At 69.8% G+C, this 55,795-nt stretch carries 51 protein-coding genes, 1 tRNA gene and 2 pseudogenes (1 of these 54 cut by a window edge); 27 read left to right on the forward strand and 27 right to left on the reverse strand.

The window, feature by feature from the left end:
• Positions 1-36 precede the first annotated feature (36 nt).
• The 4 genes and pseudogenes from ACIQFZ_RS33505 to ACIQFZ_RS33520 form a co-directional block, all read left to right on the forward strand.
• Positions 37-246: pseudogene (locus ACIQFZ_RS33505) on the forward strand (hypothetical protein); the annotation flags it as partial.
• A gap of 224 nt (positions 247-470) precedes the next feature.
• The gene (locus tag ACIQFZ_RS33510; RefSeq protein ID WP_361413043.1) at positions 471-671 is read left to right on the forward strand and encodes a cold-shock protein; all 201 of its coding nucleotides are present in this window, start codon (positions 471-473) and stop codon (positions 669-671) included.
• A gap of 47 nt (positions 672-718) precedes the next feature.
• A tRNA-Met gene (locus ACIQFZ_RS33515) sits at positions 719-795 on the forward strand.
• 337 nt (positions 796-1,132) lie between these two features.
• On the forward strand, positions 1,133-1,822 hold the full coding sequence (locus ACIQFZ_RS33520) for an alpha/beta fold hydrolase (RefSeq protein WP_383062297.1): 690 nt from the start codon (positions 1,133-1,135) through the stop codon (positions 1,820-1,822).
• A gap of 90 nt (positions 1,823-1,912) precedes the next feature.
• On the opposite strand, the gene ACIQFZ_RS33525 is transcribed toward ACIQFZ_RS33520, so the two are convergent.
• Genes ACIQFZ_RS33525 through ACIQFZ_RS33555 form a run of 7 tightly spaced genes read right to left on the reverse strand, consistent with a single transcriptional unit; the run spans position 1,913 to position 8,948 of the window.
• On the reverse strand, positions 1,913-2,227 hold the full coding sequence (locus tag ACIQFZ_RS33525) for an L-rhamnose mutarotase (RefSeq protein WP_365426175.1): 315 nt from the start codon (positions 2,225-2,227) through the stop codon (positions 1,913-1,915).
• The gene (locus tag ACIQFZ_RS33530) at positions 2,224-3,192 is read right to left on the reverse strand and encodes an aldo/keto reductase (protein ID WP_402692981.1); all 969 of its coding nucleotides are present in this window, start codon (positions 3,190-3,192) and stop codon (positions 2,224-2,226) included. Before ACIQFZ_RS33530 ends, ACIQFZ_RS33525 begins: the two co-directional genes overlap by 4 nt.
• Positions 3,189-3,944 (reverse strand): SDR family oxidoreductase, encoded by a 756-nt coding sequence (locus ACIQFZ_RS33535; RefSeq protein ID WP_365426180.1) that lies wholly within the window; start codon positions 3,942-3,944, stop codon positions 3,189-3,191. Before ACIQFZ_RS33535 ends, ACIQFZ_RS33530 begins: the two co-directional genes overlap by 4 nt.
• The gene (locus ACIQFZ_RS33540) at positions 3,941-5,281 is read right to left on the reverse strand and encodes an L-fuconate dehydratase (protein ID WP_402692982.1); all 1,341 of its coding nucleotides are present in this window, start codon (positions 5,279-5,281) and stop codon (positions 3,941-3,943) included. The genes ACIQFZ_RS33535 and ACIQFZ_RS33540 overlap by 4 nt, the downstream gene beginning before the upstream one ends.
• 37 nt (positions 5,282-5,318) lie before the next feature.
• A complete protein-coding gene (locus ACIQFZ_RS33545; RefSeq protein ID WP_365426185.1) occupies positions 5,319-6,347 on the reverse strand; it encodes an ABC transporter permease in 1,029 nt (342 codons plus the stop codon).
• Positions 6,340-7,851, reverse strand: coding sequence for a sugar ABC transporter ATP-binding protein (locus ACIQFZ_RS33550; RefSeq protein ID WP_402692983.1), 1,512 nt, complete (start codon positions 7,849-7,851; stop codon positions 6,340-6,342). Before ACIQFZ_RS33550 ends, ACIQFZ_RS33545 begins: the two co-directional genes overlap by 8 nt.
• Entirely contained in the window at positions 7,848-8,948 is a 1,101-nt protein-coding gene (locus tag ACIQFZ_RS33555; RefSeq protein WP_402692984.1) for a sugar ABC transporter substrate-binding protein, read from the reverse strand. Before ACIQFZ_RS33555 ends, ACIQFZ_RS33550 begins: the two co-directional genes overlap by 4 nt.
• A 162-nt stretch (positions 8,949-9,110) precedes the next feature.
• Here ACIQFZ_RS33555 and ACIQFZ_RS33560 point away from each other — a divergent pair, with 162 nt between their 5' ends.
• A complete protein-coding gene (locus tag ACIQFZ_RS33560) occupies positions 9,111-9,848 on the forward strand; it encodes a FadR/GntR family transcriptional regulator (protein WP_361413052.1) in 738 nt (245 codons plus the stop codon).
• A 478-nt stretch (positions 9,849-10,326) separates the two neighbouring features.
• On the opposite strand, the gene ACIQFZ_RS33565 is transcribed toward ACIQFZ_RS33560, so the two are convergent.
• A complete protein-coding gene (locus ACIQFZ_RS33565; protein WP_365426194.1) occupies positions 10,327-10,683 on the reverse strand; it encodes a DUF488 family protein in 357 nt (118 codons plus the stop codon).
• A gap of 236 nt (positions 10,684-10,919) precedes the next feature.
• Between ACIQFZ_RS33565 and ACIQFZ_RS33570 the strand changes: the two genes are divergently transcribed.
• Entirely contained in the window at positions 10,920-11,129 is a 210-nt protein-coding gene (locus ACIQFZ_RS33570; protein ID WP_365776254.1) for a DUF2945 domain-containing protein, read from the forward strand.
• A 12-nt stretch (positions 11,130-11,141) separates the two neighbouring features.
• Here the strand turns inward: ACIQFZ_RS33570 and ACIQFZ_RS33575 are convergent, their stop codons facing one another.
• From ACIQFZ_RS33575 to ACIQFZ_RS33605, 7 genes are all read right to left on the reverse strand, one after another.
• On the reverse strand, positions 11,142-11,837 hold the full coding sequence (locus tag ACIQFZ_RS33575) for an HAD family hydrolase (RefSeq protein WP_365426199.1): 696 nt from the start codon (positions 11,835-11,837) through the stop codon (positions 11,142-11,144).
• Complete coding sequence (gene gnd, locus ACIQFZ_RS33580) at positions 11,834-12,853, reverse strand: phosphogluconate dehydrogenase (NAD(+)-dependent, decarboxylating) (RefSeq protein WP_402692985.1); 1,020 nt, start codon at positions 12,851-12,853, stop codon at positions 11,834-11,836. The genes ACIQFZ_RS33575 and gnd overlap by 4 nt, the downstream gene beginning before the upstream one ends.
• A gap of 25 nt (positions 12,854-12,878) precedes the next feature.
• Positions 12,879-14,165: an NAD(P)/FAD-dependent oxidoreductase gene (locus tag ACIQFZ_RS33585; RefSeq protein WP_402692986.1), complete on the reverse strand. Its 1,287-nt coding sequence runs from the start codon at positions 14,163-14,165 to the stop codon at positions 12,879-12,881.
• A 184-nt stretch (positions 14,166-14,349) separates the two neighbouring features.
• The gene (gene tal, locus ACIQFZ_RS33590; RefSeq protein WP_402692987.1) at positions 14,350-15,435 is read right to left on the reverse strand and encodes a transaldolase; all 1,086 of its coding nucleotides are present in this window, start codon (positions 15,433-15,435) and stop codon (positions 14,350-14,352) included.
• Positions 15,436-15,475: 40 nt separating this feature from the next.
• Positions 15,476-17,557 (reverse strand): transketolase, encoded by a 2,082-nt coding sequence (gene tkt, locus ACIQFZ_RS33595; protein ID WP_402692988.1) that lies wholly within the window; start codon positions 17,555-17,557, stop codon positions 15,476-15,478.
• 469 nt (positions 17,558-18,026) lie between these two features.
• Positions 18,027-19,418: a glucose-6-phosphate dehydrogenase gene (gene zwf / locus ACIQFZ_RS33600; RefSeq protein WP_402692989.1), complete on the reverse strand. Its 1,392-nt coding sequence runs from the start codon at positions 19,416-19,418 to the stop codon at positions 18,027-18,029.
• Positions 19,415-19,579 carry a hypothetical protein gene (locus tag ACIQFZ_RS33605; protein ID WP_365776263.1) on the reverse strand — a complete coding sequence of 55 codons (165 nt, stop codon included), beginning with the start codon at positions 19,577-19,579 and terminating at the stop codon, positions 19,415-19,417. Before ACIQFZ_RS33605 ends, zwf begins: the two co-directional genes overlap by 4 nt.
• Positions 19,580-20,907: 1,328 nt before the next feature.
• On the opposite strand from ACIQFZ_RS33605, the gene asnB reads away from it, so the two are divergent.
• Positions 20,908-22,761 carry an asparagine synthase (glutamine-hydrolyzing) gene (gene asnB / locus ACIQFZ_RS33610; RefSeq protein WP_365420240.1) on the forward strand — a complete coding sequence of 618 codons (1,854 nt, stop codon included), beginning with the start codon at positions 20,908-20,910 and terminating at the stop codon, positions 22,759-22,761.
• A gap of 92 nt (positions 22,762-22,853) precedes the next feature.
• Here the strand turns inward: asnB and ACIQFZ_RS33615 are convergent, their stop codons facing one another.
• Complete coding sequence (locus tag ACIQFZ_RS33615) at positions 22,854-23,204, reverse strand: hypothetical protein (protein WP_365420242.1); 351 nt, start codon at positions 23,202-23,204, stop codon at positions 22,854-22,856.
• Positions 23,205-23,224: 20 nt separating this feature from the next.
• On the opposite strand from ACIQFZ_RS33615, the pseudogene ACIQFZ_RS33620 reads away from it, so the two are divergent.
• Positions 23,225-23,398 (forward strand): annotated as a pseudogene (locus ACIQFZ_RS33620) (transposase); the annotation flags it as partial.
• Between the two features lie 16 nt (positions 23,399-23,414).
• Here the strand turns inward: ACIQFZ_RS33620 and ACIQFZ_RS33625 are convergent.
• Positions 23,415-23,999, reverse strand: a complete 585-nt coding sequence (locus ACIQFZ_RS33625; RefSeq protein WP_402692990.1) for a histidine phosphatase family protein — start codon at positions 23,997-23,999, stop codon at positions 23,415-23,417.
• 152 nt (positions 24,000-24,151) lie between these two features.
• Between ACIQFZ_RS33625 and ACIQFZ_RS33630 the strand changes: the two genes are divergently transcribed.
• Together ACIQFZ_RS33630 and ACIQFZ_RS33635 are read left to right on the forward strand one after the other, a co-directional pair.
• Positions 24,152-24,622, forward strand: a complete 471-nt coding sequence (locus ACIQFZ_RS33630) for a MarR family transcriptional regulator (RefSeq protein ID WP_365420247.1) — start codon at positions 24,152-24,154, stop codon at positions 24,620-24,622.
• Between the two features lie 185 nt (positions 24,623-24,807).
• Positions 24,808-26,400, forward strand: coding sequence for an MFS transporter (locus ACIQFZ_RS33635; protein WP_402692991.1), 1,593 nt, complete (start codon positions 24,808-24,810; stop codon positions 26,398-26,400).
• A gap of 179 nt (positions 26,401-26,579) precedes the next feature.
• Here the strand turns inward: ACIQFZ_RS33635 and ACIQFZ_RS33640 are convergent, their stop codons facing one another.
• Both ACIQFZ_RS33640 and ACIQFZ_RS33645 read right to left on the reverse strand, forming a co-directional pair.
• On the reverse strand, positions 26,580-28,226 hold the full coding sequence (locus ACIQFZ_RS33640) for an MFS transporter (RefSeq protein ID WP_402692992.1): 1,647 nt from the start codon (positions 28,224-28,226) through the stop codon (positions 26,580-26,582).
• Between the two features lie 208 nt (positions 28,227-28,434).
• Positions 28,435-29,211, reverse strand: a complete 777-nt coding sequence (locus ACIQFZ_RS33645; protein WP_402692993.1) for an IclR family transcriptional regulator — start codon at positions 29,209-29,211, stop codon at positions 28,435-28,437.
• Positions 29,212-29,281: 70 nt separating this feature from the next.
• Between ACIQFZ_RS33645 and ACIQFZ_RS33650 the strand changes: the two genes are divergently transcribed.
• The 8 genes from ACIQFZ_RS33650 to ACIQFZ_RS33685 all read left to right on the forward strand — a co-directional run bounded on the left by ACIQFZ_RS33650 (position 29,282) and on the right by ACIQFZ_RS33685 (position 36,444).
• A complete protein-coding gene (locus tag ACIQFZ_RS33650) occupies positions 29,282-30,451 on the forward strand; it encodes a cupin domain-containing protein (protein WP_402692994.1) in 1,170 nt (389 codons plus the stop codon).
• A 2-nt stretch (positions 30,452-30,453) separates the two neighbouring features.
• Complete coding sequence (locus ACIQFZ_RS33655) at positions 30,454-31,281, forward strand: fumarylacetoacetate hydrolase family protein (RefSeq protein ID WP_402692995.1); 828 nt, start codon at positions 30,454-30,456, stop codon at positions 31,279-31,281.
• Positions 31,278-31,913, forward strand: a complete 636-nt coding sequence (locus ACIQFZ_RS33660; RefSeq protein ID WP_365776245.1) for a maleylpyruvate isomerase family mycothiol-dependent enzyme — start codon at positions 31,278-31,280, stop codon at positions 31,911-31,913. The genes ACIQFZ_RS33655 and ACIQFZ_RS33660 overlap by 4 nt, the downstream gene beginning before the upstream one ends.
• A gap of 13 nt (positions 31,914-31,926) precedes the next feature.
• Positions 31,927-33,195, forward strand: coding sequence for an FAD-dependent oxidoreductase (locus ACIQFZ_RS33665; RefSeq protein ID WP_402692996.1), 1,269 nt, complete (start codon positions 31,927-31,929; stop codon positions 33,193-33,195).
• Positions 33,192-34,385: a thiolase family protein gene (locus tag ACIQFZ_RS33670; RefSeq protein WP_402692997.1), complete on the forward strand. Its 1,194-nt coding sequence runs from the start codon at positions 33,192-33,194 to the stop codon at positions 34,383-34,385. Before ACIQFZ_RS33665 ends, ACIQFZ_RS33670 begins: the two co-directional genes overlap by 4 nt.
• On the forward strand, positions 34,382-35,074 hold the full coding sequence (locus ACIQFZ_RS33675; protein ID WP_402692998.1) for a 3-oxoacid CoA-transferase subunit A: 693 nt from the start codon (positions 34,382-34,384) through the stop codon (positions 35,072-35,074). Before ACIQFZ_RS33670 ends, ACIQFZ_RS33675 begins: the two co-directional genes overlap by 4 nt.
• Positions 35,074-35,742, forward strand: coding sequence for a 3-oxoacid CoA-transferase subunit B (locus ACIQFZ_RS33680; RefSeq protein WP_402692999.1), 669 nt, complete (start codon positions 35,074-35,076; stop codon positions 35,740-35,742). The genes ACIQFZ_RS33675 and ACIQFZ_RS33680 overlap by 1 nt, the downstream gene beginning before the upstream one ends.
• Before the next feature lie 93 nt (positions 35,743-35,835).
• Positions 35,836-36,444, forward strand: a complete 609-nt coding sequence (locus ACIQFZ_RS33685) for a TetR/AcrR family transcriptional regulator (protein WP_361421908.1) — start codon at positions 35,836-35,838, stop codon at positions 36,442-36,444.
• A gap of 7 nt (positions 36,445-36,451) precedes the next feature.
• Here ACIQFZ_RS33685 and ACIQFZ_RS33690 read toward each other — a convergent pair whose 3' ends face one another.
• The 4 genes from ACIQFZ_RS33690 to ACIQFZ_RS33705 are packed head-to-tail and all read right to left on the reverse strand — an operon-like array spanning position 36,452 to position 39,882.
• Positions 36,452-37,375 (reverse strand): LysR family transcriptional regulator, encoded by a 924-nt coding sequence (locus ACIQFZ_RS33690; protein WP_402693000.1) that lies wholly within the window; start codon positions 37,373-37,375, stop codon positions 36,452-36,454.
• 10 nt (positions 37,376-37,385) lie between these two features.
• On the reverse strand, positions 37,386-38,528 hold the full coding sequence (locus ACIQFZ_RS33695; RefSeq protein ID WP_402693001.1) for an NAD(P)/FAD-dependent oxidoreductase: 1,143 nt from the start codon (positions 38,526-38,528) through the stop codon (positions 37,386-37,388).
• Positions 38,525-38,713: a ferredoxin gene (locus ACIQFZ_RS33700; protein ID WP_365420284.1), complete on the reverse strand. Its 189-nt coding sequence runs from the start codon at positions 38,711-38,713 to the stop codon at positions 38,525-38,527. Before ACIQFZ_RS33700 ends, ACIQFZ_RS33695 begins: the two co-directional genes overlap by 4 nt.
• The gene (locus ACIQFZ_RS33705; RefSeq protein ID WP_402693002.1) at positions 38,710-39,882 is read right to left on the reverse strand and encodes a cytochrome P450; all 1,173 of its coding nucleotides are present in this window, start codon (positions 39,880-39,882) and stop codon (positions 38,710-38,712) included. Before ACIQFZ_RS33705 ends, ACIQFZ_RS33700 begins: the two co-directional genes overlap by 4 nt.
• A 249-nt stretch (positions 39,883-40,131) precedes the next feature.
• Here ACIQFZ_RS33705 and ACIQFZ_RS33710 point away from each other — a divergent pair, with 249 nt between their 5' ends.
• The 8 genes from ACIQFZ_RS33710 (at position 40,132) to ACIQFZ_RS33745 (ending at position 49,242) form a co-directional block, all read left to right on the forward strand.
• Positions 40,132-41,106 (forward strand): phosphotriesterase, encoded by a 975-nt coding sequence (locus tag ACIQFZ_RS33710; protein WP_402693003.1) that lies wholly within the window; start codon positions 40,132-40,134, stop codon positions 41,104-41,106.
• A 49-nt stretch (positions 41,107-41,155) separates the two neighbouring features.
• Positions 41,156-42,112, forward strand: a complete 957-nt coding sequence (locus tag ACIQFZ_RS33715; RefSeq protein WP_402693004.1) for a phosphotriesterase — start codon at positions 41,156-41,158, stop codon at positions 42,110-42,112.
• A 13-nt stretch (positions 42,113-42,125) separates the two neighbouring features.
• Entirely contained in the window at positions 42,126-43,238 is a 1,113-nt protein-coding gene (locus ACIQFZ_RS33720) for an FAD-dependent oxidoreductase (RefSeq protein WP_402693005.1), read from the forward strand.
• Positions 43,239-43,242: 4 nt separating this feature from the next.
• On the forward strand, positions 43,243-44,166 hold the full coding sequence (locus tag ACIQFZ_RS33725) for an alpha/beta hydrolase (protein ID WP_402693006.1): 924 nt from the start codon (positions 43,243-43,245) through the stop codon (positions 44,164-44,166).
• A gap of 34 nt (positions 44,167-44,200) precedes the next feature.
• Positions 44,201-45,142 carry an MBL fold metallo-hydrolase gene (locus ACIQFZ_RS33730; RefSeq protein ID WP_402693007.1) on the forward strand — a complete coding sequence of 314 codons (942 nt, stop codon included), beginning with the start codon at positions 44,201-44,203 and terminating at the stop codon, positions 45,140-45,142.
• 18 nt (positions 45,143-45,160) lie between these two features.
• On the forward strand, positions 45,161-46,945 hold the full coding sequence (locus tag ACIQFZ_RS33735) for a CocE/NonD family hydrolase (RefSeq protein ID WP_402693008.1): 1,785 nt from the start codon (positions 45,161-45,163) through the stop codon (positions 46,943-46,945).
• Positions 46,946-47,251: 306 nt separating this feature from the next.
• Positions 47,252-47,989, forward strand: coding sequence for a TRIC cation channel family protein (locus ACIQFZ_RS33740; protein WP_365420307.1), 738 nt, complete (start codon positions 47,252-47,254; stop codon positions 47,987-47,989).
• Positions 47,986-49,242 carry a M20 family metallopeptidase gene (locus ACIQFZ_RS33745; RefSeq protein ID WP_402693009.1) on the forward strand — a complete coding sequence of 419 codons (1,257 nt, stop codon included), beginning with the start codon at positions 47,986-47,988 and terminating at the stop codon, positions 49,240-49,242. The genes ACIQFZ_RS33740 and ACIQFZ_RS33745 overlap by 4 nt, the downstream gene beginning before the upstream one ends.
• A 358-nt stretch (positions 49,243-49,600) precedes the next feature.
• On the opposite strand, the gene ACIQFZ_RS33750 is transcribed toward ACIQFZ_RS33745, so the two are convergent.
• The 3 genes from ACIQFZ_RS33750 to ACIQFZ_RS33760 form a co-directional block, all read right to left on the reverse strand.
• Positions 49,601-50,929 (reverse strand): enolase C-terminal domain-like protein, encoded by a 1,329-nt coding sequence (locus ACIQFZ_RS33750; protein WP_402693010.1) that lies wholly within the window; start codon positions 50,927-50,929, stop codon positions 49,601-49,603.
• A 105-nt stretch (positions 50,930-51,034) separates the two neighbouring features.
• Positions 51,035-52,372: a gluconate:H+ symporter gene (locus ACIQFZ_RS33755; RefSeq protein ID WP_376406539.1), complete on the reverse strand. Its 1,338-nt coding sequence runs from the start codon at positions 52,370-52,372 to the stop codon at positions 51,035-51,037.
• Positions 52,373-52,435: 63 nt separating this feature from the next.
• The gene (locus tag ACIQFZ_RS33760; protein WP_402693014.1) at positions 52,436-53,374 is read right to left on the reverse strand and encodes a 5-dehydro-4-deoxyglucarate dehydratase; all 939 of its coding nucleotides are present in this window, start codon (positions 53,372-53,374) and stop codon (positions 52,436-52,438) included.
• A gap of 117 nt (positions 53,375-53,491) precedes the next feature.
• Here ACIQFZ_RS33760 and ACIQFZ_RS33765 point away from each other — a divergent pair, with 117 nt between their 5' ends.
• The gene (locus ACIQFZ_RS33765; RefSeq protein WP_402693011.1) at positions 53,492-54,292 is read left to right on the forward strand and encodes an IclR family transcriptional regulator; all 801 of its coding nucleotides are present in this window, start codon (positions 53,492-53,494) and stop codon (positions 54,290-54,292) included.
• 244 nt (positions 54,293-54,536) lie between these two features.
• Here ACIQFZ_RS33765 and betT read toward each other — a convergent pair whose 3' ends face one another.
• Positions 54,537-55,795: the 3' portion of a choline BCCT transporter BetT gene (gene betT / locus ACIQFZ_RS33770; RefSeq protein ID WP_402693012.1), read on the reverse strand. It continues 1,027 nt past the right edge of the window; only the last 1,259 of its 2,286 coding nucleotides appear in the window; the start codon falls outside the window, past its right edge; the stop codon is at positions 54,537-54,539.

The raw sequence follows: 55,795 nt of genomic DNA on the forward strand, positions 1-55,795 counted from the left end.
TCGCACCAGCCCTGTCCGGCAGAACGGAAGGGGAATCTGCCACACACCAGCATCCCGACCAAACCACCCACAGCTAAGCAGCGACACACTACTAGGGCGGAGGCGCGGTCGTTGGGGCATGGCGGGATCAGGGTCGTCGCCGTTGCGGCCGGGGTCCGGGAGGGCATGGTCTTGCGTGGGGTGGTTGAACTGGCGTCCGGCCAGGCTCCGTTGGGACGTGTCGGCGGAGCGGGCGGAGGCCGGAAGGATGCCGGGCCAGCTGTAACCACAAGGTCCACACGTAGCGGACGGAAGACGGCATGCGCGCCGGCCCGTCATTGGTCGCGGATGTGATCTCGGCTGCTGGCAGGAAAGTCGGATAAACGGCACGCGTGCCGGGTAGGACGGACGCCGGGATGATCTCCACTGTGGAAGGCGCCCCCAGCACTCGCCCAGCCGGGCTCACCCGGCGAGAAAGAAGGAGCAGCCAGATGGCCAGCGGCACTGTGAAGTGGTTCAACGCCGAGAAGGGATTCGGTTTCATCGCTCAGGACGGCGGGCCGGACGTCTTCGCGCACTACTCCAACATCTCCGGCACCGGTTACCGCGAGTTGGTAGAGGGCGAGAAGGTGACCTTCGACGTGACGCAGGGACAGAAGGGGCCTCAGGCGGAGAACATCGTCCGCGGCTGACCTGCGCACACCCTGCCCTTCCTGGCGTGTATTGTTGCTGGTGCCGACGCGGGGTGGAGCAGCTCGGTAGCTCGCTGGGCTCATAACCCAGAGGTCGCAGGTTCAAATCCTGTCCCCGCTACCACACGAAAGGGCCCGGTTTCCGGGCCCTTTCGCATGCACCCACGGCTTCGGTCGGTCCGACGGGTCCCTTGGCCTGAAGCAGCCAAGCGGCTACAAGGCCACAGCGAGGGCGCAACGGATGGGCGGCGGCGTCCGATCGACGTCGCAAACCCATAGTGGGGTGCCGTCCGGGGCGGACAGGAACTGGATGTTGCCGCCGAACGTCATGTGCTTCCGGCTGAACCACAGGTCAGACCTGTCCTACCAGGGGCTTCACGCCTCTCCACAGGCCGGAGGAGAGGCGATACATAGACTCGCACGCAGTGCAGGGAGCATCCGACGGTGGAGGGTATGGTTCTGTGGCGACTTATGTATTGATCCACGCTGCGGCTGTTGATTCGTGGTACTGGGGGCCGCTGGCTGCCGACTTGCGCGACCGGGGCCACGAGGTGGTTGCACCGGACCTGCCGTGTGATGACGAGTCGGCCGGGCTCGTGGAGTACGCCGACACGGTGGTCGAGGCGATCGGCGACCGGACCGATCTCGTCGTCGTCGCTCACTCGTTCGGCGGTTTCACCGGCCCGCTGGTGTGCGACCGGGTGTCGGCGGACCTGCTGGTCATGCTCCAGGCCCAGGTTCCGGCCCCCGGCGAGTCACCGGGTCAGTGGTGGGGCAACACCGGTTATGGGCCGGCCCGGCAGGAATCCGACCGCCACAGGGGCGTCCCGGAGGGGACCGAAGAAGACGTACTCTCCCTTGTGCTGCATGACACCCCGGCCGCCCTGGCCGCCGAGTTCATGGCGGAGCACCAGCGGAATCAGGCGCCGGCCCCGTTCGGGGAGCCGTGGCCGCTGGCCGCGTGGCCGAAGGTGCCGACCAGGTTCCTGGTGTCGTCCGACGACCGCTTCTTCCCTGCCGAGTTCATGCGAAGGATGGTCGCCGAGCGGCTCGGCTTCCAGCCGGACGAGATGCCCGGCGACCACTGCCCGATGCTCGGCCACCCGAAGGAGCTGGCCGACCGTCTGGAGGCGTACCGCGCCGCACGGTGATCGGTGCGCCACGGCGCAAGTCGAAGTAGGCCGAATGGCTGGTCACAGCGCGACACCCGCGATCGTCGTGCCCGGTGGCCGGAGCCGGCGTTACGGCAGCTCCCACACGACGGGCAGCCCCGCGTCGGCGCCCCCGCGGGAGTAGTCGTGCACGACGTCGAGCAGCTCGGCCATACGGGCCTGCCAGGCGATGTTGACCGGCAGCCGCTCCAGTTGGGCGAGGAGGCGGGGGTAGTCCTCGCACTCCAATAGGTGGAAGAGGTCGCTGCCGCTGCGCCAGATCGTCCAGGAGGTGGCCCCGGCGGCGCGGATGGCGGCGGTCAGCTCGGCCTGGACCTCCCGGTGCGCGGCCTCGTAGTCGGCGATCCGGTCGGGCCGGACCTTGGTGTGCAGGGCGACTCTCATGACGACTCCTGGGTGGGCAGCAGACCCGTCTCGCGCAGTTCCCGCCAGAAGGCGGCCGGGACGTGGATTGCGAACTGCTCTGCGCAGTCGCGGACTTCGGCGGCCGAGCCGACACCCACCAGAACGCTGGCCACGGCGGGGTGTTCGGAGCAGAAGTCAAGGGCGGCGGCACGCAGGGTGACGCCATGCCGCCCGGCGACCGCCTGCAGCCGCAGCGCCCGGTCCAGCATCTCCTGGGGCGTTCTGGCGTAGTCGTACGTCGATGCCGGCGTCGGATGCGCCAGCAGACCGGAGTTGAAGGCGCCGCCGACGACGACCGACGTGCCGCGCTCGGCGGCGGCCGGAAGCAGGTCGGCGAGGGCGCTCTGGTCGAGGAGGGTGTAGCGGCCGGCGCACAGCACCACGTCGACGTCGGTGTCGCGGACGAAGCGGGTGAGCATCGCGGACTGGTTCATGCCGGCGCCGATCGCCCCGACCACGCCTTCGGCACGGAGCTTCTCCAGCGCCGGATAGCCCTCGCGGAAGGCCTGTTCGGCGTGGTCGTCGGGATCGTGCAGGTAGACGACGTCGACGTGGTCCAGGCCGAGGCGGTCCATGCTCGCCTCCAGACTGCGGCGGATGCCGTCGGCGCTGAAGTCCCAGACGCGGCGGTGCGTGGCGGGTACCGCGAAGCCGTTGACCAGGTCGTCGCCCCTGCCGTCGGCGGGCTCCAGGCGGCGGCCCACCTTGGTGGAGACCGTGTAGTGGGTGCGGTCGTACTCCCGCAGGGCCGCACCCAGGCGACGCTCGGACAGGCCGAGCCCGTAGTGCGGAGCGGTGTCGAAGTAGCGGATGCCGCGCCCCCAGGCGGCGGCCACCGCTTCGTGCGCCTCCTCGTCGCCGACGTGCCGGTAGAGGTTGCCGATCCCGGCGGCGCCGAAACCCAGCGGGCTGACCTCGACACCGCTGCGGCCCAGGGAGGTCACCGGCCCGCCGGGCGCAGCCGCAGGCCCTGCATGCCGCCGTCGACGGCGAGTGCGGTACCGGTCGTGGCGCCGGACAGAGGACCGGCCAAATAGGCGATGGCACCCGCCACTTCCGCCGCGGTGACGAGCCGGCCCGTGGGCTGGCGGGCTTCCAGCGCGGCGCGCTCGGCGGCCGGGTCGGGGGCGGCGTCCAGCAGACGGCCGACCCACGGTGTGTCCACCGTGCCGGGGTTGACGCAGTTGACGCGGATGCCCTCGCGGACGTGGTCGGCGGCCATGGCGAGGGTGAGGGAGTACACGGCGCCCTTGGTGGCGCTGTAGAGGGCGCGCTGGGGCAGGCCGGCGGTGGCCGCGATGGAGCAGGTGTTGACGATCGCCGCGTGCGAGGAGGCGCGCAGGTGCGGCAGAGCGGCGCGGGCGGTGCGGACCATGCCGAGGACGTTGACGTCGAAGACGCGGCGCCACTCCTCGTCGTCGTTGTCCTCGACGGTGCCCTGGGCGCCGATGCCGGCGTTGTTCACCAGGACGTCGAGTCCCCCGAGGGCTTCGGCGGCCTGCTCGACGGCCCTGCGCACCGAGGTGTCGTCAGTGACGTCGGCCCGGAAGGCGAGCAGCGGCTTCACCACGGACGACGGGTCCAGGTCCAGGACGGCGACCTGCGCGCCCCGCTCGGCGAGGAGTTCGGCACTCGCCCTGCCGATACCGGAGGCGCCTCCCGTCACCATCGCCCTGAGTCCCTGGAAGTCGCTCATGCCGCATGTCCCTTCTGCAGGTCGGGGTCGGCGGCCCAGAAGGTGCCGCCGGGGAAGGTGTACCGCGCGATGGACTCCGGCCGCATGGCGGCCGAGAAGCCCGGGGCGGTGGGGGCCGCGTAGTGACCGTCCTGGATCACCACCGGGTTCAGGAAGTGCTCGTGGAGGTGGTCGACGTACTCGATCACGCGGTCCTCGGTGGTGCCGGAGACCGCGACGTAGTCGAACATCGACAGGTGCTGTACGAGTTCGCACAGGCCGACCCCGCCCGCGTGCGGGCAGACGGGGACTCCGTACTTGGCGGCCAGCAGCAGGATCGCGAGGTTCTCGTTGACGCCGGCGACGCGGGCCGCGTCGATCTGGAGTACGTCGAGGGCGCCGGCCTGGAGCATCTGCTTGAAGACGATGCGGTTGTGCACGTGCTCGCCGGTGGCGACCTTCACAGGGGCCACGGCCTCGCGGACCGCCGCGTGGGCGAGGATGTCGTCGGGGCTGGTGGGTTCCTCGATCCAGTACGGGTCGAACTCGGCGAGCGCCCTGGTCCAGCGGATCGCCTCAGCCACGCCCCAGCGCTGGTTGGCGTCAATGGCGATGCGGACGTCCGGCCCGACGACCGTGCGGGCCACGCGGCAGCGGCGCACGTCGTCGTCCAGGTCCGCACCGACCTTCAGCTTGATCTGGGTGAATCCGTCGGCAACGGCCTGGGCGGCGAGCCGGCTGAGCTTGTCGTCGTCGTAGCCGAGCCAGCCCGCTGAGGTCGTGTAGGCGGGGTAGCCATGCTGGAGCAGGCGCGTCATGCGCTCTTTCGCGCCTTCCCGGCCACGGCGCAGGATCTGGAGTGCCTCCTCGGGGGTGAGCGCGTCGGTGATGTAGCGGAAGTCGATCTGGCTCACCAGCCACTCGGGGTCGGCCTCGGCGAGCAGCCGCCACAGGGGCTGCTGCGCGCGCTTGGCGGCGAGGTCCCACACGGCGTTGACGACCGCGCCGATCGCCATGTGCATCACGCCCTTCTCCGGTCCCAGCCAGCGCAGTTGACTGTCGCCGATCAGGTCCCGGAAGAGCGAGCCGGGGTCGCCGCACACCTCGTCGACCAGGCGTCCGACCACGTGGTGGCGCAGCGCGTGGATCGCGGCGACCTGGACGTCGTTGCCCCGCCCGATGGTGAAGGTGAAGCCGTGTCCCTCCGCTCCGCCGTCCTCATCCGTGCGCAGCACGACATAGGCCGCCGAGTAGTCGGGGTCCGGGTTCATGGCGTCGGAGCCGTCGAGCTCGCGCGAGGTGGGGAAGCGGATGTCGTGGGTGTCGACCGCGATGATGCGGGCGGGCGTCGCAGACACGGATGGCCTTTCGGTCGGTGACGGGAGAACCGGCGGGTCAGTCCTGGGCACGGCCCGTCGTCACACGGGCGATCATGAGCGCGACCAGGATGATTCCGCCATAGATGGCCTGGATCCAGAACGACGGCACCTGGGCGAGGGTGAGCAGGTTCTGCACGACGCCGAGCAGAAGTACCCCGGTCAGGGCGCCGAACATGGTGCCCTTGCCGCCGTCCAGGCTGATGCCGCCGATCACCGCTGCCGCGAACACTGTGAAGATCATGTTCTGGCCCTGGTTGGCGCTGATCGCGCCGACGTAGCCGGTCTGCATGATTCCGCCGGCCGAGGCCAGGACGCCGGCGACGACGAACACGCCGAGCATGACCCGCTCGACGCGGATGCCGGCCGCGCGGGCTGCCTCCGCGTTGCCGCCGATGGCGTACAGGGCCCGTCCGATGCGGTGGTACTTCAGCAACAGCCCGGCGACCGAGAAGGCGACGGCGGCCAGCCACACCGACAACGGGATGGCCAGGAAGGTGGTGGTGGCCAGGGAGTAGAAGCTGTCGGGCATGCCGAACAGTGTCTTGCCCTTGGTGGCACCGACCAGCAGACCGCGCAGCACGATCAGCATGGCCAGGGTCACGATGAAGGCGTTGAGCTTGAACCTGACGACGAGGACGCCGTTGAAGAGGCCGACGACCGCGCCCACCACCAGGATCGCGAGCAGGGCGAGCGGCGCCGGGAACTTCACGCCCCACCCGGACTGGACCGAGGGGAGCACGAGGAGGGCGCCCACGGCCGGCGCGATACCGACGACCGACTCCAGGGACAGGTCGAACTTGCCGGTGATCAGCACCAGCGACTCGGCGAGCACGACCATGGCGAGTGCGGCGGAGGCGCCGAGGATCGAGATCAGGTTGCGCTCGGTGAGGAACGAGTCGTTGACGACCGTGCCGAGCACCATCAGTAGCAACAGTGCGGGCAGCAGGGCGAGTTCGCGGGCCCGGCGCAGCAGGACCGTCCTGGCCGAACCCGCGGCGGCGGCGCGTGGCGGCGCGAGCGGGGCAGCCGCCTTGGTGTCAGCCATGGTCAACTCCTTCTATGGAGGCGATCAGCTCGTGGTCGCGCCAGCCCGCCTGGTGCTCGGCGACGACGTGGCCGTGGAAGAGGACGAGGACGCGGTCGCAGCGGCGCAGGTCGTCGAGTTCGTCGGAGACGACGAGGACGGCGGTGCCGTCCTCGCGGGCGTTGTCCATCCGTGCCAGCAGTGACTCCTTGGACTTCACGTCGACGCCGGCGGTGGGGTTGATGAGTACGAGCAGGTGCGGGTCGGAGGCGAGGGCGCGGGCCATGACGACCTTCTGCGCGTTGCCGCCGGACAGGTCCGCCACGGGCTGTTCGGGGCCCTCGGTATGGATGCCGAGGCGCTCGATCAGCTCGCCGGCGACGCTGCGTTTGGTGTCGGTGGAGACGAAACCGAAGCGGCCGAGCCGGTCCGGCACGCTCATGGTGGCGTTGTCGCCGACCGTCATGCCGGCGACCAGCCCCTGTTCGTGCCGGTCGCGGGGCACACAGCCGACGCCCGCCCTGAGCGCGGCCCGCACATCGCCGAACGGGAGTTCCCTGCCGTCGAGTTCGGCGGTTCCGTCGGTCGGGGTGTGCAGTCCGGCGAAGGTCTCGGCCAGCTCGATCTTGCCGCTGCCACTGGAGCCGGCGAGTCCGACGACCTCGCCACCGCGGACGGTGAGGTCGACGTCCGCGTACGCATCGGAGGTGAGTCCGCGCGCGTCGAGTACCACGGGGGTGCCGACGGCGTTCGCGTCGCGTACGTGCCGGCGCTCGTGCTCCGTGACCGACTCTCCCGCCATCGCCTCGACCAGGGCCGCGCGCGACAGGTCCGCGACCGGCGCGGTCGTGATCCAGCGGGCGTCGCGCAGCACGGTGACGGTCTGGCAGACCTCGTACACCTCCTGGAGGTGGTGTGAGATGAACAGGAAGGTGACGCCGGAGGCCTGCAGGGCGCGCATCCGCGTGAACAGCCGCTCGATCTCGCGGTTGTCGAGCTGGGCGGTGGGCTCGTCGAGGACGATGAACCGCGCGCCGAAGCTCAACGCCCGCGCGATCTCGACCATCTGCCGGTCCTCGACCCTGAGTTCGCAGGTACGGGCCTCCGGGTCGACGTGCACGTCCCAGGTGTCGAGGAGCTCGGCGGCCTGCTTCCTCAGCCGCCGCCAGCTGATGAGGCGTCCGCGGCCCGTGGGCTGGCGGTTGATGAACAGGTTCTCCGCGACCGTCAGTTCGGGAATGACCGTCGGCTTCTGGTACACACAGGCGACCTTGCGGCGCCAGGCGTCGCGGTCGGTGAGCGCGGGCGCGGGCTCGCCGTCGAAGCGGACCTCGCCCTCGTCGGGTGCCTGGTGGCCGGTGAGCACGGCGACGAGGGTGGACTTGCCGGCGCCGTTGCGGCCGACGAGGGCGTGGGACTCGCCGGGCAGGACGGTGAGCCGGCCGTCGGCGAGGGCGACGGTGGGTCCGTAGCGCTTGACGATGCCCCGCGCCTGAACCAGCGGGGTGGTGTCGGTGCTGCTCATCGGACCGTGTTGCCCCAGAGCTTGGGGTCGTCGACGTTGTTTTTGGTGACCAGTGGCGCGGGCAGTTGGTCCTCCAGGATGCCGCTGGGCAGCTTGACGATCGTGGAATCGTGGTCGGTGGGGCCCGGCTTGAACGTCTTGCCCTGCATCGCCGCCTTGATGTAGTACATGCCGTACTTGGCGTAGGCGTCGGCGGGCTGCGAGACGGTGGCATCGACCTCGCCCTTGCGGATGGCCTCGTACTCCTGCGGAATGCCGTCGTTGGAGACGATGACGATGTGCCCGGCCGTGCCCGCTTTCTTCAGCATCTTCTTCGATTTCAGGGTCTGCAGGGTGGGCGCGAGGTAGACACCGCCCGCCTGCATATAGATGCCCTTGATGTCGGGGTTGGCGTTCAGGAGCGTGTCGAGCTTGGAGGCGGCGGTGTCGGACTCCCACTTGGCGGGGATCTCCAGCACCTTCAACTTGGGGAAGTTCTTCCGCACGCAGGAGCGGAACGCCTCCGAGCGGTCGCGGCCGTTGACCGAGGCCAGGTCGCCCATGATCTGCACGACCTTGCCCGAGCTGATGTGCGCGCCCAGGTACTGGCAGGCCTTCTCGCCGTAGGCGACGTTGTCGGCCCGTACGACCATGGCGACCTTGCCCTTGTCGGGTGCCACGTCCACGGCGACCACGGGGACGCCCTTGCGCTCGGCCTGGTCGAGTCCGGCCTGGATGGCGGCGCTGTCCAGTGGGGCGACGACGAGGCCCTTCACGCCCTGGTTGAGCTCGTTGTTGATGTCGGTGATCTGCTGCGAGGGGTCACTGTTGGAGTTGACCGTCTTCAGTGCGTCGACGCCCTGGGACGTGGCCATCTTCGGCACGTAGTCGTTGTACGACTGCCAGAACGGCGAGGTCAGCAGGGGCAGGATCACCCCGACCTTGCCGTTGCCGTCCCCATTGGCGCCCGCCGCGCCGCTGTCCTTGGTGCTGCCGCATGCCGTGAGCGCCAGGGTGCCGCAGGCCGCCGCGGCCGTCGCGCGCACCGCCCACGAGAAGAATCGCCTGCCTTGCCGCTGCCTGCCTTGCCGTCCGTTCCGCGCTGTGCTGCCGGCCATCTGTCGGCTCCTCATCGAGCGAAATCGAGCAGTTGACCGCATATTTATCAGACCACTTGGAGCCCATGACACCCTACTGCGCCAAGATTTCCCACTTTCCGGCCGTAGTGGTCGGACCACATCGATGGTTAGACTGCGGGGCACGGTGACAGGAGGAGTGGCGTGGACGAAACCGCTACGGAGGAGACTGAACCGGAGACCGCCGCGGCCGCTCCGCAGAAGGGCACGGTGACGCAGCGCGCCATTGAGCGGATCAAGGCGATGATTACCGAGGGGCTGCTGGAGCCCGGGCAGCGCCTGCCCACCGAGCGGGACCTCGCGGCCCAGCTGGGCATCTCCCGCAGTTCGATGCGTGAGGCGATCCGCGCGCTGACCGTGCTCGGCGTGCTGGAGGCCCGGCACGGCTCGGGCATCTACGTCACCCGGCTGGAGGCCGGTGACCTGCTGGAGACGTTCGGCGTGGTCGCCGACCTCTCCCGAGGCCCGCGCCTGGTCGAACTGCTCGAGGTGCGCCGCATCCTGGAGTCGACGGCGACCGCGCTGGCGGCGGCCCGGATCACCCCGGACCAGCTCGCCGAGGTGGAGAAACACCTGACGGCGATGAACACCACCGACGATCCGGAGGAGATCCTCGCCCACGACCTCGCCTTCCACCGGGAGATCGCTGTGGCCGCGGGCAACGAGACGATGGCCGCGATCCTGGACGGCCTGTCCTCGCGGACCTTCCGCGCCCGCGTCTGGCGCGGCTACCAGGAGGAGGGGGCCTTCGCCCGAACCCGCCGCGAACACGCCGCGATCCACCGGGCACTGACCGCCCGGGATCCGGAGGCCGCGCGGGCAGCCGCCGCCGCGCACGTGGGCGAGGTGGAGGAGTGGCTGCGGGCGCAGCTGGAGCGGTAGCGGCCCCGGAATTCGCCCCGCCCGGCCGCGCTCAGGGACCGACGGCCGCAGGGGCGTCGCGGTCCGGCGCGGGCAGGAGCAGACACCGATCCAGGGCCCGGCGTGGCGTCTCACGCCAGAGGTGCTGAGGCGTACGCCTGCCATCCGAGAGCGGATGCCCGCGCGATGAGGCCTTCACCGTTCAGGGCTTGGGCGAAGGCGGTTGCGGTGCCCAGGGATACGAGCGGTTGCACGGTGCGCAGGTGGTGCTGTTCTGTGCCGGCGGCTTCGGTGGCCTGACGTCGAACGGCTCAAGCTCTGGCGCACCCTGACGGGCCCCGAGCCTGGATGAGTTGCACACCCGCCTGGGCCCTTGGTCACCGTTCAGCAGGCTTTTCTTACAGATGTACTCCGACAGCGCCTTCATGACCCGGCCCTGCCAGTGCTGACCAGGGGTCCGGGAGCCTGGTTTCCGGTATGCCCGGCCGCTAGCCGCGGCCTACTCCGAACGTATGAGCTCCACGAGAACTTCCGCCTCGCTGTGCTCGAGGTCCTTTGTCGCGGTCAGCAACGTCACAGGCCCGGTCCGTGCCTCATCACGCAGGTGTCCCAAAGCCTCGGCCCGGTCCGGTTCTGTCAACTCGGTTTCGTAACGGCGCTTGAACTCGGCGAACTTGGAGGGCTGATGGCCGTACCAACGGCGCAGCTCATCGGACGGAGACACCGCCTTGAGCCACTCGTCCAAGTGGGCCCTTTCCTTGGACAGGCCGCGAGGCCACAGCCGGTCCACCAATACGCGCCTGCCGTCGGACGGTCCGGCCTGCTCATAAACGCGGCGCGCGCGCACCTCCTGCATGGCACCATCACCCCTTCTCGAGCCTCCGACGTCCGCCCCACCCACCGACTCGGCCCGCCAGGTGGTGGGGCCTTAGTTCATTATTACCTTCAGTCGATCATTTCACCTCTCCGGTCTTTGCGGCGATCGACGATCTAAGCTGGGAGATGAAGGCTGGGGACAACGACAACTTTTCGTACAATCCGCAACTTCCCTGACCAAGCGCCTGCTCGGCCCGCGTCCAGAAAGGAACGGGAATGGTGAAGCAATTCACTGTTGGAGACCATGTCAGATGGAACTCCGAAGCCGGATACGTTGAAGGAATTATCGTCAAGAAACACACGCACGACGTGGAGTACAAAGGCTACATGCGTCACTGTACTGAAAGCGATCCGCAATACGAGATCAAGAGCGACAAAACTGATCACATCGCCATGCACAAGGGAGGCGCGCTAACGAAACTTTAAAAGACATGACCATCATTCCAGGGCCTCGTTGGGCAGGCCGTCTTCGAGCGACGCGATGACCCAGTCGGCGTTGGCCTCGGCGAGCTGGGTGGAGTTGAAGTTGTGGCTGGCCACCCCGACGCAGGCGACCCCGGCCGCATGCGCGCTCGCCACGTCGTGCGGGGTGTCGCCGATGACCAGGCAGCGGTCCGGGTCCAGGTTCTCGCCGTAGACCAGGGAGCCCCGGCGTATCGCGATGCGGGTTACCTCGGCGCGGTCGTTGGAGTCCGAGCCGTAGCCGCCGAAGGAGAAGAACCGGTTCAGGCCGACGCGGTGCAGCTTGATGTGCGCGGCGGCCTCCAGGTTGCCGGTGATCAGGCCGAGCAGGTATCCCTCGTCGATCAGCCCGGGCAGCAGGTCCTCGACGCCGGGCAGCACGCGGTAGTGCTCCGACTCGTTCACGGTCTGGCGCAGGTAGTGCAGGCGGCGTTCCAGGAGTCTGGCGAACTCGTGCCGTTCGGGCTTGCGGCCCAGTACGGCCTCGAAGGTCTTTCGGCCCACGTCGGGGTCGGTCATGCCGGTGTCGGTGAACTGGCCGATGTCGGCGGGGATGCCGTACAGCTCGTCGAAGGCCAGGCGCCAGGACCGGGCCCCTGCCCCGCCGGTGATGATCAGAGTGCCATCGATGTCGAACAGCAGGGCCAGGTGCCGGTAATCAGGGGGGCTCATCCGGCCGGCCGTTCCGCGTGCCCGCCGAAGCCCTTGCGCATGGCCGACAGGACCTGGTTGGAGAAGTGGTCCAGGTCCCTGGAGCCGAACCGGGCGAACAGCGCGGTGGCCAGGGTGGGCGCCGGCACCCCCTCCTCCACTGCGGCGACCGCGGTCCATCGGCCCTCACCGGAGTCCGAGACCCGGCCGGAGAACTCCTCCAGGGTCGGGGACTGCAGCAGGGCGGCGGCGGTGAGGTCCAGCAGCCAGGACCCGATCACGCTGCCGCGGCGCCAGACCTCCGCTGCTTCGGCGATGTCGATGTCGTAACGGTAGTACTCGGGACGCTCAAGCGGGGCGGTCTCGGCGTCGGCCTGGCGGCTCGCGGTGCCGGCGTTGGCGTTCTTCAGGATGTTCAGGCCCTCGGCGTAGGCGGCCATGACCCCGTACTCGATCCCGTTGTGCACCATCTTCACGAAGTGCCCGGCACCGGCCGGCCCGCAGTGCAGGTAGCCGTGTTCCGACGACGCGGAGGCCCCGTACCGGCCGGGGGTGCGCGGCGCCGCGTCCACGCCGGGGGCGATCGCCTCGAAGATCGGCCGGAGCCGGTCCACGATCTGGTCCGGGCCTCCGATCATCAGGCAGTAGCCGCGCTCCAGTCCCCACACGCCGCCGCTGGTGCCCACGTCGACGTAGTGGATGCCTGACCCTGAAAGGGCCTTGGACCTGGCGATGTCGTCGCGGTAGTAGGAGTTGCCACCGTCGATGACCACGTCGTCGGGTTCCATGCGGCCCGCCAGGTCATGGACTGTCTTGCTGGTGATCTCGCCGGCCGGGACCATGACCCACACCGCCCGGGGCTTGGGCAGCCTGGCCACCAGGTCCTCCAGGGAGGACGCCCCGGTGGCCCCCTCGCCTTGCAGTCCCTTCACCGCATCCGGGTTGATGTCGAACACCACGCAGTCGTGACCGGCGCGCATCAGCCGCCGGACAAGGTTGGCGCCCATCCGGCCCAGCCCGACCATTCCGATCTGCATCTCGTGTCTCCTTCTTGCCCTTGTGTCATGCCTGGTCTTGGAGCTGTCCTTGGTCCGCTCCACGCGGGCCGACGATCAGCCGTACGGGACGGTTGCGGAACAGGTAGCCGGACACCCAGTTCGCCAGGGTCAGCGCGCGGGTGCGCATCCCCGCGATCCGGGCGATGTGCACCACCAGCCAGGCCAGGAATCCCGGCTGCCCGCTGAGCCGGACCGGTCCGATGTCGGCCACGGCGAAGCCGCGTCCGACTGTGGCCATGGTGCCCAGGTCCTTGTACCGGAAGGGCTGCGGGATGTCTCCGCGCAGCAGCGCGCCGATGTTCCTCCCGGCCTGCCGGCCGGACTGGATGGCCACCTGGGCGAGCATCGGCAGCGGCTCCCCGGCGTCAGGCTGGGGGATCTCCGCGAAGTCGCCCACCACGAACACCTCCGGATGCCCGTCGACTTGCAGGGCGGGCGTCACCGCGATCCGCTTGTGCGAGCCGAGCCGGAAGCCCAGGCTCTCGGCCAGGTGCGAGGCGCGCACCCCGGCGGCCCAGATGACCGTCGCGGCGGGGACCCTTGTCCCGTCCTTCAGGCGCAGGCCCGTCTTGTCGACTTCGGTGACCATGACCCCGGAGCGGATCTGGACACCCTTGCGCCGCAGCGCCCGTTCGACCGCGACCGGCAGCGGCCGGGGGAACACGGACAGCGGGTGAGGGCTGGCCTCGGCGAGCGTGATGCTCACCTCGGACCGGTCCAGGCCGGGGAAGTCCCGGGCCAGGGTGCCGGTGACCAACTCGGCCAGTGCCCCGGCGAACTCGGTCCCGGTGGCACCGCCGCCGACGACCGCGAAGCTGAGCAGGCGAGCCCGTTCGGCCGGATCAGCCGACCAGACGGCTGCCTCGAACCGGTCCAGGATGGCGTTGCGCAGTTGCAGCGCCTCGGGCAGGTCGTTCAGCCCGAGGGAATGCTCTGCGATCTCGGAGTGTCCGAAGTAGGCGTTGACTGCTCCGGCGGCCAGCACCAGATAGTCATAGGGCAGTCGGCCCTGGTCGGTGTCGACCGCCTTGGCGTCCAGGTCGACGCCGGTGACGGTGGCGAGCCGTAACGCCACGTTGCCCAGCCGCCGGACCTCGCCGCGGACCGGGAAGGCGACGGCGTCGGCTTCGAGCAGCGCGGTGGCCATCTGATACAGGAACGGGGCGAAGGTGTGATAGTCGTGCTGATCCACCACGGTGACCTCGACGGGCGCCCGGTGCAGGGCCTTGGCCGCGGCCAGCCCGGCGAAGCCGGCGGCGACGATCACGACTTTGGGCCGGGGGGCGCTCACGAGGCTCGCCTCCACGCCGCTCGGTGCCGACGGATCAGCGTCGTGGTGGAGGAGTCATGATCCAGGCTGTACGCCGCGTCGGACGATATGCCCCAGATGACTCCCGCGGTGAAGACCCGGTGCTCGTACATGGATTCTCCCTGGTTCGCCGTCCGTAGCGATGACGGACGGCTGCCGGAAGTGGTCAACCCGCCCCGGAGAGCTGCTTGTGCCTGGACCCGATCCGGTCCAGCAGGTCTTTCCAGGAGGTCACGAAGGCGTCCGCGCCCTCGCGCTGCAGTTCTCCCGCCAGCGAGCCGACGTCGATGCCGGCCCTGGCGAAGGCGGCGATGACCTCTTCAGAGTCGCCGCCGTCGGCAGGCAGCAGCTCGCCGACCTTCCCGTGATCGGCGACGGCCTCCAGAGTCCGGTCCGGCATGGTGTTGATGGTGAACGGAGCTGTCAGCGCGGCCACGTACAGCACGTCCGGGGCCTCGGGATCCTTGACCGAGGTGGAGGCCCACAGCAGCCGCTGCGGCCTGGCTCCTTCGTTGGCCAGCCGTTGCCAGCGCGGGGAGTCCAGCAGCTCCCGGTAGGCGTGGTAGGTCTGCCTGGCTATGGCGATGCCCAGCCGGTCGCGCAGCTCGTCAGGGACCCGCCCGGCCACCGCCTTGTCCCACCGGGACACGAACAGCGAGGCGACCGAGGGCACGGCCGGGTCCAGGCCGTCGGCGACCCGGCGCTCCACGCCGCGCAGGTAGGCCTCGGCCGCTGCCTGGTACTGCTCCGCCGAGAACAGCAGGGTCACGTTGACCGGCACCCCGGAGTAGATGCACTCCTCGATCGCCGGCAGACCCTCGGCGGTGCCCGGGATCTTGATGAACAGGTTGTCCCGCGCGGCCCTGCGGTGCAGCGCCCTGGCCTCGTCGATGGTGCTGCCGGTGTCGTGCGCCAGCAGCGGGGACACCTCCAGCGACACCCAACCGTCCACGCCGTCGGTCCGGTCGTGGCTGGGCGCGAGCAGGTCGGCGGCCCTGCGCAGGTCGGCCACGGCCAGTTCGAAGAACACCTCCTCGTCGGAAGCTCCGGCGGCCTTGCGGTCGGCGATGTCGGTGTCGTAGTCGTGGCCGCCCTCGATCGCTTTGTCGAAGATCGTCGGGTTCGAGGTGAGCCCGGTCACCGAGTACTCGGCGATGTAGCGGTCCAGGGTGCCCTCGTCGAGCAGCGCCCGGGTGATGTTGTCCAGCCAGAGGCTCTGGCCCGCATCGTGCAGGGCCTGGGTCGGCTTCATGGCTCTTCCTTTCTCCGCAGGACGGTCGGGACGGCGCCGGTCACGGCCGGCGGGCCAACTGATCCCGGGCCGCCTGGATGACATGGGCGGGCTCGAAGCCGAACTTCGCCTGGACCTTCTGGATCGGCGCCGAGGCTCCGAAGGTCTCCATACCGAGGATGGTTCCGTCGAGGCCGACATACCGGGACCAGCCGAAGTCGGCGGCCTCCTCGACCGCGACCCGGGCGCGGACCCGCGGCGGCAGCACCTCGTCGCGGTAGGCCTGGTCCTGTTTCTCGAACAGCTCCCAGCAGGGCATCGACACCACGCGAGCGGCGATGCCTTCCTCGGTGAGCGCCTCATGGGCGGCCACGCACAGCGCGACCTCCGAGCCGGTGCCGATCAGGATCACGTCGGGCTCCGCGCCCGGGGGGTCGGCCAGCACGTAGCCGCCGCGGGCCAGGCCGGAGGCAGCGGCGTAGCGGGAGCGGTCCAGGGTCGGCAACGCTTGGCGGGACAGCACGAGAACGGCGGGCTCGTGACGCAGCGGCATGAGCACCCGCCACGCCTCGGCCACCTCGTTGGCGTCGGCGGGGCGGATGACCAGGATGCCGGGCATGGCCCGCAGCGAGGCGAGCTGCTCGATCGGCTGGTGGGTGGGGCCGTCCTCGCCCAGGCTGATCGAGTCGTGGCTCCAGATGTAGATGACCGGGATCTCCATCAACGCCGACAGCCGCATCGCGCCGCGGGCGTAGTCGGTGAAGATCAGGAACCCGGAGGCGAACGGCCGTACCTTGGTCAGCGCCATGCCGTTGGTGATGGCGCACATGGCGTGCTCGCGGATGCCGAAGTGGAAATTCCGCCCGGTATAGCTGCCGGCCTCGAAGTCCCCGGCGCCGGCGAAGGTGAGTCGGGTCTTGGTCGAGGGGTACAGGTCGGCGGCTCCACCGAGCAGCCAGGGGATGTTGCGGGCCAGGGCGTTGAGCACCTGACCGGAGGACTCCCGACTGGCCAGTCCCTTCGGGTCGGGCGGGAAGCTCGGCAGGCCGGAGTCCCAGCCGTCGGGGAGCTGGCGGTGGTTCATCCGGTACACCTCGTCCGCCAGTTCCGGGTGAGCCTGGCGGTAGCGCTCGAACAGCGCAAACCATTCCGCCCGCAGTTTCGCGCCGCGGCGGCCGATGCCCTCCTGGAAGTGCTCGTACACCCCATCGGGCACCAGGAAGTGGGCCTCTTCCGGCCAGCCGTAGAACCGTTTCGCGGCCCGGACCTCGTCCTCGCCGAGCGGCTTGCCGTGCGCCGCGGCGGTGTCGTGCTTGTGCGGGGCGCCGTAGCCGATGTGGGTGTCCACGATGATCAGCGTGGGCCGCCCTGACGTCTCCCTGAACGTGTCGAATGCCTTGGACAACAGGTCCAGGTCGTTGGCGTCGCCGACCCGGGTGACGTCCCACCCGTAGCTCTGGAAGCGGGCAGCCACGTCGTCGGAGAACGCCAACGCGGTGGATCCCTCGATCGTGATGTGGTTGTTGTCGTAGATCCAGCACAGATTGTCCAGGCGCAGGTGCCCGGCCAGCGATGCCGCCTCGCTGCTGATGCCCTCCATCATGCAGCCGTCGCCCATCAACGCGTACACGTCATAGTCGAACAGCCGGAAGCCCGGCTTGTTGTAGCGCTCGGCCAGCCAGCGGCCCGCGGCCGCCATGCCCACGCTGGTGGCCACCCCCTGGCCCAGCGGCCCTGTGGTGGTCTCCACTCCCGAGGTCCACCGGTACTCCGGGTGCCCCGGACAGCGGCTGCCGATCTGCCGGAACGTCTTGATGTCCTCCAGCGTCACCGAGGGCTTTCCAGCGGCCTCGTACTTCGGGTTCACCGCCCGCACGCCGGTCAGGTGCAGCAGTGAGTACAGCAGCATCGAGGCGTGCCCGTTGGACAGGACGAACCGGTCCCGGTCCGGCCAGATCGGGTCGGCCGGATCGAACCGCAGGTACCGCTGCCACAGGCAGTACGCCACCGGGGACAGCGCCATCGGGGTGCCGGGATGCCCGGATTCCGCCGCCTGCACCGCATCCATGGACAGGGTGCGGATCGTGTCGATGCCGCGCTGGTCCGCATCGTGGGTGGCGGGCTGGTTTACTTGATCGTTCATGGGTGGTTCACGTTCCCCTGGCTGTAGCCGTGCGGGAAGTGGCTGTCCGCGCGGCGGAGTCGCGCAATGCGGTCACTCAGGCCGGTACCGGCCGCGTGGTATCGAAGATGGCCGAGTCGGAGACGGCGATGTCTGCCCTGGCGTCGACCGCCATTGGCAAGCCTCCGACGGGCCGGCAGCCCCGCGATGGACGGGGCGATCTCCATCGGGGCGGCCATTGCCTCGGCCTTTCCAGGTGGTCGACCCTGCTGGGAGTGGCGATGATCAAGTCGGTTGCCAGGCCGCAGAACAGGCCGACCTCGGCCACCCCGGCTCGCGTCGGCAGGCTGGCCGTGAGTTCGACCCCCGAGCCGGCCGACGATCCTGCCCGGGCGGATGAGCCCGGCCGCACGCAGCACCGCGGCCCGCTTTTCCGCGTCATGCTTCCGATGACGCGCGGCCAGGTGGTCCTGGGTCCCGGCAGCCGTCCTCATTTCCCAGCCTCCGCGGAGCGGGGATCGTGCCAGCCGCCATGGCGGGCCGTAAGGTCGGCGGCCTGCTCCGGGCCCCACGTGCCGGGCTCGTAACGCTGCACCGGAGTGGCGTCGCCGAGCACCGCGTCGACCACCGTCCACGCGGCCTCCACGGCGTCCTCACGGGCGAACAGCGAGGCATCGCCGTCGAACGCGTCGCCGAGCAGCCGATCGTAGGGCGCCAGCTCGGCCGGCCCAGGCCGCTCGTGCAAGGCCAGTTCGACGCCCGTGCCGGTCATCGTCTCTCCCGCCGCCTTGACCCTGGCGCCTAGCGAGATCGCGATGTCCGGGGTCAGGCGAAACCGCACGTAGTTCGCTTCGCCGACGTCCCGGCCGCCCGCGATGGCCTCCGGGGGCCGGCGCAGCCGGGCCAGGACCTCGGTCGCGGTGACTGGCAGGCGCTTGCCGGCCCGGATGAAGAACGGCACCCCTGCCCACCGCCAGGTGTCGACGTGCGCCCGCAGCGCCACGAACGTCTCCACGGCGGAGTCCTCAGCCACCCCGGGCTCATCGGTGTAGCCGGAGAACTGGCCGCGGATGACATCGTCCGGCCGCAGCGGGGGCATGGCGCGCAGCACCTTTGCCTTCTCGTCCCTGATGTCCTCGTGTCCGTATCCGGCAGGCGGCTCCATGGCCATCAGAGACAGCACCTGGAGCATGTGGTTCTGCACCACGTCGCGGATGGCCCCGGTCTGGTCGTAGAACGCGCCCCGGCCGGCAACGCCGAAGTCCTCAGCCATAGTGATCTGCACCGAGTCCACGTAGGAACGGTTCCAGATCGGTTCCAGGAAGGAGTTGGCGAACCGGAAGTAGAGGAGCCCGAGCACCGCCTCCTTGCCCAGGTAGTGATCGAGGCGGAAGATCGAGGTCTCGGGGAACACCTGGTGCAAGGCGACGTTCAGCTTCCGCGCCGACGCCAGGTCGTGGCCGAATGGCTTCTCCACCACCACCCGGGCGCCGTCGGCGGATCCGCACTCGTGCAGGGCCTTGACCACAGTGCGGAACAGCGCCGGAGGGATGGCCAGATAATGCAGCGGAGCTTTGGCGTCGCCTAGTTCGGCACGGAGTGCCTTGAACGTCCCAGGGTCGTTGTAGTCGCCGTCCACGTAACGCAGCAGCCCGTACAGCCGGTCCGCAGCCTGCGCTTCGATACCGCCGTGGTGGGCGAGGCTGTCCCGTGCCCGTTCGACGAGCTGTTCCCGGTCCCACCCGGACTTGGCCACCCCGATCAGCGGCACATCCAGTTGCTGCCTGGCCACCAGCGCGGCCAGTGCCGGGAAAACCTGTTTGTACGCCAAGTCTCCGGTCGCCCCGAAAAACACCAGAGCATCCGAACGGCCTCTGGTCATGGTCGCTCCTCCTGCTCCTGTCCGCTGGTGTCTTGTGTCTTTCGTCCACTTCTGGGCGCGGCTCCGGCATCCCCGGCGGCGGGCATCACCCACACGTTCTCCGCGATCTTGGAGTTGGCCGCGGAGTCGAGGGTGACGCCGCCCGCCACGACCTTGTACACGTGGACGACGCCGTCCGGTGCGCAGAGGCGGCCCCGGCGGACGTGGCGTGGTCGACGTGGTGCGGGACGAAGACGACTTCGGCCGGGTCCAGCCCGGGCAGTTTCCCGGCGAGGCGAACAGTCCCATGTCGGCGGCGGGCCGGGGCCGGGTCGAACGACTTCGTGACGGCGTCCAGGTTCTCGGGCTGCAGTCCCGCGCGGTTGAGACAGCAGCGGGAGGCTCTGGCAGTGCCCACGCGGAGCACGGCACGGGGCGCATGCCGTGCTTGCGGCGGCTGAAGCACTCCTTCAAGCATGCGCATGGTGGCGGCTCCGTCCCGTTTGGCGGGTGATTCGACGCGTCGGGATTTTCCGGGCAGTCCAAACTTCCGGGTGCCGCGGGCTCGGCCGTCCCAAACGCCGGGAGTCAGCCGACCCGTCCGTGATGCGAATGGTTGACCTGGCGGGCTTGTCCATCAGCACGGGTGGTCTCCTGGGCATGCGTCGGTGCAGAGCTCTGCGGTGACCCCCGCCACGGGGAACCACAACCCGTCTGCGACAACCTGTTCCAGGCCGGGAAGACCGTCCGCACCGTCGCCGGGCGGGGGCTGCACGCTGCCGAGCGATCCCGCTCCCTACGCCTCACATGCCGCTGCACATCAGACACGGCAATGCCAGGGCCATTGTCCATAGTGATGCCGATCCGGGACCGGATCGCTCGCGAGTAACTCGCGCGTGGCCATCCCGACTCCTGGCAGAGGGTGTCAATGGATGACCGGAAGCTTCGACAGCGCAAGTCAGTGACCTTCGGAGGGGAACGCCGTTGCGGTCACATCCATGAGTGGGCTCTGGCCTGAGTTGCTCCCTCGGTCGTCACGCCATTGACGATCAGTCATTCCTCAGACTGCCGGCACGAAATGACGCCGCAGGCGTCGACAGAAGGAGAGGACAGAGAAAAAACGTTGACACTGGCGAAGGTGCCGCGCCGGATCGGCTGCCCGGTCAGGATCTCTCAACGGAGATCATTTCCACTGGCCGTTGAGAACGACGGCGGCGCGGGCGATGTCGCCTATCCGGATCGGGCTGTGGAGAGCCCCGAGGCTTGGTCCGCCGCCTGTGCGCCGATCTGCTCGACCGCGTCGGCGGGCACGTGGCCGTCGGCGCAGCCGTGATCGTCCTGCAATGCACCGCCTGAGGGCGAGGCCCCGGGGAGGTCGGGGCGGCGCGCATCACCGCGGGACGCCAGGACATGAGCTGCGCGGGTCCGGGGTCGCTGTTAGCGTCTTGCGGGGGCGGATCTCCGCGAAGCTGGATACTTTTCCATGCTTCTCCACGATGAGGAGGCCCCCATGTGCGGAATCTCCGGTTGGGTGTCCTATGGGCGCGACCTGCGGCAGGAACGCCCCGTCGCCGAGGCCATGAACGCCACGATGGCTTGCCGCGGACCGGATGCACAGGGCCTCTGGCTCGACCGCCACGCGGCCATGGGCCACCGTCGGCTCGCCATCATCGACCTGCCCGGCGGCGTCCAGCCGATGACGCAGGACACCCCGGACGGCGATGTCGTGCTGGTGTATTCGGGGGAGGCCTACAACTACACGGAGCTGCGTGACGAGCTGCGCCACCGCGGGCACCGCTTTCGCACCGACAGCGATACCGAGGTCGTGCTCCGCGGCTATCTGGAATGGGGCGCCGAAGTCCCCGAACACCTCAACGGCATGTTCGCGTTCGCGATCTGGGACGGACGGTCAAAGTCGCTGCTCCTGATCCGCGACCGCATGGGCATCAAGCCCCTGTACTACTTCCCGACCGAAGACGGCGTGCTGTTCGGCTCCGAGCCCAAGGCCGTCCTGGCCAACCCCATGGTGCCCCGCAGTGTCGACCTGGACGGCCTGCGCGAGCTGTTCTCCAGGGCCAAGACCCCCGGCCACGCCGTCTGGGCGGGGATGAGGGAGGTGGAGCCGGGCACGGTGGTCACCGTCGAGCGTTCGGGCCTGCGTGCCCGCCCCTACTGGCAGCTGCGTGCTGCCGAGCACACCGACAGCCGCCAGGACACCGTGGCGCGGGTGCGAGAGCTGCTCGACGACATCGTCCGCCGCCAGTTGGTCTCCGACGTGCCGCGGTGCGTTCTGCTCTCGGGCGGTCTGGACTCCAGCGCGATCACGGCACTGGCCGCCGAGCAGATGCGCGGAAAGGAGACGGTGCGCAGCTTCGCCGTCGACTTCGTCGGCCAGAGCGAGAACTTCATCCCCGACGGTCTGCGCTCCACGCCAGACACCCCCTACGTCCACGACGTCGTGGAGCACGCGGGTATCCAGCACCAGGACATCGTGCTCGACCCCGAAGGCCTGGCCGATCCAAGCGTGCGCGCCGCCGCAGTACGGTCACGGGACCTGCCTCTGGGCCTGGGCGACATGGACCAGTCGCTGCTGCTGCTTTTCCGCGCGATCCGGGAGCACTCCACGGTGGCGCTGTCCGGTGAGTCGGCGGACGAGGTCTTCGGCGGCTACGCGTGGTTCCACGATCCCGCCGCGCGGGACGCCGGAACCTTCCCCTGGCTGGCGGCTCTGGAGCGCCAGCACGGCCGCGGCGGCGGTTCGCTGCTCGAACCCGAGCTCCAGGAACGTCTGGATCTGCGGGATTATCTGGAGCGGCGTTATCAGGAGGCGCTGGTAGAGGTACCACGTCTGGAGGGGGAGAGCGACCCGTTGGAGCGCCGCATGCGCGAGGTGTGCTACCTCCACCTGACCCGCTTCGTGCGGATGCTGCTGGACCGCAAGGACCGGCTGAGCATGGCCACGGGGCTGGAGGTCCGTGTCCCGTTCTGCGACCACCGCCTGGTCGAGTACGTCTTCAACACGCCGTGGTCGCTGAAGACCTTCGACGGTCGGGAGAAGAGCCTGCTCCGGGCGGCCACCGGGGATCTTCTGCCGCGTTCGGTCGTCGAGCGGGTCAAGAGCCCCTACCCCTCGACTCAGGACCCGGCCTACGTGGTGGCACTGCAGCGACAGGTCCGCGACCTGCTCTCGTCGGACGGCAGTCCCGCTCTGGATCTGCTCGACCGAGGCCGGCTGCGGGAGGTCACCGCCGCTGAACCCGGCCGGGTCACGACCGCGGACCGCAACGGCCTGGAGCGGACCCTGGACCTGGCCATGTGGTTCGAGCTGGAACGACCCACGCTCGCGCTCGGCTCAAGCGGATGACACCGCCCCGCGGACGCACGGTCGCCGGGCCCACAAGGCGTGGCGGTGTTGAGGACCTTTGAAAATGGCTCTGTCCGCAGTTCCGTGAAAGTTCAGCCTTGGAGCTCTGAGATGAGTCTGTTGCTGTCGTCGTAAAGCTCGATCATGTAACGGAGACCGAGGCGGCCAAGCAGTGCCGCGAGGTCATCGAGCCGTTGTGGATCGATGACGCCGTTCAGCAAGGTGGTGTCGTCGGCCTGTTCGACTTCCACCTGGCACCAGTTGGTTTCCAGCTCGTAGAAGTACCAGGACGCTGTCCGGATTGCCCATCCTGCCCGTTCGAATGCGCCGGCTACATGAGCCGGATCCGGGCTCTCGTGGAGGATCCCGCACACGTTGTTGTTGATCTCTTGCCGCCTCGGAGCGAGCCCCTGGCCATCACGGTCACTGGCGGAAGTGTCCACGCCCTGGTTATCGCCACTTCGAGTCCTCTCAGCGGCTGGGCCGCCACCGTTGGACCGTGGAGCGGACGGTGGCGTGGCTGAGCGGGTGTCGCCGCCTGCACCGTCGCTATGAACGCAAAGCGGAACACTTCCTGGCCTTCGCTGGGATCGCCGCGGCGCACATGTGCTTCCGGCGCCTGACGCGGCAGGCGTGAGGCAGCGGTTCTGCCGCTACGGGACGTTCCAGGCGGCAATGAACGGCTGCCCGTCCTCGGTGGCCAGGAAGCTGAGAGTGCCTGGATGTGGATGACCGAGCAGTCGGCTGGCGGAGGCGTCGAGGCCGAGCCAGCGCACCGTGAGCACGCGCGCCAGATGACCGTGCGCGACGACGGCGACATCACCCTCGTCCAGCAGCGGCCGCATCCGGTCCAGCACCACGTCCGTGCGCGCGGCCACCTGCTGGAGCTGCTCGCCGGGATGGTCGTCGCCGGGAATGACGCCGTCCCGCCACAGATCCCAACCCGGCCTCATCTCCTGGATCTGCGCCGCGGTCAGGCCTTCGTAGCCGCCGTAGTCCCACTCCATCAGGTCGGGATCGGGCCGGACGCCGGCCAGGCCCGCCAGCTCGGCCGTCCGCATAGCGCGGCTCAGCGGGCTGCTGAACACCGCCACCAGATGGCGTCGCGCCAGCCGCGGAGTGAGCGCCTTGGCCGCGGCCTCACCCGCGTCAGTCAGCGGAATGTCGGTACGGCCGGCGTGCTGGCCCGACAGGCTCCATTCGGTCTGGCCATGCCTGATCACTATCAGTTCACCCATGGCCGCGCACGTTATCCGACCATGCGACACGGCCGACCACTCCTCGCCTACGCCGCCACCGCCCGCACCCTCATCTGCGACGGCTGACTCACCAACTGAAATCCTCTTTACCTATGTTGACATAGGTATATGGGCGTACCTATAGTCGGCGTGTGCCCGACTCCAGCACCTCCAGCAGGCAGAACGACCATGTGGCCTCGGTCCTTGTGGCGGTTCTGCCTGTGCTGAACAGGACGCTCGAGCGGCGGGTGGTCCGGGACTTCCCTCACCCGACGCTGCCGGAGGGGCAGCTCGCTCTGCTGCGGCTCGCTGAGGAGCGCGCGGGCATCACGGTCCGTGACGCGGCGGACGCCCTGCTGATGAAGCCGAACAACGTCAGCGCCCTCGTCGCCCAGCTCACCGAGCTGGGCTTGTTGGAGCGTAGGCGGGATGCCGTCGACAAGCGGGTCGCTCATCTGCACCCCACGGCACTGGCCACGAAGCGACTTGCGGAAGCGCGGGGGCTGAAGGAAGCCCACATGGCGCGTCTGCTCGAGACCCTCACCGACGGTGAGCAGGACGCCCTCGGCTCGGCCTGTGGCGCGTTGCTGGCGTTGACCCGGCGCTTCTACTCCGCCGACTGACCTTCCGGCACCGGTTCTCCGGCGCGAGCGCCCGGTCCCGTGCGCAGCCCGCACGTCGACGGCGCCGTTGTCCCGCCGCCCTCCCCCCCGTCGGTGGCCGCACGCCGCCACATCTCCGCCTGTGCCGAAAACCTTGATCCATCTCGTCGACTTGTCGACGTTCTCATCACAGACAAGGCACCTGCATGCCCTCCACCGCCGTGGACCACTCAACCCTGCCCACTCCGTCGCCAGTGGGCGCCGAGCGGGGTTCGCGCTCCAATCCGTGGCTGACGCTGATCGCCGTCGCGATCGGTCTCTTCATGGTCAACCTCGACGGATCCGTGGTCTCGATCGCGAACCCGGAGATCGGCCGCAGCCTGCACGCGTCCACCGCCGACCTGCAGTGGGTCACCAACTCCTACCTCATCGCCATGGCCGCCGCCCTGATCCTGGGCGGCAAGCTGGGTGACCGGTTCGGGCGGCGCACGTACTACATGGCCGGAGTCGCGGGCTTCGTCGTGGCCTCCGTCATGATCGGGCTGATCGGCTCCGTCGAGGGCGTGATCGCCTTCCGCGCGCTGCAGGGGCTCTGCGCCGCGCTGCTGATCCCCAACACCCTCGGCCTGCTGCGAGCCGTCTTTCCGCCGCACAAGTTCGGCACGGCGGTGGGCCTGTGGGCCATGGTGGCCTCCTGCTCGACGGCGCTCGGACCGATCGTCGGCGGCCTGCTGGTCGAGCACGTCAACTGGGAGTCCGTGTTCTACATCAACGCGCCCATCGGCATCGCGACCCTGGTCTTCAGCGCGCTCGTGCTGCCGCAGAGCAAGGACTCCACCGGCCGCCACCGCTTTGACATCCCCGGCGTGATCCTGCTGGCGCTCGGTCTGGTCGCCGTGGTCTTCGGCGTGATCAAGGGCGAGACCTGGGGCTGGACCTCGGGGGGAACTCTGGGCTCCCTCGCCGCCGGACTGGTCCTGCTGGTGCTCTTCGGCTGGTACGAGACCCGTGTCCGGCACCCGCTGCTGCCCATGCGACTGTTCCGCAGCCCGGCGCTGACCATCGGCGCGCTCGTCACCGCGATCAACTTCTTCGTGCTGCTCGGCGTCATCTTTTTCCTGATGCTGTACCTGCAGAACGTCCGGGGCCTGCCCCCGGTCGAGGTGGGTGTGCGAACTCTCCCGCTGAGCCTGGCCTCCGTGGTGGCGGCACCGCTGGGCGCGGCGCTGACCGAGCGGCTCGGCGCCCGCCTGTCCATGCCGGCCGGCATGCTGCTGGAGGCGGTGGCCTCCGTGTGGATGTTGACCTGGGACGCGGACGCCTCGTACGCGGCCATGTGGCCGCCATTCGTCCTGATCGGCCTAGGCGTCGGCATGGTCATGTCGGCCTCCTCCGACGCGATCGTCGGCAACGCGCCCGTCCGGGACGGCGGTGTGGCGAGCGGCCTGCAGTCCACCGCACTGCAGATCGGCGGCGCCCTCGGTACGTCCGTTCTGGTCTCGCTGATCAGCAGCCGGGTCGGAGCCACGCTCGCTGCGGAGCTGACCGGTGCCGGGGTGCCGGCCTCCGCGGCACACAGCCTGGAGGAGGCCAAGGATGCCGTGGCAATGGGCATTGCGCCGGTCACGGACGGCATGCCCGCGTCGCTCAGGGCTGCCGTCGTCGAGGGCAGCGGCGACGCCTTCATGAACGGCGTGCATGCCGCCGTTCTCGTCACCGCCGTCCTGTGCGTTGTGGGCGCCCTCCTCGCCGCGGTCGGCCTGCGTCGCGACACGGGCCCGGCCGCCGGCGAGCACTGACGGCGGGCGCTCGAGGCAGGCACGGTGCCGTGACCCTGGCGGGGTGGAGAACCGCTGTACCGACTGCGCCGCGCCGACGTGCTCCGTCCCGACCGGCGACGGCCCGCCCACCGCCTTGTGTGTGGCGGGTGGGCCGTGCGCGTCGATCGTCCTGGTGACGTAGTCAGGAGACGTGGAGGTCAGGGATGGGCGGCATCGGCAACCGGTTCGGACCTGCCGTCGTGGCCGGGCAGCGCAGGCGCGGTCACCTCGTGCTCGGCGGCACCGCGGGCGTGGAGGCCGATCATGCCGAAGGCTGTCAGCGCCGCGGCGACGGCGGCCGCCACACCGCACACCAGGTAGGCGGTGCTGAAGCCGCCGCCCAGGGCGTCCAGGGCCAGGCCGTGTGCCGCGGATCCCGGGGCGCCGGGCGGCAGGCTGTTCACGGCGATGGGCCCTCCGGCCCCGGCGATCTCGCGTGCCGCTGCCAGCTGACCGGCCGGCAGGTCCGCGCCGGACAGGTTCGCCGCGAACGCCGACCCCGCATTGCTGAGGGCGACCGCGCCGACGACGACGGGGCCGAGGGCGAAGCCGAGGTCGCGCAGCATGTTGGTGGTGGCGCTGGCCATGCCCGCCAGCTTCAGGGGCACGCTGTTCAGCGCCACGGCCGTCACCGAGCTGACGGTCAGGGCGAAACCGATGCCGATCAGCAGGGCGGGCGCGACGAACGCGCCGAGTCCCAGGTCGGTGACGTCCAGTTGGGTGAACAGCAGGCAGCCGGCCGCCATCAGAACGAATCCCGAGGTCAGCAGCCAGGACGCGGCGACCCGGTGCAGGAGACGCGAGACGACCGGGATGAGTACGAAGGCCGGCCCCTGCAGGAGCAGGAAGAGGATGCCGACGCGCATCGGATCCTGGTGCTGTACGGGACCCATCCACATGCTCGTCGCGAAGCAGGCGCCGAGGAAGGCGAGCATCCCGATGACCGCGACGACGGACGACACGGCGAACGCCCGGTTGCGGAACAGTTTCAGGTCGAAGATCGGGGACTCGGCCCCCAGCTCCACCACGATGAACCCTGCGAGGAAAACCGCGCCGAGGGCGAGGGAGAGCATGACGGGCAGGGTGATCCAGCCCGACTCGGGCCCCTCGACGGCGCCGTACAGCACCAGGATGAGACCGACGGCGAAGGTGATCTGGCCGGGCACGTCGAACCTGCGGCCCTGGGGCGCCTTCGACTCCGTGGCCAGCACCAGGGTGAGCACCATGCTGACCAGGGCGAGTCCGACGAGCACCCAGAAGGAGCCGCGCCACGACCCGACCTTGGCGAACATGCCGCCGAGCAGAGGTGAGACGGCGGCGCCGGCGGACAGGAAACCGCTCCAGAGTGCCACCGCGTGTGCCCGTTCCCGCAGGGTGCGGGTCACGGCGGTGATCGCGGTGAGCGAGCCGGGGAACATGGCGCCGGCGCCCAGCCCGTTGAGGGCGGCGCCGATCCACAGCACCTGCACGGTGGGTGCGAGCGCGGCCACGGTACTGCCCGCGGCGACCAGGGCCGTGCCCGCCACGACGAGCCTTCGCCGCCCGAAGAGGTCACCGAGGACACCGAAGGTGAACTCGAAGCAGACCACGGCGATCATGAACGCGGCGGTGATCCATGTCAGTTGGGATCCGTGTGTGTTCAGGTCCTCCTGGAAGAGCCCGAGCAGCGAGGCCGGCAGCGCGTTCGCGACCTGGGCCACGAAGACCGCACCGCAGGCGGCAGCCAGTGTTCCCGCGTAGCCCGGTCTCCGGGCGGCCCCCGCGGTTGGGCCCTGGGACGTGGTCGTCCCGTTGTTGAGCGTCATTGCTGTTCTCCCTGGCTGGGGAAGGCGGGCGTCCCGGAAGCGGGAGCCACGAGAGCGTGAAAGCGCTCGGCTCGGCGCACGCGGTGGGGGAGGGGGCACGTCGCGAGTCCGGCGTGGTGTCGTGGAGAATGACACTTCGCTTTACGTTACGTCAATGAAATGCGCACAACTTAAAGTGAGTGGTCTTGGCGTAAGGTGACCCGAGGGCTCAGAACCGCTCGGCCAGGTCCGCCTCCAGGGCGCGCGCGGCGGCGTCCAGAGTGGCCACCAGGGGCTGCAGGCGGTGCGGGTCGTAGCGCACGCCGGGCATCGACACCGACAGGCCTGCCAGCGCGGTGCCGTCCCGATCACGCACCGGTACGCCGACGGCGATCAGACCCCGCTCGGACCGTTCCTTGTTGACGGCGAACCCGTTGCGCCGCAGCCGTTTCAGCTCTGTGTGCAGGCGGGCGAGGTCCGGTCGGTCGGCCGGACGGTCCCGGTAGCGCTCGGGGGCGTACACCTCGTCCAGTTCCTCGTCGGAGAGGTCGGCGAGCAGGAGCAGTCCCGCCGTGGTGCGGTGCGCCGGGAACACCATGCCCTCCCGGGAGCCGACCCGCAGGGCCTGCCGGCACTCCACGCTGGCGATGAACCGGGCTGTGTCCCCGGTGCGCACCGTCAGGTTCGCGGTCTCGTCGAGCAGATCGACGACCCGGTGCAGGTGGGGCAGGGCCGCCGCGCGCAGCCGTGAGACCAGGGACTGGGAGTGCGTGGCGAGTTCCAGCACCGGTCCCGCGCGGTAGAGGCGGTCCTCGTCCTGAACGGCGAAGTCCCGGTAGACCAGCATCGCCAGGATCCGGTGGGCGGTGGACCGGGCGACGCCGAGGCGCTCGGCGATCTGCGAGACGGTCGCGCCGCCCTCCATCTGCAGGATGGTCGCCGCCCGCAGCGCGTGGTCCACGCTGGCGATCGGGTAGGGCGGCGGTGTCTTCAGCGGCTTGTCCATGGCGCGATCCTCTGATTCTGCTCTCCAGAATCTCCATGTTCTCTCACCAGACGCGGCGCACGCTGATGCCGTGACTGAGACCTCCCTAGCCCAAGACATCTCCACGGGTTCCCCGGTCCGGCTCCAGGCTGTCGCCGCGGAGGGACAACCCGAGGTCACCCCGGCGCTCGAAGAGCTGTACCGGGGCTTCGAGCAGGAACTGCTCGTTCCGCTGTGGACCGAGATCGGCGACCTGATGCCGGCCCACCCGCGCTCGCGCGCCGTGCCGCACCTGTGGCGCTGGGAGAGGCTGCGGGAGCTGGCGGACCGGGCCGGCGGCCTGGTGCCGGTCGGCCGCGGCGGTGAGCGCCGGGCCATCGCGCTGGCCAACCCCTCCCTCGGCGGCAGGCCCTTCGCCACGCCGACGCTGTGGGCGGCCATCCAGTACCTCATGCCCGGCGAGGACGCCCCCGAGCACCGCCACACCCAGCACGCCTTCCGCTTCGTCGTCGAGGGTTCGGGCGTGTGGACGGTCGTCGGCGGCGACCCGGTGCCGATGAACCGCGGTGACTTCCTCCCGCAGGCGGGCTGGAACTGGCACGCCCACCACAACGCCACCGCCGAGCCGATGGCGTGGATCGACGGGCTGGACATCCCCTTCCAGTACGCCACCGAGGCGCAGTTCTTCGAGTTCGGCCGCGACGAGATCAGCGACGCCGAGCGGATCACCCCGGAGCGCTCGCGCTCCGAACGCCTGTGGGGCCACCCCGGCCTGCGCCCGCTGTCGGCCGCCCCGGCCACGCCGGGCAGCCCGCTGCTGTCCTACAAGTGGGAATACACCAACGCCGCTCTCCGCGACCAGCTCGTGCTGGAGAAGGAGGGCTTCGGCGGCACCGTCGAGCCCGGCCACGCCGCGGTGCGCTACTCCAACCCGCATGACGGCTCCGACGTCCTGCCGACCGTCCGCGCCGAGTTCCACCGCATCGCCCGGGGCGCCGAGACCGCGCCGGTGCGCGAGACCGGTTCGTCGGTGTACCAGGTCTTCGACGGCTCCGGCGTGGTGAGCGTCGGCGACAAGTCCTGGACGGTCACCCGCGGCGACCTGTTCGTCGTCCCGTCCTGGGAACCGTTCTCCGCCCGGTCCGAGGCCGGCGCCACCGACTCCGACGAGGGCGCTCTCGACCTGTTCCGCTTCTCCGACGCGCCCGTCTTCGAGGCGCTCAAGCTCCACCGCATCGACCGCACCCAGAAGGACGCCTGACCATGAAGCTCGCCACCATCCGCACCGCCGACGGCACCAGGGCGGTCCGCCTCTACGGCGAGACCCTCGTCGACCTCGGGTACGCCGACCTGGGCGAGCTGTTCGCCGAGGACGGCTGGCAGGCCAGGGCCGCCGCCGCGTCCGGCACCACCTACCCGGCCGAGTCGGCGGACTTCGCGCCGGTCATCCCGAACCCCTCCAAGGTCGTCTGCGTCGGCCACAACTACACCAACCACATCAAGGAGATGGGCCGGGACCTGCCGAGTTACCCGACGCTCTTCCCGAAGTTCGCCGACACCCTGCTGGGCGCGCACGACGACATCGTCAAGCCGGCCGAGACCGACGCGCTCGACTGGGAGGTCGAGCTGGCCGTCGTGATCGGCAAGCAGGTGCGCCGCGCCGACGAGCAGCAGGCCGCGGACGCCATCGCGGGCTTCACCGTCATGAACGACATCTCGGTGCGTGACTGGCAGTTCCGCACCATCGAGTGGACCCAGGGCAAGATCTGGGAGGCCTCCACCCCGGTCGGCCCCTACGTCGTCACCCCCGACGAGGTCGGCGGCGTCCGCCCCGCGCTCGAAGTGAAGACGGTCGTCGACGGCCAGGTCATGCAGCAGGACGACACCGGCACGCTGCTGTTCGACCCGGTCTTCCTGGTGCAGTACATCTCCACCGTCATCACCCTGCGCCCGGGCGACATCATCGCCACCGGCACCCCGGCGGGCGTGGGCAACGCCCGCGACCCCAAGGTGTTCCTGCTCCCCGGCCAGACCGTCGTCACCGAGATCGCCGGCCTGGGCGCCTGCACCAACAAGGTGGTCGCGGAATGACCGAGGTCACGCGCACCTTCGCCGACGCGCGCGCGTGGGCCCGCACGGGCACCGAGCTGATGCTCGACGCCGTCGCGGGCCTCGGCGAGGCCGGCTTCTCGGCCCCGAGCGAGCTGCCGGAGTGGACCCGGGGGCACCTCGTGGCGCACGTCGCCGCCAACGCCGACGCCCTGTGCAACCTGCTGCACTGGGCGGCCACCGGCGAGGAGACGCCGATGTACGCCTCCGCCGAGGAGCGCGCCGCCGGTATCGCCAAGGGCCCCACCCTGTCGGCCGACGAGCTCCGCTCCTGGCTGACCGGCTCCGCGCACCGGCTCGCGGAGGGACTGGACGGGCTCACCGACGAGCAGTGGCAGCACAAGGTCATCACCGCCCAGGGCCGTACGGTCCCCGCCACCGAGCTCCCGTGGATGCGCGCCCGCGAGGTGTGCGTCCACGCCGTCGACCTCGGCACCGGCGTCGTCACCTTCGCCGACCTCCCGAAGGGCTTCCTGACCGCCCTGGTCGCCGAGATCAGCGCCAAACGCGGGCTGACCGAGCTCCCCGACGGCCCGCTGCCCGAGGTCGCCGCCTGGCTGGCCGGCCGTCCCCACTTGCTCGCCGACGCCCCCGAGCTCGGCCCGTGGCTGTAGAGGAGTGCATCCCATGTCCCACCCTGATGTGATCGTCGTCGGCGGCGGCATCGGCGGTCTCGGCGTCGCGTTCTCGCTGACCCGCCAGGGCCAGAGCGTCCGCCTGCTGGAGCGCGCCCCCGCCTTCGGCGAGGTCGGCGCCGGTATCCAGCTCGCCCCCAACTGCACCCGCATCCTCGACGACTACCGTCTCCTGGAGGAGGCCAAGAGCCTCGGCGTCGTCCCGGACGCGATGGTCATGCGCGATGCCGTCGACGGCGACGAGTTGACCCGGCTAGACCTGCGCGACCTGGAGAAGCGCTACGGCTACCCGTACCTGGTCATCCACCGCAGCGACCTGCACGGCCTGCTGCTGCGTGCCTGCGAACGCGCCGGTGTCGAGCTGATCAACGACGCACACGTGACCTCGTACGAGAACACCGACGGCGGCGCCCGTGTGACCGTCGCCTCCGGCGAGACCCACGAGGCCGCCATGGTGATCGCGGCCGACGGCCTGCACTCTCCGGCCCGCAAGCTGTTCGTCGACGACCAGCCCGTCTCCTCGGCGTACGTCGCCTACCGCGGCACCGTCCCCGCCGAGCAGCCGCGGGTGAAGTCCGTCGACCTCAGCGAAGTCGTGGTGTACGTCGGCCCCGGCTGCCACTTCGTCCACTACGGCCTGCGCGGCGGCGAGATGCTCAACCAGGTCGCGGTCTTCGAGTCGCCCAAGGCGCTGGCCGGCCGGGAGGACTGGGGCACGCCCGACGAGCTCGACGCCGCCTTCGCCAAGACCTGCGGTTTCGTCCAGGACGGCCTGCCGTTCATGTGGCGGGACAAGTGGTGGCGGATGTTCGACCGTGACCCGGTCATGAACTGGGTGCACGGCCGGATCGCGCTGCTCGGTGACTCCGCGCACCCACCACTGCAGTACATCGCACAGGGCGCGATCATGGCCATCGAGGACGGCTGGGTGCTGGGCGAGCACGTCGCCCGCAACCGTGCCGAGGACGGCACGGTCGACTGGAGCACCGCGCTCGCCGCCTACGAGGCCGTCCGCCCGGAGCACTGCCGCCGCGTGCTGACCACCTCCCGCACGTGGGGCGAGCTGTGGCACCTCGACGGTGTCGCCCGCGAGCAGCGCAATGTGCTGCTGCGCGCCCGCGACACCTACGACTACGCGTTCACCGACTGGCTGTACGGGCCGACCGCGCTGACGCCGGACGAGGAGCCGGAGATGTTCACGCCGGTTCCGCTGTCCTCGGCGGCCGTCGGGGAATCGGTGCTCGCGGGTGACGCGGCATGAGCGACGCCTACCTGTACGCGGCGGCCCGCACCCCGTTCGGCCGGTTCAACGGGGCCCTCGCCGGCGCGCGCCCCGACGACCTCGCCGCCACCGCGCTGACCGGCCTGCTGGCCAAGGCGCCCGGCTTGGACCACGCCGCGATCGGCGACGTGGTGTGGGGCAACGCCAACGGCGCCGGTGAGGACAACCGCAACGTCGGCCGGATGGCGGTGCTGCTGGCCGGACTGCCGGTGAGCGTCCCCGCCACCACCGTGAACCGGCTGTGCGGCTCCAGCCTGGACGCGGCGATCATCGCCTCGCGCACCCTGGAGTCCGGCGACGCGGACGTCGTCGTCGCCGGCGGCGTGGAGTCCATGACCCGCGCACCGTGGGTGCTGCCCAAGCCGGACCGGGCCTACCCCGCCCGCGATGTCACGGCCGTCTCCACCACCCTGGGCTGGCGGCTGGTCAACCGGGCGATGCCGAAGGAGTGGACGGTCTCGCTGGGGGAGAGCAACGAACTGCTCCAGGAGAAGTTCTCGATCTCCCGTGAGCGGCAGGACGAGTTCGCGGTGCGCTCGCACCGGCTCGCGGCCGCCGCCTGGGACGGCGGCTTCTACGACGACCTGGTCCTCCCGACGGAGGACCTCGCCCATGACGAGGGCATCCGCCCCGGCACCGACCCCGCGAAGCTGGCGGCACTGAAACCGTCGTTCCGCCCGGACGGGACGATCACCGCGGGCAACGCCTCCCCGCTGAGCGACGGGGCGTCGGCCGTGCTGCTGGGGACCGGGGCGGCGGCCGGCCGGATCGGGCTGGCCCCTGTCGCCCGCGTCGCCGGGCGCGGCGTGCACGCAGTCGAGCCGCAGATGTTCGGCTTCGCCCCGGTGGAGGCGGCCGAGAAGGCGCTGCGCCGGGCCGGGATCGGCTGGGGCGACGTGGGCGCGGTCGAGCTCAACGAGGCGTTCGCGGTGCAGTCGCTCGCCTGCGTGGACGCCTGGGGCGTCGACCCGGAGATCGTCAACACCCGGGGCGGTGCCATCGCGCTCGGACACCCGCTGGGCGCCTCGGGCGGCCGGCTCCTCGGGACCCTGGCCGAGGTGCTGCGCGAGCGGCGACAGCGCTGGGGCGTCGCGGCCATCTGCATCGGCGTGGGCCAGGCCCTCGCCGTGGTCCTGGAGAACGTGACCGACGAGGTGAGCCGGGGATGACCACGACCATCGCCGCCACGGCCGACGAGGCCGTGGCGGGCTTCGAGGAGGGCTCGACGGTCCTGGTGGGCGGATTCGGTCTGGCGGGCATGCCGTTCGACCTCATCGACGCCCTCATCCGGCAGGGCGCCGGCGAGCTGACCGTGGTGTCCAACAACGCCGGCAACGGGGACGTGGGCCTGGCCGCGCTGCTGAAGGCCGGCCGGGTGCGCAAGGTGATCTGCTCCTTCCCCCGGCAGAGCGACTCCTACGTCTTCGACGACCTGTACCGGGCCGGCCGGGTCGAGCTGGAGGTCGTACCGCAGGGCACTCTCGCCGAGCGGATGCGGGCCGCCGGGGCGGGCATCGGCGCCTTCTACAGCCCGGTCGGCGTCGGCACCCCGCTGGCGGAGGGCAAGGAGACCCGGGAGATCGACGGACGCGTCCACGTCCTGGAGTACCCGATCAAGGGCGACGTGGCTTTGATCTCGGCGCACCGGGCGGACAGCATGGGCAATCTCGTCTACCGCAAGACCGCCCGGAACTTCGGCCCCGTCATGGCCACCGCGGCCGGCACGGTCATCGCCCAGGTCACCGAGATCGTGCCCGTCGGGGAGATCGACCCGGAGAGCGTGGTCACCCCGGGCATCTACGTCGACCGCCTGGTGCGGGCCGAGGCCCGCCGGCTGACCGTGCAAGGAGCCCGCTGATGACGACCGCAGCCACCACCGTGGAGCACCCCGATCGGGGCCCGCTCACCACCGACGAACTCGCCGCCCGCATCGCCCGCGACATTCCGACCGGCTCGTACGTCAACCTCGGCATCGGGCAGCCGACCCGGATCGGCGAGCACCTGTCGCCGGACGCGGGGATCGTGCTGCACACCGAGAACGGCATGCTCGGCATGGGCCCGGCCGCGACCGGCGACGAGATCGACCCCGATCTCACCAACGCCGGGAAGGTGCCGGTCACCGAGCTGCCGGGGTCGGCGTACTTCCACCACGCCGACTCCTTCGCGATGATGCGCGGCGGTCACCTGGACGTGTGCGTCCTCGGGGCGTTCCAGGTGTCCCAGCACGGTGACCTGGCCAACTGGCACACCGGTGACCCCGACGCCATCCCTGCCGTGGGCGGTGCCATGGACCTCGCCGTCGGAGCACGGCAGGTCCTGGTGATGATGAAGCTGTTCAGCCGGGACGGCGCCCCCAAGCTGGTCCCCACGTGCACGTACCCGCTCACCGGACCCGGCTGTGTCCACCGTGTCTACACCGACCACGGCGTCTTCGCGGTCGGCCAGGACGGGGTCCGGGTCCTGGAGACGTACGGCCTCACGGTGGCGGAACTGCGGGAGCGGCTCTCCGTGCACTTGCACGCCTGAATCCCTTACATCAAATAAAGATCACGTGTGGTGCGTAAAGCAAAAGTCCGGTGTGTGCGTTCGCCGTGCAGAGACGGCGTTAGGATCTCGGGCATGGCGAACCTTCGTGAGGCACAGAAGCAGATGACCCGCCGTCTGCTGCTGGAGTCGGGACTCGAGCTGTTCAAGACGAAGGGGTACGCAGCTACCACGGTCGACGACATCGCGACCGCCGCAGGCACCACGCGCGTGACCTTCTACGCGTACTTCCCCTCGCGCAGTGACCTGATGAGGGCACTGATCGACGAGCAGCTCAATGAGGTGCTGCAGCGCGTCCGCTCTCCCGAACACGGTTCCACGGCGCGGGACCTGGTGGCCACCGTCGCCGAGGGGACGCCCGAGGCGATCATGGCGTGGCTGCGGCGGACCGCCGAGAGCTGGCCGGTCATCCGGCCGATCATCCGCATCGGCCGCGATGCCGCGGTGATCGATCCGGAACTCCCCGACCTGGTCGAGCGGTGGCTGGAGGAGGCCATCAGCGACATCGAGGACGGGCTGACTGCGGCCGGGCGCCTCGAACCCCACCAACGCCACTTCCGTGGCGTTCTCGCCATGTCCCAGCTCGACTACGTCGCCCAGCACTGGGACGGTGCCGACTGGAAGATCACCCGCGACCAGATGCTCGACGAGCTCGGTGCCAGCTGGGTGCGGCTGCTGAGCTGACTGGGGGTCAGAGCCCCGCCGCGACGTCGAAGAGCAGCGCCCGGAGCCATTCGATGAAGTGCTGATCGGCCAGCCGGGGGTTCCAGACCATGTCGATCCCGAGTCCGGGAAGCGAGAAGGGGAACTCCTCGATCCGCAGGTCGGCGAGCGTGCGCATGGCGGCGGCGACCTGGTAGCGCAGGAGAGCGATGCCGCCGGCGCGGGCGACCAGGAAGGGCACCAGCAGGAAGTCGGAGCTCAGCTGGCCCACCCGGTAGGGGATGCCCTTGTCCTCCAGCACGGAGTAGGGAAAGACCCGCCGGTCGGTGTCGACGACGATGTGCGGCTGTGTCGTCAGGAGCTCGAGCGCGTCGGCGTCCGGTGGGGTGTCCGGGGAGGCCACCACCACACAGCGGTCGTTGTACAGGCGCTCGCGCGGATACGGAGAGAAGTGCCCCTCGGAGATCAGCACGACGTCGACGCCCTGATCGGTGAAGGTCGCCTCGGTCGGCACCGTGATCGTCCGCAGTCGCAGCGTGGCGTGAGGAGCGCGCTCGGTGACGAGCCGGGTCAGCCGGGGCCCCACGACGAACGCCGTGCTGTTCGTCATGGCGACCGTGATGACCCGCCGGTCCGTCGCGGGGTCGAAGAGGGGGAAGTTCACGATGCGTGCCGTCTGCTGCAGGGCGCTGCGCAGCGGCCCCACCAACTCCAGTGCGCGTGGGGTCAGCGTGACCCCGCTCCCTTGCCGGACGACGAGGTCGTCCCCCAGCATGCGCCGCATTCTCGTCAGGGCATGGCTCATGGCCGGCTGGGACAGACCGACCCGCTCCGCGGCCCTGGTCACCGAACGCTCCTCGAGGAGCGCGAGGAGGGGCACCAGCAGGTTCAGGTTGACCGATGCCAGCCGGTCCAGGCCCGAACCCGTGGTGCCCCGTTCCTCTGTGCTCATGCGGCGAACCTTACGCGGCCGCCCGGGTCGTCCGGCGCAGTCGGGGGATCGGGATCCGGTAGTTGAGCGCCACGGCGTCACCGGTGCCGTCCTCGCGCGACCAGCGCATCAGCGCCGGACCGCCGCCGGGCCCTCCGTCGACGTACTCCGGCTCCCCTTCCACCGGCAGGTTGCCCACCGCCTTCAGGCTCAGTCCGAACTGCTCCGTCCAGAAGTACGGCTGGAACTGCAAAGGCGGAGCCTCGTCGCCGCGGACGAGTGCCCGCGCCGCGACCTTCGCCTGCTCGATCGCGCTGCTCCACAGAGGGATGCGGCGCAGGCCCTGCGGGGTGGGGAAGGCCGCGAGATCGCCGGCAGCCGCCACGTCGGGGCGGACGAGACCGCGCTCGTCGACCGGCATGGCGCCCTTGGCGGTGAGTCCCGAGTCGGCGAGCCATTCCGTGTTGGGAACGTCGCCGGCGGCGGTCAGGATCACCTCGGCCTCGAGAACCCCGCCCTCGTCGAGGACGACCCGGGTGCTTCCGTCGCTCCCCTCGATCCGGGCCGCCGCGGTCTCCACGATGGTGAGCCCCTGGCCCAGCGCGGCCTTGACGAACACGTCGGCGAGATACGGGCCGAGCTGGAGAATCAGCGGCGCGCCCTGGGAGACGAGCGTGACCTTGCAGCCGGTGGCCAGACATCCGGACGCGATCTCCATGCCGAGTGGGCCGCCGCCCACCACGACGACCGACGGCCCGGCCGCCAGCCGACCGCGCAGGGACAGCGCGTCGTCGAGCCCGCGCAGGGTGACTTCCCCGGGCAGATCGGAGAGACGTCGCGCCCGGGAACCGGTGGCCAGAACGACGCGGTCGTACGGCAGGGCCGTACCGTCGTCGAGTGAGACGAGCCGGCGGTCGAGGTCGAGGCCGGTCGCCCGCACGCCGAGCAGTTCGCTCGCCCCGTGGCCGGCCGGCGGCAGCTCGTGCGACGACATGTCGTCACCGTCGAGCAGGAGCGCCTTCGACAGGGCCGGGCGGCTGTATGCCGGGTGCCGTTCGTCGCCGACGATGGTCAGTTCGCCGTCGAAGCCGGCCTCGCGGAGGGTGTCGGCCGCGGTGAGCCCGGCGATCCCGTTGCCGACGACGACGACGCGCTTCAGGGTGCCGGTGCTCATACGATCCTCAGCGCCGCGACCGGACACACACGGACGGCGGCGTTCGCCAGGGCGGCGTCGGCCTCACCGACCTCCTCGCGGTCCAGGACCAGTTCGCCCTCGTCGTCGAGGTGCATGAGCTGCGGCGCGGCCTCCTCGCACAGGCCGTGGCCCTCACAGCGGGGGCGGTCAAGGACGATCTTCATGCGGGGATCACCTCCAGGACGGGGAGCTCCTCGATGCTCCGGGTGGTGTTGCTGGGGACGCGGACCTCGGGTCCGGCGACAAGGCGTTCGACACGCCGGGAGAGCGCCTCGATCACGGCGTGGGCCTCCAGGCGGGCGAGCCCCTGCCCGGCGCAGCCGTGCGGGCCGTAGCCGAACGACAGGTGGTCGACCGGATTGCGCTCGACGAGGAAGGCGTCCGGGTTCTCGTAGTGCCGGGGGTCGCGGTTGCCGGCGCCGAACAGGATGGCGACCTGTGCGCCCGCCGGGACGACCGTCCCTTCGATCGTGACGTCCTTCGTGACGCGCCGGCCCCAGGCGTGGACGGGGGCCCAGAAGCGCAGCACCTCGTTGAACGCCGCGGGGACCAGCGACGGGTTCTCGCGGACCAGGGCGAGCTGGTCGGGGTGCCGGGCGAAGAGGGCGATGATGTTTCCGATCGCCGCGATGGTGGTGTCGACGCCGGCCCCGAGGTACTGGTGGATGATGTGGCCGGCCGTGTCCGCCGGGATGGCGCCGCGGGCCTCGGCCTCGAAGATGCCGCGGCCCGCGGACCCTTCCGCGAGGTCGTCGGCCTCGACCTGGGAGCACCAGGCGTAGAGCTCGCCGGCGACGGGGAAGTTCTCGGCCGTGCGCTGGTTCATGGGGCCGAGGACCTGCATGGCGGCCTGTCCCCAGCGGAGCATGTTGTCGCGCACGTGGCCGGTGAAGCCGATCAGGTCCGCGACGACCTCCAGCGGGAAGGCCCGGGCGAGCGCGTCGATGGCCTCGAAGGAGCCCTTCGCGACGAGCTCGGCGACGAGGGCGTCCGCCTTCGTCTCGATCCCAGCCTTGAGACCGCGCAGCGCACGCGGGGAGAGGTTCTCGGTGAGCGTGGCGCGCAGCTGGGTGTGCACGGGCGGGTCGGACGCGAGCGAGGTGCCGGTGAGCGCTTCGTTGGCCATCGGATTGAAGGCGATCGAGGTCGAGGAGAACGACTCCCAGTCGGCGAGGGCGCCACGGACGACGTCGTACCGCGTCAGCGCGTAGACGTCGTTCTCCGGGAGGTGGACGACGGGGCCCCGTTCCCGAAGTTCGGCGTAGACAGGGTAAGGATCGAGGACGACTTCGTCGGCGAAGAGGTCGACGTCGGAGGTAGGCGGGGTGCTCATGCCCCACAGTGAAGTGTCCGACCTCATATCGAACAAGTGAATGCTTTACATGCTCCCGCATGCACGGCATGCATGTGTCATGCACTCGACAAAATGCGCGCACGCAAGGGGGCCGGTCGCGTTCGCGCAACCCTTGGAGAATTGTTTTTTCGTGGCGTTCGTTTCATTGACGGCATGTAAAGCGAATGGCTACCGTGACCGCAGCCACAGGGTGCGCAGGCACTCCACACCGGACATGTGAGGCAAGGCATGAGCGTCGAAAGCAACACCGTGAACACCGTCCTGGGCCCGGTGCCGGCCGCCGAGCTGGGTGTCGTCTCGGTCCATGAGGCGCTGCTGTCGGTGGTGCCCGGCGCCGAGCACGCCTTCGACATCACCATCGACCGCGCCGAGATCTTCGAGACCCTCGCCGCGAAGCTGAAGGACTTCCGCGCCCACGGCGGCGGCACGATCGTCGACAGCACCGGCATGTTCCATGGCCGGGACGTCCGGCTGTACGAGACCCTCGCCCGCACGACCGGCGTGCACATCGTCGCGTCGACGGGTCAGGGCCCCGAGGAGTTGCTCGGCGGTTACTTCCTCACGCCGCAGACCAACCCGCCGACGCCGTGGCCGGCCGAGAAGTTCGCCGACCTCTTCACCAAGGAGGTCACCGAGGGCATGGTGGTCCCGCGGGTGGAGCGCCGCGGCGCGGCGGGCCTGGTGGCCACCACCGCGACCCGCGAGGGCATGACCGCGACCGACGAGAGCCTGTTCCGGGGTGCGGCCCGGGCCGCTCTGAGTACCGGCGTCGCGGTCTCCATCCGCTACGGGAGCGACGCCCTGCACGACCTGGACGTCGTCCTGGACGAGAAGCTGGCGGCCGACCGTGTCGTCGTCGGCGGACTCGACCGCAAGGACGCCGTCGCCGCCGGAGCACCCCTGGAGGTCGCCCGGCGAGGTGCCTACGTCGCCCTCGACCACGTCGGCGTGGAGGACGGGGAACACGTCACCGACGCCGAGCGTGCCGCTCTGGTCGCCGACCTGGTGAAGGCCGGCTTCGCCGACCGGATCCTGCTGTCGAGCAGCGCGACCGGAGTGGCGAAGGGACACTCCGGCAACGACCTGCCGTACAGCCATGTCCTGACCACCTTCGTCCCGCTCCTGAAGACAGAGGGTCTCAGCGACGAGGACGCGCGGCGGATTCTCGTGGAGAACCCGCGCGACCTGCTGTCGGTGCGCTGAGCGCGCCGGCACGAACGACCATCAAGTCTCTTACTCAAAGGTGAGTGTTGTGTCGAGAGTGAACACGGTCCTGGGCCCGGTCCCGGCCGAGGAGCTGGGACTCGTGGCCGTCCACGAGCACATCGGGTACGGCATGCCCGGCTCCGAACTGGACACCAAGTGGTGGAAGACCCCCGAGCAGCGGTACGAGGAGACCGTCCCGAAGCTGCGCGCGTTCCGCGAGTACGGCGGCGGCACCTTCGTCGACGCGACCGGCATCTGCAACGGCCGTGACGTCGACTACTACAAGTCGCTGTCCGCGAAGACCGGCGTCCACATTGTCGCCTGCACCGGCTTCGTCGGCGGCGACACCGCCCTGCCGCACTTCGCGAACGCCGACGTGGACTACCTGATGCGGCAGTTCGTCCACGAGATCACCGTCGGCATCGGCAGCACCGGCGGCCTCGCCGGTGTCATCAAGGTCGGTGTCAGCCGCGGCGGCCGCATGACGGACCTGGACAAGCGGATCTACCGCGCCGCGGCCCGCGCCTCGCTCACCACGGGCGTGCCGATCCTGACCCACCTCGCGATCGACGCCGAGAACGCGATCGCCGTCTTCGACGAGGAGGGCCTGCCCCTGGACCGCGTCCTGTTCGGGCACGTCGACGACGGCGTGAACGCCGACAAGACGCGCGACGTCTGGATCGCGGAGAAGGGCGGCCGCATCGGCTTCGACACCTTCGGCTACGAGACCGAGCTGCCCGACCCGCCGTTCTGGGCCCGCCCCCGCAAGGAGCGGCTGGACCACTTCCTGCGGTTCATCGACGGAGGCCGGCGGCTGAAGCAGGTCCTCGCCTCCGCCGACGCCAACTGCAGCCCGCTGGGCTGGCCAGGCGTCAAGGGCCACACCGTCAACTACATCTTCGAGGACCTCATCCCGGACCTCCGCGCCGCCGGTCTCGATGAGGCCGCCATCAAGACGATCTTCGTCGACAACCCCGCCGACTTCCTCACCCTGCAGAAGTAAAGAGAGAACCACCATGCAGTCCTCAGACCTGAAGAACCTGAAGATCGCCGTCGTCGGTGCGGGATACGGCGGCGCGGCGGCGGCCAAGGCCCTGAGCCGGCTCGGCGCCGAGGTCGACGTCTACGAGCAGGCCAACCAGATCCGGGAGGTGGGCGCCGGTATCGGTCTGCGTCCCGTCACCATGAACCGGTTTCGTCAGTGGGGGATCTTCGACGCGATCGCGAAGGTGACCTCGCCGAGCGAGTACTTCGAGATCCTCACGGCCACCGGTGACCCGATCATGAAAGAGACGTGGCCAGTCGACGGCGAGCAGACCCATACCCACCTGATCCACCGCGGCGACTTCATCGACGCGCTTCTGGGCGTCCTCCCCGAGGGCATGGTGCACCTCGGCCACAAGCTCGAGAGCATCGAGGACAAGGGGGACAGCTCCGTCCTCACCTTCGCGGGCGGCAAGACCGTCGAGGCCGACCTGGTCGTCGGCGCCGACGGCATCAAGTCGGTGGTGCGCAGGCAGCTGTTCGGCGAGAAGGGCCCGGTGTTCTCGGGCGAGCACGCCTACCGCGCGGTCATCCCCGTCGCCGCCGCCCACGGGATGGTCGTCGACGACAACCTCCGGATGTACATCGGCAAGGGCACGAAGATCTACCTGCTGCCGCTGCGCCACCGGGGCCAGGTGTCGTTCGACATCACCGCCCTCTGCCCGGACGGCACCTGGAACCCGCAGGTCACGAAGGCCGACATGCTGAAGACGGTGGAGGGCTTCGACGAGCGCCTCGTGAGCATCACGCGCGATCTCGACATGGGCACCGTGAACATCCGCGCCGTCTACGACATCGACCCGGTCGACACGTGGCATTCGGACTCCGTCGTCCTCGTCGGCGACGCGGCCCACTCGATGCTGCACCACCAGGGCCAGGGCGCCAACTCGGCCATCGAGGACGGCGGCGCGCTCGCCGACGCCCTGCGGCAGGCGGACTCCGTGAAGGAGGCGCTGGCCCTGTACCAGGCCACCCGCAAGCCGGTGACCGACGAGCTGCAGCGCATCTCGCGCCAGGGGTGGACCGAGGACGAGATCAACGACGTCTTCCCCGGCCAGAAGCCCGCCGTTGCCGGGCAGGAGTGACACCGTGACGCTGCATCCCGAGATCGCCACATTCATCGCGAGCCTGCCCGCCCCGCCCGAGGGCCCGCTCGACCCGGTCGCCCTGCGCGCCGCGGACGAGGCGCACGTCGCCCCCCTGGAGGAGCGCCTGCCGCTCCACGCGGTCGACGACGTGACGGCGAAGACGGCCGCCGGCGAGGTACCGGTACGGATCTACACCCCTGTCGAGGCCGACAGCTACGGCGTGCTGGTCTACTTCCACGGCGGCGCGTTCTTCCTCGGCAGCCTGGAGACCCACGACCACGTCGCGCGCTCACTGGCCAAGGAGACCGGTCTCAAGGTCGTCTCCGTCGGCTACCGCCTGGCACCCGAGGCGGCCTTCCCGGCCGGTCTCGACGACTGCTACGCGGTCGTGCGCTGGGTCGCCGAAGAGGGTACGGGCCTGGGCTGGGAAGGTGCGACCCTCGCCGTCGCCGGTGACAGCTCCGGCGGCACCTTCGCCGCCGCGGTCGCCGCCAGGGCGCACGACGACGGCTTCGACCGGATCACCCACCAGATCCTCTACTACCCCTCGCTCGACCTGGACTTCGACGTCGACCGCTACCCGTCGCTGCGGGAGAACGCGGTGGGTTACGGCCTGGAGACGGCGGGGCTGAAGCCCTTCAACGCCTTCTACCTCGACAGCGGCGCCGACCCCACGGACCCGCTGGTGTCGCCGATCAAGCGGACCGACCTCACCGGTCTGCCGCCCGCGCTGGTCGTCACCGCCGAGCACGACCCGATGCGCGACGAGGGCGAGTTGTACGGCGAGCGGCTGCGCGAAGCCGGTGTGGAAGCGACGGTGAGCCGGTACGAGGGAGCGGGCCACGGGTTCGTCCAGCACTTCTCCTGGATCCCGGAGTACCACGCGGTCTTCACGCGGACACGCGACTTCCTCGGCCGCAGCTGACCGGCCGGCCCGTGCACGAGCGGAGTAGGAAAGCATGACGCACCCAGTCACCGTCCACCCCCTGGTCTCGCCCTGGGGCCGGTTCGGTCTCTACAGCTTCTTCATCGACGCACCCGAGCCGGCGATCGTCGACACCGGCATCGCCTCGTCGCCCGCCGAAGGGATGGCTCCCGCGCTCGAGGCCATCGGACGCCGCATCGAGGACGTGCGCTGGATCCTGCTGACCCACGGTCACATCGACCACGTCGGCGGAGCACACGCCCTGTGGGAGCTCACCGGGCGGCGCGCCCAGGTGGTCATCCACGAGGCCGACGCACCGATGCTCCGCTCGCGCCGGGCCCACGTCGAGGAGTACCTCGCGGGACGGGGCCGGTACCTGGACGACCCCGAGGGCGAGGCGAAGGTGACGGCCGCCACGGAGGCCGTCATCTCCGGCGAGATGGAGCCCTCCCTGCTGGTCAAGGGCGGCGAGACCCTCTCCCTCGGCGGTGATGTCGCCGTGTCGGTGCATTCCGTACCGGGCCACACACCCGGATCGGTCGCCTACGTCGTCGACGGACAGCGCTCGGTGTTCACCGGAGACGCCGTCCAGGTCCACGGGGCGGCCAACGGCTTCCCGGGCTACACGGACCCGGTCGCCTACCGCGCCGGCCTGGAGTACCTGCGGGACGAGATCCGCCCACGGCACCTCTACCTGGGGCACCCCTACCGCCGCGTCGACGGCACACCGTACGGCGTCGAGCTCGACGAGGCGCAGGCCCACGAGGCAATCACCCAGAGCCTGGACATCGAGGCCCGTGTCGCCGCGGCCGCCTGCGGATGCCTGGAGGCGGGCCTGCGGGAGACGGATTCGCCGTACTCCCCGTTCGCCCGTGCCGCCGAGGAGCTCGACTACACCGGGGACCCCTCGCTCGAGCCGTCGCCGTTCTTCACCTCCATGGCCGGCTACCGCACGCACCTCGAACAGAACGCGTAACACAGGAGCTTCACACCCATGACCAACCTTCACACGATCCGCGCGGGCGAGCAGTCGATCGCCGTCCGCAAGGATCTCCAGGTGCCGATGCGCGACGGCGTCACGCTGGTGGCCGACGCGTACAGCGGTGTGGACGACACACCGCGGCCCGCGCTGGTGGCCCTGAGCCCGTACGGCAAGGAGCTCCAGGCCCTGGCCCTGACGACCCCGCCGCAGCGCCGGCCGAGCCCCATGTGGGACGGCTGCATCGAGGCCGGCGACATCGCGCGCGTCGTCCAGGAGGGCTACGTGCACGTCATCGGCGACCTGCGCGGCTCCGGGGCCTCCGAGGGCGAGCACATCGGCAACTACAACGCCGGTGGCGTCTCGCTCGGCCAGGACGCGTACGACTTCATCGAGTGGGTCGCCGCGCAGCCGTGGTGCGACGGCAACGTCGGCATGATCGGCATCTCCTACTTCGGCTCGATGCAGGTGCTGGCGGCGGCCGAGCGTCCGCCGAGCCTCAAGGCCATCTTCGTCAGCGGCGGCCACTACGACTTCTACGAGACCACCTACCACGGCGGCGTCATGTGGTTCATGCCCCGCGCCGCCCGTGAGGGGCGCGGCGGCGACTCCGGCTGGGCCTTCACCGACGGCGTCAAGTCCCGCATGCTCGAGACCTACTCGCCCGAAGAGATCAAGAAGCGGGTCGCCGAGCGCCTGCAGGACCCGGACGTGGCCGCCTGGCCCAACCTGGTCCACGTGCTGAACTACCCGAGGAACCACGAGGCCTGGTTCGACATCGTGATGAACGAGGTCGACGGCGAGTGGTACGAGGAGCGCAACCCCGTCACCCTGGCGCCGAACATCGACATCCCGGTCTGGCTCCAGATCGACCAGGGCCGCGGCTGGACGATGGACGGCACCATCGAGGTCTTCAACCGCCTCAAGGGCCCCAAGAAGCTGGACATCGGCCCGTACCCGCCCATGCAGTCGCGCCCCTTCATCGAAGAGCACGACAAGATGTTCCGCTGGTACGACCACTGGATCAAGGGCATCGACAACGGGATCATGGACGAGCCCGCCGTCACCGTGCACGTCGAGGGCTCATGCCAGTACGTCACCGGGGCCCAGTGGCCACCGAAGGACGTGGAGCACAAGCCGCTCTACCTCCGCCCGCGCCACAAGCTCTCCTTCGAGCCCGAGCCCATGGGCGCCGAGCACGCCGTCCCCGACGGCTTCTACCAGGCGCCGCTCACGGTCACCGACAAGGTGGAGATGCTCAGCTGGAGCACCGAGCCGTTCACCGAGCCCACCGAGATGATCGGCCAGGGCGCGGCGCACCTCTTCGCGGAGATCGACCAGCCCGACACCAACTTCATCCTGCGCATGTGGGACGAGGCCCCGGGCGGCAAGCGACAGCTCATCACGACCGCCTACCTCAAGGCCTCGCACCGCGAGCTCGACGAGGGGCGCACCACCGAGGGCGACCCCCACCACCCGCACACCCGTGCGGTGCCGGTCGAGCCGGGGAAGATCGAGGAGTACGTGCTGCGCGTCTACCCGTTCGCGGCGATGTTCCTGCCGGGCCACAAGCTGGTCGTGGAGCTGTCGAACGACGAGCCCCTGGCCGACGCGCACAACGCGCTGCTGCCGCCGGACGCCTTCCACCTGCCGGTGGGCCGCCCCGTCACCCACAAGATCTACCGCGACGCCGCACACCCCTCCCGGCTGGTGTTGCCGTTCACGACGGTCACGGCGCCGGACGCGACGCGATCGGGTTCTGCGCGCACCGAAGACGGAGACCGGCGCAGCGGCTCCTGACGAGGCCGACGCCGACCGGGGGACCGCCGTACCCCGGTGGCCGGTCTCGCCCTTTCGCCCGGCCGGCGTCCGGACCTTCGCGCTCCCCGCCGCGTCGTCCCGGCCGCCGGCCATGCACGACCCCGGGCCGCGTGCGCCGCAGACATCCGACCCTGCACCTGTGTCTTCTGCGCCCACGCGGCCGTGACCGCAGGCGATCCGGCCTGCGGCCGCGTGTCGTCGCGGAACGTCACTGCCCCTGGCCGTCTGCCCAGGCCGTGGAGACACCGAGTCACTAGGCTCGTCATCGTGTCCACCGTGTGTGTGATGTCGGCTTCCCTGATCCCCGCCGGAATCGCGGTCGCGACGCGCTATCTCGACCTTGCCGGTGTCTTCTCATGCGCGCTGCTTGGGGGCGCCGTGGCCCGCACGGTCGGCCTGGACCTGTTCGGGTTCCTGGTGGTGGGCATCATCTCCGGTCTGGGCGGAGGCATGATCAGGGACGTGCTGCTGCAGCACGGCACACCGGTCGCGCTGACCGACTACGCCTACCTGCCGACCGCCGTCGCCGGTTCCGTGGTGGTCTTCCTCATCAAGATCAGCGAGGCGTCCTGGACCCGGCTTTTCACCGCCCTCGACGCCGCCGTCCTCGGGTTCTGGGCGGTCACCGGGGTCAACAAGACGCTCGCCGTGGGGCTGGGATGGCTTCCGGCCATCCTCCTGGGCACCGTGACCGCCGTCGGCGGCGGCGCCCTGCGCGATGTCGTCCTCGGCCGGGTGCCGGCTGTCTTCGGGGGCAACGGTCTGTACGCCACCGTCGCCGTCGCGGTCGCCGGAGTCACGGTGATCTGCGTGTACCTCGGCGTGCCGGCGATCGGCGCCGGCCTGGGCATCACACTGGCCCTGGCCTTCCGGCTCACTGCTGTGCGGCTCGGCTGGAATCTGCCCAACAGCCTGGACTGGCAGCCCCGGTCCAGAAGGGCCGCGACGCGGCGGCACGGCACCGGCACTGCCGCCCGAAACGGGAAAGAAGAGCAGTCCCACCCGCGCAAGGAGACGTCGTGACCGACCGAAACCGCGCAGTGCTGTCCGGGCTCGCCGGTATCCGCTCCGATCTTGAGGACCTTTACCGGGATCTGCACAGGCATCCCGAACTCGGCCTGCGGGAGCACCGCACGGCGAAGAAGGCGTCCGACGCTCTGCGGGATCTCGGTTACGAGGTCACCGGCGGCATCGGCGGCACGGGCGTGATCGGCCTGCTGGCCAACGGCGACGGACCCACCGTCATGGCCCGCGCGGACATGGACGCCCTCCCGGTACGCGAGCAGACCGGTCTGCCCTACGCCTCCACCGTGACCCTGACAGGTCCCGACGGCACCGAGCAGCCGGTCATGCACGCCTGCGGGCACGATGTGCACGTGACCGCTCTGATCGGCTGCGCACAGCTGATGGCGCAGGCAACGGACGCCTGGCGCGGTACCTTCGTGGCGCTCTTCCAGCCCTCGGAGGAGAACGGCGACGGCGCCCGTACCATGATCGACGACAGTCTCACGACAAGGGCGCCCCGGCCCGACGTGGTACTCGCCCAGCACGTCCTGCCCTATCCGGCAGGCTATGTCGGCACCCGTCCGGGATCGTTCCTGTCAGCCGCGGACAGCCTGCGCATCACCGTCCACGGCCGAGGAGCCCACGGCTCCATGCCCCAGGCCGCGGTCGACCCCGTGGTGATGGCCGCCATGATCGTCGTGCGCCTGCAGACCATCGTCTCCCGGGAACTCGCCGCCACCACCCCCGCCGTCGTCACCGTGGGCAGTATCCACGCCGGCACCGGTCCCAACGTCATCCCCGACAGCGCCGTCGTCGAGCTCAACGTCCGTACCTACGACGCTGCCACGCGCAGCCAGGTCCTGAAGGCGATCGAGCGCATCGTCCGGGCCGAGAGCGAGGCATCCGGGTCGCCGAAGGCACCCGAGATCGAGCGAACGGCCGCCTTCCCGCCCACCGTCAACGACGAGGAAGCGACCCGGCGCGTCGCCGAGGCGTTCGCCGCCCACTTCGGCGACGACGCACACACCATCGACCTGCAGACCGCCAGCGAGGACATGAGCGAGATCCCCAAAGCGTTCGGCGCGCCGTTCACTTATTGGGGCATCGGAGGCATCGACGCCGAGCTGTATGCCGAGGCCGCCAAGAAGGGCACCATCGCCCAGGACGTCCCGGTCAACCACAGCCCTGTCTTCGCCCCCGTCGTCCAACCCACGCTGGACACCGGCGTCAGCGCCATGACGGTGGCTGCCCTCGCCTGGCTCGGCGGCTGACGTGAACTCGGCACTTCCAGCGAGTCGTGGCTGAGCCGACCGCTACCCGGCAGCGCGTCAGCGCTGCGGTCCGGGAACGTGGTGCGTAGAAAGCCGGCTTGCGGGTGCTGACGAGCTACAGGCACGAGCAGTCCGCGCGGCAGAGTCAGCGGGCAATAGCCGTGACGCTCGTTTGACGCTCTGCTGCATGACCTGCACAGGCGCGATTTTCAGCAAAGGCAGGGCACCTCCCCGCAGGAGACGCAAAGCACCGCCGACGCCTCTCTGTTGGCACCAGCCGGCGTGGCCGGGTGACGCCACATCACCCGCCCGAGCGACCCACGCGATGACCAACGAAACCTCGACAGTGGAGAGTGCGTCACCGCACCAGGCAGGGGCGCTTGCTGTCGAAGGCCCAGTCCTTTACCAGGTAGCGCATCCCGGCGGCGTCGTCACGGCCCGACAGCCGCTTCTCCAGGTAGAGCTCGTGGGCGGCGAGTAGCCTGTCCACGTCGAGCTCGATACCGAGTCCGGGTGTGTCGTCGACAGCGATCTCCCCGTCGGTGATCTGCGGGGGCCGGACCGTGAGGCGTTCCAGGCCCTCCTGCCAGATCCAGTGGGTGTCCAGCGCGTTGTAGTCACCGGGGACGGCGGCTCCGCAGTGCGCCATCATGGCGAGTGAGATGTCGAAGTGGTTGTTGGAGTGGCAGCCCCAGGTCATGCCTGTGTCGTGACACAGCTGGGCCACCCGCACCGACCCCTGCATGGTCCAGAAGTGAGGGTCCGCGAGAGGGATGTCGACCGACCGCAGCGCCAGTGCGTGGGTGAGCTGGCGCCAGTCGGTCGCGATCATGTTGGTCGCGGTGGGCAGTCCGGTGGCCCGGCGGAACTCCGCGAGGATCTCCCGGCCCGAGTAGCCGCCCTCGGCTCCGCAGGGATCCTCGGCGTAGGCGAGCGTGCCGGCCAGTGGCCTGCACAGCTCGACGGCTTCGCGCAGGGACCAGGCCCCGTTGGGGTCGAGGGTGATCCGCGCCTCGGGGAAGCGTTCCTTCAGTGCCTGTACCGCCTTGACCTCCTCAACGCCCGGCAGGACGCCGCCCTTGAGCTTGAAGTCGCAAAAGCCGTAGCGCGCGTACGTCGCCTCGGCCTGCCGGACGATCGCCTCCGGAGTCAGCGCCTCCTGGCGGCGGATCCGGTACCACTCCACGGCCGAGCCCTCTTCACGGACGTAGTCCAGATCGGTCCGATCGGGGTCGCCGACGTAGAAGAGGTAGCCCAGGACCCGTACGGAGTCGCGCTGCCGGCCGTCGCCCAGCAGCGCGGCGACGGGGACCTCCAGATGCCTGCCCAGCAAGTCCAGCAGCGCCGATTCGACGGCCGTGACGACATGCACGGCGGTGCGCAGGTCGAAGGTCTGCTCGCCCCGTCCGCGATCGTCACGTCCGCCGAATCTCTCCCCCACGGACCGCAGGACGCGTTTGTAGTCGCCCAGCCGTGCGCCGACGACGAGGGACTCGGCTTCGCGCAGCGTCCGGGTGATCTCCTCACCGCCCGGCACCTCGCCCAGTCCCGTCCGGCCGTCCGAGTCCTCGAGGACGAGGACGTTCCGGGTGAAGTACGGGGCGTGCGCGCCGGAGAGGTTCAGCAGCATGGAGTCACGGCCTGCCACCGGGTACACGGAGAAGCGGGTGACGACAGGCTGGCTCATGAGGTGAATCCTTCGTTGCTAGGGGGTTGGGCGTGGGGGAAACTGCCGCGCGGGCGGGGCGCCGCTCGTGGAGTGCCACGGCGCCCGCTCACGGGTGACATCCACTCACAGGTTGAGGACGTCCAGGACACGTTCCATGGCCAGGACGCCGCCCAGGCCGAGGATCGCGAGGACGGTCGTGTAGGTGGTACGGACCTTGATCGCGTCGATGACCGACAGGTTGAAGTACTCCTTGAACATCCAGAAGCCCGGGTCGTTGACGTGCGAGAAGGCGATCGAGCCGCAGGAGACGGCGAGCACCATGATTTCGGCGTGGATCCCGCTGCCCGCGACCAGCGGCAGCGCGACACCGGACGCCGTGACGACGGCGACCGTCGCCGAGCCGAGCGCCACCCTGAGGATCACGGCGATGAGCCAGGCCAGGATGATCGGCGAGACGGACCAGCCCGAGGTCGCCTGCTTGATGTAGTCCGAGATCCCGCCGTCCACGAGGACCTGTTTGAAGGCGCCGCCGGCCCCGATCACCAGCAGGATCATCGCCATCGCCTGCGCCGCTCCCCGGCACGAGGCACTGACCTCCTCCAGGCTCCGGCCGATGCGCGGTCCGAAGGCCCAGACCGCGACGAGGAGCGTCAGCAGCAGCGCGATCGGCGCCGACCCGACGAAGTTGATGAAGTGCATCACCGCGGTGTCCGCAGAGGTGACCATGTCGGTCACCGCCGCGCCCGCGATCAGCACCACGGGCAGGAGGGCGACCGACAGCGACCAGGCGGTGCTCGGCATTTCCTCCTCCTCGAAGGTGCGGTCGCTCACCAGGCCCGTGGGCACGGACGGGTTCATCGCCCGGACGAACGGCAGCCTCGGCCACACCAGGGCGATGAGCGCGCCGGCCGGGACGGCGATGAACAGGCCGTAGAACAAGGTCAGTCCGACCGAGGCGTGGAAGGTCGCGGCCACCGCGGTCGGGCCCGGGTGCGGGGGCAGGAAGCTGTGCATGGTGGACAGCGCGATGGACATCGGCAGTCCGACCCAGAGCAGGTTCGAGCGGGTGACCCGCACGAGCGTGAAGGCGACGGGCACGATGATGACGAAGGCGACCTCGTAGAACATCGTGACGCCGATGAGCATGGCCGTCAGCACCATGGCGACCTGCACCCAGCGCGGACCGCAGACGGCGAGCAGCTTGGCGGCTATGCGCTGGGCGGCGCCCGAGTCCCCCATGACGCGGCCGACCATCGCGCCGAGCCCGATGGTGAGCATCGTGTCGCCGATCTGGCCGCCGATGCCCTTGGAGAGGATGTCCGGGATGTCCGCGACCGGGATCCCCCGCACCAGGGCGACGCCGACGGCCACGAGGAGGAGGGAGGCGAAGCCGTTCAGTCTGAGCTTCGTCATGAGGAAGAGCAGGACCAGCACGCTGATCCCGACGACGACAAGTGGCATGAATCAGTTCTCCTTTGAACTGTGCTGTCGGCTGTCTTCCGGCTGTTGGGCTTCCGCCCGGGGTCAGTGCTCGGCGCCAACCAGGTCCAGACCGTGGTCCAGGAGATCGCGGAGGGCGGCGAGGTCGTCCGGGCCGGGGTCGGTGAGTGGGGCGCGTACCGGGCCCACGGGCAGTCCGCGCAGCCGGGCCGCCGCCTTGACCAGCGAGACGACGTAACCGGGCCTGCGGTCGCGCAGTTCGACGAGCGGGACGTAGAAGCCGCGCAGCAGTTCGTCCATCCGGTCCGAATCGTTCTTGTGGAAGGCCTCGAAGAAGGCGCGTGCGATTTCCGGGGCGAACGCGTGGACGGCCGACGAATAGGCGCGCACGCCCATACCGGCGTAGGCACGGGCCTGGACCTCGGCCGTGGCGGCGCCGTTGAAGAAGAGGAAGCCGTCGGGCGCGGCCAGGATGAGGCGTTGCAGGCGGTCGAGGTCGCTGTGACCGTCCTTCAGACCGATGACGGTCGGGATCCGGGCGATGTCGCGCAGGCTGTCGGCGGTGAAGGCGACCTGGTCGCGCTGGTAGGCGATCAGGGGCAACCGGGTGCCGTCGGCGATCCTGCGCAGCTGTTCCACGAGGCCGTCCTGGGGCGCCTGGATCAGATAGTGCGGGAGGACGAGCGCGGCATCCGCGCCCGCGTCCTCCGCGATCCGCGCAAACCGCAGTGCCTGGGCGCAGCCGTAACCGATGCCCGCGACGACCGGAAGGCGTCCGCGTGCCACGTCGACCGCGACGGTGATGACCGTGCGGTACTCGTCCTCGTCCAGGGCTGTGAACTCACCCGTCCCGCAGGCGGGGAAAACCGCGCCTGGACCCGCCGCGAACTGCCGTTCGAGGTAGGCACGGTAGGCGCCCGGATCCAGGTCGCCGTTGCGCTGAAAACTCGTCAGCGGGAAGGACAGCACACCCCGTCCCATCCCCTCACCGAGACGCCGCACGACGTCCGCGATCTCCCTCATATCCACCCCACTAGATGGTGTCTTCAAATAAAGACAGCGTCTATGTATGAAGACGGAGGCTAGGTACATGGACAGTTGAGGTCAAGGGCTCTGCACCGACGGGCTTAGGATCGCGACATGGCGCAGAGTGGGGGCGTACCCGAAGTGAAGTCAGCGGTCCGAACCGTCGCACTGCTGGAACTGCTGGCCGCGAGGGGTGACCGCCCGGCGCGGCTGCGCGAGCTTTCCGAGGAACTGGGCGTGCCCCGCAGCAGTATGTACGCACTGCTCCAGACCCTCGTCGAGCACCGCTGGGTCCGCACCGACACCACCGGATCCCTGTACGGCATCGGCATCCGGGCGCTCCTGACCGGCACGAGCTACCTGGACAGCGACAAGCGCGTCCGCCTGGTCCGCCCGTATCTCGACGAGGCGTCGGACGCCCTGGGTGAAACCATCCACCTGGCCCGGCTGGACGGCGCGGATGTCGTCTACCTGGCGACCAGGGAATCCCACGAGTACCTGCGGACGATCAGCAGGGTCGGCCGCCGGGTCCCCGCACACGTCGGCGCCCTGGGCAAGGCCCTGCTCGCCGAGCGCCCGGACGACGAACTCCCGCTACCCGAAGACCCGTTGCCGGCCTCCACCCCAAACACTCTCACCACCCGGACGTCACTGCTGGCCGACCTGGCCGAGGTGCGGGAACGTGGCTACTCCGTCGACCACGAGGAAACCGTCACCGGCATCACCGGCTTCGGCTTCGCCCTGCGCTACGACACCCCTGCCACCGATGCCATCAGCTGCTCGGTGCCGACCTCCCGTCTCACCGACGAACACGAACGCCGCATCGTCGCCGTCATGCGCGAGGTCCGTACAAAGATCGAGACTCTTCTGCCGCTACCGTCCCGTGACGTCGACTGGCAGGAACCGCAGCGATGAGCGAGCAGCAGGCCCCAGAGCGTCCACGATGGTTGTGAGCCCACCGCACTGCGCCGACTAGGCACACGTCAACCAGCCGTGGCACGGTGGTCTTGGACCGCAGCGCCACGGGTGACCCGCTCCTGGCCCAGCGTCCACGCCCGCGTTTCTGAGTGCCGGCGCCGGCGCTGGGGAGTGGTGGCGTGGTGAAGCGGTGGGGCTGCGAAGCGGGTGGCGCGGGCACCGGAGTCTGGTGGAACGGCGCCTACGGCTTCGCCTCGCTGCCCGCTGTGTCCGCACCGGTGTCGTCTTGCGGCTCCGCGGGCTCCGCGGGCTCCGCCACCGAGATGGCGCGCGTGGCGGTCACGATCGGGGGCGTGAGCACCGAGGCGTAGTCGTGCTCGGCGGAGTAGGTGAGGAAGCCCAGGTGCGCCTCGTAGCGATCCAGGACGTCGTCGATCACCTGCTGGTGGGACAGGCCCATGAGGTCGTAGCCCTCGGAGCCGGTCTGGGTGAACACCTCGACCCGGTAGTAGAGGTCCGTCTGGCGGGACATGCGTCCGCCGAACATCGGCACCGGGGCCTCGACGGCCTGCACCTGGTAGTGGAAGTTGCGGTGCCCGGGGATCGTGACCACCAGCGCGTGGCTGGAGATGCCGGTGTGCTCGTTCGGGACCAGGTCCAGCGTGGCCTGGTAGCCCTGCTTCGCGAATTCGGGGGCCATGTCGGCCAGCGCCGGCTGCACGATGCGCTCCATGAACTGGGCCACCTGCTTCTTCGAGGGGTAGGAGCGCATCCGCTCCAGCCGCTGGCGCCAGGTGCGCTCGGGCACGTGGCCGCCGTGCGCCGCGGTCGACTGCCGGCGCAGGACCTGGCCCTCGCGCTCGGCCCGCTCCATGCGCAGGACCTTGGAGAAGGAGGCCATCACCAGCCAGGCGATGACCGTCACCGGCAGGGCGAAAATGAGGGTCGCGTACTCCATGGTGGTGACCCCGCCGGCCACCAGCATCGCGATGGTCAGCACCGCGGTGAGCACCGCCCAGAAGATGCGCAGCCACTTCGCCCCGTCCTGCGACGGGTTGGGGATCGAGGAGGAGAAGTTGGACATCACCATGGCGCCGGAGTTGGCGCTGGTGAGGTAGAACAGCAATCCGGACAGCGTGCCGAGGCCGATCAGGAAGCCGGCGCCGGGGAACATCTTCAGCAGCGCGAACCAGCCCTCCTCCGGGCTGTGCATGGCCAGCTGGGCGAACTTCGTGTTCCCGTGCAGGACCTGGTACATGGCGCTGTTGCCGAAGATGCTCACGATCAGGAAGTCGCAGAGCACTGGGGCGGTGATGGCGGCGATGACGAACTCGCGCAGCGTCCGGCCGCGGGAGATGCGGGCGAGGAACAGGCCCACGAACGGGCCCCAGGCCAGCCAGAACGCCCAGAAGAACAAGGTCCAGTGGGCCATCCACGTCGATCCCCCCTCCTGGTAGGCGAAGGTCTGCAGGGTTCGGTCCGGCAGCGAGAAGATGAACC

It is taken from the genome of Streptomyces sp. NPDC093064 (assembly GCF_044754605.1).
Classification (GTDB): Bacteria; Actinomycetota; Actinomycetes; order Streptomycetales; family Streptomycetaceae; genus Streptomyces.

Excerpts from the sequence above, each read along its gene's own strand:
- ACIQFZ_RS33510 (WP_361413043.1), top strand. The coding sequence starts at position 471 with ATGGCCAGCGGCACTGTGAAGTGGTTCAACGCCGAGAAGGGATTCGGT.
- ACIQFZ_RS33525 (WP_365426175.1), bottom strand. The coding sequence starts at position 2,227 with ATGAGAGTCGCCCTGCACACCAAGGTCCGGCCCGACCGGATCGCCGAC.
- ACIQFZ_RS33535 (WP_365426180.1), bottom strand. The coding sequence starts at position 3,944 with ATGAGCGACTTCCAGGGACTCAGGGCGATGGTGACGGGAGGCGCCTCC.
- ACIQFZ_RS33545 (WP_365426185.1), bottom strand. The coding sequence starts at position 6,347 with ATGGCTGACACCAAGGCGGCTGCCCCGCTCGCGCCGCCACGCGCCGCC.
- ACIQFZ_RS33550 (WP_402692983.1), bottom strand. The coding sequence starts at position 7,851 with ATGAGCAGCACCGACACCACCCCGCTGGTTCAGGCGCGGGGCATCGTC.
- ACIQFZ_RS33555 (WP_402692984.1), bottom strand. The coding sequence starts at position 8,948 with ATGGCCGGCAGCACAGCGCGGAACGGACGGCAAGGCAGGCAGCGGCAA.
- ACIQFZ_RS33565 (WP_365426194.1), bottom strand. The coding sequence starts at position 10,683 with ATGCAGGAGGTGCGCGCGCGCCGCGTTTATGAGCAGGCCGGACCGTCC.
- ACIQFZ_RS33570 (WP_365776254.1), top strand. The coding sequence starts at position 10,920 with ATGGTGAAGCAATTCACTGTTGGAGACCATGTCAGATGGAACTCCGAA.
- ACIQFZ_RS33575 (WP_365426199.1), bottom strand. The coding sequence starts at position 11,837 with ATGAGCCCCCCTGATTACCGGCACCTGGCCCTGCTGTTCGACATCGAT.
- gnd (WP_402692985.1), bottom strand. The coding sequence starts at position 12,853 with ATGCAGATCGGAATGGTCGGGCTGGGCCGGATGGGCGCCAACCTTGTC.
- tal (WP_402692987.1), bottom strand. The coding sequence starts at position 15,435 with ATGAAGCCGACCCAGGCCCTGCACGATGCGGGCCAGAGCCTCTGGCTG.
- tkt (WP_402692988.1), bottom strand. The coding sequence starts at position 17,557 with ATGAACGATCAAGTAAACCAGCCCGCCACCCACGATGCGGACCAGCGC.
- zwf (WP_402692989.1), bottom strand. The coding sequence starts at position 19,418 with ATGACCAGAGGCCGTTCGGATGCTCTGGTGTTTTTCGGGGCGACCGGA.
- asnB (WP_365420240.1), top strand. The coding sequence starts at position 20,908 with ATGTGCGGAATCTCCGGTTGGGTGTCCTATGGGCGCGACCTGCGGCAG.
- ACIQFZ_RS33625 (WP_402692990.1), bottom strand. The coding sequence starts at position 23,999 with ATGGGTGAACTGATAGTGATCAGGCATGGCCAGACCGAATGGAGCCTG.
- ACIQFZ_RS33635 (WP_402692991.1), top strand. The coding sequence starts at position 24,808 with ATGCCCTCCACCGCCGTGGACCACTCAACCCTGCCCACTCCGTCGCCA.
- ACIQFZ_RS33640 (WP_402692992.1), bottom strand. The coding sequence starts at position 28,226 with ATGACGCTCAACAACGGGACGACCACGTCCCAGGGCCCAACCGCGGGG.
- ACIQFZ_RS33645 (WP_402692993.1), bottom strand. The coding sequence starts at position 29,211 with ATGGACAAGCCGCTGAAGACACCGCCGCCCTACCCGATCGCCAGCGTG.
- ACIQFZ_RS33655 (WP_402692995.1), top strand. The coding sequence starts at position 30,454 with ATGAAGCTCGCCACCATCCGCACCGCCGACGGCACCAGGGCGGTCCGC.
- ACIQFZ_RS33660 (WP_365776245.1), top strand. The coding sequence starts at position 31,278 with ATGACCGAGGTCACGCGCACCTTCGCCGACGCGCGCGCGTGGGCCCGC.
- ACIQFZ_RS33665 (WP_402692996.1), top strand. The coding sequence starts at position 31,927 with ATGTCCCACCCTGATGTGATCGTCGTCGGCGGCGGCATCGGCGGTCTC.
- ACIQFZ_RS33670 (WP_402692997.1), top strand. The coding sequence starts at position 33,192 with ATGAGCGACGCCTACCTGTACGCGGCGGCCCGCACCCCGTTCGGCCGG.
- ACIQFZ_RS33675 (WP_402692998.1), top strand. The coding sequence starts at position 34,382 with ATGACCACGACCATCGCCGCCACGGCCGACGAGGCCGTGGCGGGCTTC.
- ACIQFZ_RS33680 (WP_402692999.1), top strand. The coding sequence starts at position 35,074 with ATGACGACCGCAGCCACCACCGTGGAGCACCCCGATCGGGGCCCGCTC.
- ACIQFZ_RS33685 (WP_361421908.1), top strand. The coding sequence starts at position 35,836 with ATGGCGAACCTTCGTGAGGCACAGAAGCAGATGACCCGCCGTCTGCTG.
- ACIQFZ_RS33690 (WP_402693000.1), bottom strand. The coding sequence starts at position 37,375 with ATGAGCACAGAGGAACGGGGCACCACGGGTTCGGGCCTGGACCGGCTG.
- ACIQFZ_RS33695 (WP_402693001.1), bottom strand. The coding sequence starts at position 38,528 with ATGAGCACCGGCACCCTGAAGCGCGTCGTCGTCGTCGGCAACGGGATC.
- ACIQFZ_RS33700 (WP_365420284.1), bottom strand. The coding sequence starts at position 38,713 with ATGAAGATCGTCCTTGACCGCCCCCGCTGTGAGGGCCACGGCCTGTGC.
- ACIQFZ_RS33705 (WP_402693002.1), bottom strand. The coding sequence starts at position 39,882 with ATGAGCACCCCGCCTACCTCCGACGTCGACCTCTTCGCCGACGAAGTC.
- ACIQFZ_RS33710 (WP_402693003.1), top strand. The coding sequence starts at position 40,132 with ATGAGCGTCGAAAGCAACACCGTGAACACCGTCCTGGGCCCGGTGCCG.
- ACIQFZ_RS33720 (WP_402693005.1), top strand. The coding sequence starts at position 42,126 with ATGCAGTCCTCAGACCTGAAGAACCTGAAGATCGCCGTCGTCGGTGCG.
- ACIQFZ_RS33730 (WP_402693007.1), top strand. The coding sequence starts at position 44,201 with ATGACGCACCCAGTCACCGTCCACCCCCTGGTCTCGCCCTGGGGCCGG.
- ACIQFZ_RS33735 (WP_402693008.1), top strand. The coding sequence starts at position 45,161 with ATGACCAACCTTCACACGATCCGCGCGGGCGAGCAGTCGATCGCCGTC.
- ACIQFZ_RS33740 (WP_365420307.1), top strand. The coding sequence starts at position 47,252 with ATGTCGGCTTCCCTGATCCCCGCCGGAATCGCGGTCGCGACGCGCTAT.
- ACIQFZ_RS33750 (WP_402693010.1), bottom strand. The coding sequence starts at position 50,929 with ATGAGCCAGCCTGTCGTCACCCGCTTCTCCGTGTACCCGGTGGCAGGC.
- ACIQFZ_RS33755 (WP_376406539.1), bottom strand. The coding sequence starts at position 52,372 with ATGCCACTTGTCGTCGTCGGGATCAGCGTGCTGGTCCTGCTCTTCCTC.
- ACIQFZ_RS33760 (WP_402693014.1), bottom strand. The coding sequence starts at position 53,374 with ATGAGGGAGATCGCGGACGTCGTGCGGCGTCTCGGTGAGGGGATGGGA.
- ACIQFZ_RS33765 (WP_402693011.1), top strand. The coding sequence starts at position 53,492 with ATGGCGCAGAGTGGGGGCGTACCCGAAGTGAAGTCAGCGGTCCGAACC.